The organism is Pseudorhodoferax sp. Leaf274, from assembly GCF_001422445.1.
In the GTDB taxonomy this organism is placed as follows: Bacteria; Pseudomonadota; Gammaproteobacteria; order Burkholderiales; family Burkholderiaceae_C; genus Pseudorhodoferax.
In genome coordinates, this window is the sequence record NZ_LMNA01000028.1 from 1 (window position 1) to 57,671 (window position 57,671).

Consider the following 57,671-nt stretch of genomic DNA (forward strand, 5'->3'; position numbering starts at 1 on the left):
TGTTCATCCGAGGTTGTTCTGGGTTGATGGTTTGGCGTGAGAACCTCCATCTTCCCCGACTACTTCGGGTGAACAACCTCTTGGGAAACGACAGCTAGTGAACGATTGGGGTGCGCCTGGTGTGGCGTTCGACATTGCCCTGTTCGACGGCCCGATGCAGTGCTGCTCGATGCAGCCCACCGTCTGGCCGAGCAGGATGGCCTTGTCGTCGACCTGTGGCGCTTTGCCCCAGGCTGTTATGCGTGCCCCTGAGCGTGCGTGAAGTTGCCAGTAGCCGGGGTAGATCAGCTTGTCGGGACGATGACCACTCAGCTACGCCACTGCAGGATCGCAGGCCGCCCTCAACGTCGCACGCACTCCCAGTCTCGCGCGCGGCAAGCTCTTGGCCATGCACGCGGAGGTGAGGTGAATAGATTGTTCATGTCTTCAATCTGCTGCGATGCTGTCCTTCGCTGCCCCTGGGCTAACGGGCTGCAATGGGCGCATAGCTACCGCTCATGACCAGCAGTTTTGCCACAAGGAGTGGCGTTCATTGACCCTGGCCGCGAGCCAGCATCAACGACGCAGGAAGCAAGAGTCCCTGTTTGAAATTGAAGATGCTCCTGCAAGCCCTCTGCCACCTGACAGCCGAGATCGCCCCCGCCCACTCTTGCGGCATCCCGCGCACCCGCACCCCTTGTCGCTGTATCCGATACAGTTCCGAACAAATATCGCACCACTTCCGTCAGGTTAGTGCGCAGATCTGTGCTAGCGCGGCACAATCCGGCCTCGCTGCCGGGCTGTGCCCTGGCGGAACGCGAACGCGAGGACTTGGGGCAACACACCGGACATGGCTGAGAGCGTTTTTCGATTCGACCGCGCCGAACTGCGGCTGCACGCGCGCGAGCTGCGCCTGGATGGCGCCCCCGTGGCGCTGGGCGCACGCGCCTTCGACCTGCTGCAGGCGCTGGTGACCCACCGCGACCGGCTGGTGACCAAGCACGAGCTGATGGAGATGGTCTGGCCCCGGCTGGTCGTGGAAGAGAACAACCTGCAGGTGCAGGTGAGCACGCTGCGCAAGCTGCTGGGCAGCAAGGCGATCGCCACCGTGCCCGGGCGCGGCTACCGTTTCGCCGCCCCGCTGATCGAGGACACCCGTGCGCCGGCCGCGCCGCCGCCGCGCGTGGTGGCGCCGCCGGCCTCGCGCGGGCAGGCCGGCAACCTGCGCCAGGGCGCGCCGCTGCTGGGCCGCGCCGCCGACCTGGCGACCGTGGCCGCGCTGGTGCGCACGCAGCGGCTGGTCAGCCTGCTGGGCGCCGGCGGCATCGGCAAGACCAGCCTGGCCAGCGCCGTGGCGTGGGAGCTGGGCCACGCGTTCGCCGACGGCGTGTGGCTGGTGCCCCTGGCCGATGTGGCCGAGCCCGCGGCGCTGCCGCTGGCCGTGGCGCGCGTGCTGCAGATCAACCTGCCCGGCCCCGACCCGCTGGCCGCGCTGGCCGAGCGGCTACCGCCGCAGCTGCTGCTGGTGCTGGACAACTGCGAACACCTGGCCGGCGCGGTGGCCCCGCTTGTGGAACGCCTGCTGCAGGCCTGCCCCGGGCTGCACGTGCTGGCCACCAGCCAGGAGCCGCTGCGGCTGGCGCGCGAGCAGCAGGTGCGCCTGGAAGCCTTGGCCGTGCCCGCGCCCGGCACGCGCGAGACGGCGCTGGCGCACGGCGCGGTGGCGCTGTTCCTGGCGCGGGCGCAGGCCGCGCTGCCGGGCTTCGCGCTGGACGCCGGCAACGAGCCGGCCGTGGTGGAGATCTGCCGCGCACTCGACGGCGTGCCGCTGGCGCTGGAGTTCGCCGCCGCGCGCGTGCCGCTGCTGGGCGTGGAGGGCGTGCGCCAGCACCTGGGCCAGCGCCTGCGCGTGCTGAGCCGCGGCGCGCGCGACGCGCCCGAGCGCCATCGCACGCTGCGCGCCACGCTGGACTGGAGCCACGCGCTGCTGCGCGAGGACGAGAAGAAGGTCTTCCGCCGCCTGGGCGTGTTCGTCGGCGGCTTCGGCCTGGAGCTGGCGCAGCAGCTCGCGGCCGACGACACCACCGACGCCTGGGACGTGCTGGAACTGCTGGGCAACCTGGTCGACAAGTCCATGGTGGTGGTGGACATGGCCAGCGCCGTGCCGCGCTACCGCCTGCTGGAGACCGCGCGTGCCTACGCGTGCGACCAGCTGGATCTGGCCGGCGAGCGGCCCGCGCTGCAGCGCGCACATGCACGCGCCATGCTGGCCATGTTCGACCGGCGCACGCGCATGGAGCGCCTGGGCTTGGAGACCGTGGACCAATGGATGCAGGCCTGCCAAGGCGAGGCCGACAACCTGCGCGCCGCCATCGACTGGGCCGTGGCCGCGGGCGAAAGCACGCTGGCGCTGGACCTGGCCAACACCGCGGCCGAGTTCATGTACGAGGCCGGCCGCTACCCCGAATGCGTGGCGTGGATGCGCCGCACCGAGCCGCTGATCGACGCCGGCACGCCCGAGCTGGTGGTCGCGCGCTTCCAGTTCGGGCTGGCCATGGTCGGCCTGCACGGCGGCGTGGAAGGTGCCGAGCGGCTGCGCCTGCTGGACGCTGCGCTGGCCACGCTGGAGCGCCACCCACCCTCCATGGTGCTGGTCTACGCGCTGTGCATGCGCGGCTACGTGGCCGGCATCTGCGGCGACCTGGCGCTGGCCCGCCGCACGCTGGACCGCGTGCACGCGCTGACCGAGCCGGCGCCCATGGTGCCGCTGCGCGGCCTGCCGCTGTACATCGAGGGCATGGTGCGCCGGTTCGAAGGCCGCCCGCACGAGGCCCTGGCCGCCTTCACCGAAGCGCTGCCCTACGTGCGCCGCCACGGCGACGGCCGCACGCTGTTCTACCTGCAGAGCAACATGGCCGCCGTGCACCACGAGATGGGCCACCTGGACGAAGCCGTGGACCAATACCGCCGCGCCATCGCCGCGCTGGAGGATTCGCCGCGCACCGACCCGCAGATGATGTCCTTCGCGCTGGTCTGGTACGCCCATGCGCTGACCGTCCAGGGCGCGCTGCACGAGGCGCTGGAGCAGGTGCGGCGCAGCCTGCCGTACTGCAGGCGCTCGGTGGGGCTGCGGCACTTCGCGGGCATGCTGGCGCTGCTGGCGGCGCGGCGCGGGCGGCTGCGCGAGGCTGCGCTGCTGCTGGGTTGCGACGACGCCGCGCGCCAGCGCCGTGGCGAGGTGCGCACGCCGTTCGACGTGCGCACCATGAAGGCCGTGCTGGCGCTGGTGGGCGCCCAGCACGGCGAGGAGCGCGTGGTGGTGTGGCGGGTGCAGGGTGGCGCGCTGGAGGAGGCAGAGGCGGCGGAGCTCGTGCTCGGCACCTAGGAGGCCGCGCGGCGCCCCAGCGATCGGCGCAGCCACTGCAGCAGGTCGTCCACGTAGGTGAACACCACCGGCACGACCAGCAGGCTCAGCACGGTCGAGGTGACCAGCCCGCCGATCACCACGATCGCCATGGGCTGCCGGAAGCTCGGCTCCGCGCCCAGGCCCAGCGCATTGGGCAGCATGCCGGCGGCCATGGCGATGGTGGTCATGACGATGGGGCGCGCGCGCTTGTGGCAGGCGTCGACCACCGCCTCCAGGCGCGCCAGTGCCCGGTCGCGCCGCGCGACGATGGCGTACTCCACCAGCAGGATCGAGTTCTTGGTCACGATGCCCATGAGCATCAGCACGCCGATGACCACCGGCATCGAGAACGACTGGTTGGTGAGCCAGAGCGCGCCGAACGCGCCACCGAAGGCCAGCGGCAGCGCGCACAGGATGGTGGCGGGCTGCAGGAAGTCGTGGAACAGCAGCACCAGCACCGCATAGATGCAGAACACGCCGATGGCCATTGCCGTGCCGAAGCTCGTGAACAGTTCGGCCATGCGCTGCAGCTCGCCCTGTTCCACGAGGCGCACGCCGGCCGGCAGCGCGGTGAAGGCCGGCAAGGCCATGGCCTCGCGCTGCACCTCGCCGAGCGCGCGGCCGTTGAGCTCCACGCTCAGCGTCACGTTGCGGGAGCGGTCCAGGCGGTCGATCTGCGAGGGGCCGCTGCCCATCGCCACGTCCGCCACCGCGCCGAGGCTGACCGTGCCCTGCGCGCCCTGCACGCGCAGCCGGGCGACCGCGTCCATGTCGGCGCGCACGGCATCGTCCATGCGCACGCGGATCGCGATCTGGCGCTCGGGCAGGTTGAGCTTGGGCAGCGCCGTCGCGTAGTCGCCGTAGGTGGCCAGCCGCACGGCGTCGGCCAGCGCCTCGGCGGTGACGCCCAGTGCCGCGGCGCGCGCATGGTCGGGCCGCACCTGCACTTCAGGCCGCTGCAGCGCCGCGCTCGACGTGACGTTGCCGATGCCCCGGAGCGAGCGCAGCTGCTGCTCGGCCTGTTGCGCGGCCTTGTCGAGCACCTCGGCATCGTCGCCGGCCAGCGTGATCTCCAGGGTCGAGCCGTTGCTGCTGCCGCTGACGCCGACGCGCACGCTGGCGATGGCCCGCAACTGCGCGCGCATGGCGGCTTCGACCTGGGACTGCTTGCGCGCGCGGTCGCCCCGGTCCACCAGGTCGACCGTGAGCGTGGCGCTGCTCACATCCGTGGTGGAGGTGGTGGCCATGCCATTGCCGGAGCTGGCCGTGCCGGCGGCCATGAACACGGACCGCACCTCCGGCATCGCGCTCAGGATCTGCTGCGCCTGCCGGCCGACGGCGACGGTCTGCGCCAGCGTGGCGTCGGGCCCGAGCTTGAGCGTCACCGTGCTCTGGGCCTTGTCCTGCGCCGGCATGAAGGCCGTCGGGATCGACAGCGCCAGCCCCACCGACAGCACCAGGAAGAGCAGGGCGGCCGCGGTCGTGGACTTGCGGTGCCGCAGCACGCCGCGCACCCAGCCCAGGTAGCGCGTCATGGTGGGCCCGTCCGTCGAGGCGCCGTGCAGGTGGGCGGCCTTCGGCCTGAGCAGGTAGGCCGCCATCATCGGCGTGAGCAGCCGCGCCACCAGCAACGACGCCAGCACCGCGACCGAGGCGGTCACGCCGAACTGGCGGAAAAACTTGCCCGGGATGCCGCCCATGAAGGCCGTGGGCAGGAACACCGCCACCAGCGTGAAGGTGGTGGCGATGACGGCCAGGCCGATCTCGTCCGCCGCCTCCATCGCCGCCTGGTAGGGCGTCTTGCCCATCAGCAGGTGGCGCTCGATGTTCTCGATCTCCACGATCGCATCGTCGACCAGCACGCCCACCACCAGGGACAGCGCCAGCAGCGTGATGGTGTTGAGCGAGTAGCCGGCCAGCGCCATGAAGGCGAAGGCCGGGGCGATGGACAGCGGCAGCGCCGCCGCGGCGATGAGCGTGGCGCGCCAGTCGCGCAGGAACCATCCCACCACGAGCACGGCCAGCACCGCGCCTTCGAGCAACAGCTCCATCGAGCCGTGGTAGTTCTCCTCGATCGGCGTGACGGTGTTGCTGGCCTCGGCGATGCGCACGCCGGGGTGCGCGGCGGAGAACTTCTGCAGTGCCGCCCGCACGCCGTCGGCGACGCCGGTGTCCGAGAAGCCCTGCGAGCGCTTGACCTGGAACCCGATCATCTGCCTGCCGTCGCGCAGCGCCATGGTGGTCCGCTCGGCATGCGCATCGCTGATGCGGGCGATCTGGTCCAGGCGCACATAACGGCCATCGGCCAGCGGCACGGCGATGGCCGCGACCTCGGCGGCCGAACCCACGGTGGCCAGCGTGCGGCTGGACTGCTTGCGTCCGCCCACGAACATCTCCCCGCCCGAGGCCTCCTTCTGCGTCGCCTTGAGCCGCGTGGACACGTCCGACGGCGTGACGCCCAGGCCGGCCATCAGCACCGAATCGAGGTCGACGTGGACTTCGCGGCTGACGCCGCCCACGCGCGACACCGCGCCCACGCCCGGCACGGCCAGCAGGCTCTTGGTGACCTGGTTGTCGACGAACCACGACAGGTCCTGCTCGTCCATCGATGGCGCGTCGATGGTGTAGGTCAGCAGCGCGCTGCTGGCCGTGGTCAGCTTGGAGACCGTGGGCGACGCCATGCTGGCGGGCAGGTCGGCCTTGGCGCCGTCGACCGCGTTGCGCACCTCGTTCAGCGCTTCCTCGGAGTTCTTGTCGATCTCGAAGCTCACGCTGATGCTCACCAGCCCGTCGGTGATGGTGGTGGTGATGTGGTCCAGGCGGCTGAGCGATGCGAGCTTGTCCTCGATCTTGCGCGCGACCTCGGTCTCCAGCTGCGCCGGCGCGGCACCCTCCAGCGTCGCCGAGACCTGGATGGTCGGCAGGTCGGTGTCGGGAAAGTCCTGGACCTGCAGCGACCTGAAGCCGATGAGCCCCAGCACCGTGAGCAGCACGAAGGTCAGGACGGCCGGGACCGGGTTGCGAATCGACCAGGATGACACGTTCATCGCGCCGCCTCCTGCCGCGCCACCGTCACCTGCACGCCGTCGGACAGCAAGGCGCCGCCGCTGGCCACGACGCGCGCATCGCCGGGCATGGGCGACAGCAGTTCCACCCGGTCGTCCTGGCGGCGGCCCGTCGTCACGGCCTGCGCCGAGACCTTGTTGCCGCCATCGACGAGGTAGACGTAGGCGCGCCCGTCGCGCATGACGATCGCCGACTGGGGCAGCGTGGCCGCCGGCGTGCTGCCCAGCCGGAGCCGCCCGCTGGCGAACATGCCCGCACGCGCGGTGCTGGCGCCGTCCAGGCTGACGTACACGGTGGCGCGCCCGGTGTTGGTCGACAGCGTCGGCGCCGCGACGCGCACGGTGCCGGTGGTGCGTTCGCCGCCGGGCAGCGTCAACTCGGCCTTCTGGCCGGCCTTCACGGCAGCGATGGCGTTGGCATCGAGTTCGGGCCGCCATTCCAGCCGGCCCTGCCGGACCAGGCGCAGCAGCTCGGTGCCCGCGCTCGCCACGTTGCCGACGATCCCGGCCCTGGACGACACCACCCCGTCGTCGGGGGCCAGCACGCGCGTCTGCGCGAGCTTGAGCTTCACGCTGTCCAGGTCGGCCTGCGCCGATTGCAGCGTCGCGCGCGCCGTCGCCTCCGAGATGCGGTACTCCTCGATCTGCTGGTCGGAGAGCGAGCCGGTGGCCCCCACGGCGTCGGCACGCCGCACATAGGCGCTGGCCTGCTCCAGGCTGCTGCGCGATTGCGCGACCACCGCCTGCTGCTTGCGCAGGTCGACCTGCAGGCTGTCGTCGGCCAGCCGCGCGAGCACCTGCCCGCGCCGCACCACGGCGCCGACATCCACCAGCAACTCGGCCACGCGCAGGCCGCCGGTCTCGGGGCTCACGACGATCTCCTGCCACGGCGCGATGGGCCCGCTGCCGGGCAGGACCTGGGGCCAGTCGCGGCGGTCGGGCGCGGTCACCTCGACCGTCATCGCGCTGGCGGGGGTGGATGCTGCCGGCGCGTCCGCGGCTGGCCGCAGCAGCATGGCGGCGGCGCCGAGCGCCAGCACGGCGCACACGACACATAGGGCGGCGAGGGCGCGGCGCGGGATCTGGGGTCTGGACGGGGTGCTCATGGTTTGTTGCGCGTGTCATCGGCCGCTGCCTGGGGCGGCGCGACCGGGGTGCCGGGTTGCCATCCGCCGCCGACGGCCTTGTAGAGCGCGATCCAGTACTGGACGCGGTTCTGTTGCAGGGCGATCTCGGTGATCTCGGCCGACAGCGCCGAGCGCCGCGCCTCCTCCAGCGTGAGCAGGCTGGTGCGGCCCGCGCGCCAGTTGCTTTCGCTCGAGACAAAGTAGCTCCGGTACTCGCGCGCCGCCGCCTGCGCCTGGTCCGCGCGGCGGGCGGCGCCATCGAGGTTCAGCAGGGCTTGCTCCACGTCGCGCACGACGGTGCGCACACCCTGGCGGTAGCTGGCCAGCGCCGACAGGTGGCTGGCCTGCGCGGTGTCGACCGCCGCGCGCCGCTGCCCGCCGTCGAACAGCGGGATCGACAGCGACGGCCCGAACGACCACAGCGTGGCCGGCGAAGCGAGGCTGCTGGCCGACACGCCGACCGAGCCGCTGAGCGACAGGCTCGGGTACAGGTCTGCCTGCGCCGCGCCGATCTCGGCGCCCGTGGCCGCCACCTCGCGTTCGAGCGCGGCCAGGTCGGGGCGCTGGCGCAGCACCTGCGCCGGCACCGCCTGCACCTGCAGCGCGGCCGGCTGTGGAATGCGGTCCTCGCCGCCAGCGAGCAGCGTGCGCAGCGCCGGCTCGTCGGCCCCCGTGAGGTAGACCAGCGACTTGACGAGCAGGCCGCACTGCGTGCGTTGCTGCAGCAGGCTCGCGCGCGCGCTGGCCAGGCTCGCGCGCGCCAGCATGGCTTCCGACGGTGCGGTGGTGCCGGCCTGCGCAGAGGCCGCGGTGGCCCGCTCGGTCGCGGCCGTGGAGCCGGCCTCGCGCTGGTAGGCGTCTGCGAGCAGGTTGCAGGCGCGGTATTGCACGTAGGTGTCGGCCACCTCGGCCGCGAGCGAGACGCGGGCGTCGTGCCAGTCGGCGGTGCGCGCCTCGACCCGTGCTTCGGAAGCCTCGGCGTTGCGGCGCACCTTGCCGAAGAGGTCGATCTCCCACGAGGCGTCGAAGCCGGCGCTGCGCGACGTGCCCGTGGCCACCGCCGCACCGGACTGCAGCTGGTTGCTGCGCGAGGCCGATGCGTTGGCGCTCACGCCCGGCAGGGCCTGCGCGCGCGTGCTGCGCAGCGTCGCACGGGCCTTCTCGATGCTGGCCCAGGCCTGCGTGAGCGTGGGGCTCTCGCGTTCGGCCATCGCCACCAGGCGGCCGAGCCGGGCGTCGTCGAACTGCTGCCACCACTTCTGCAGGTCGCCGGCACTGCCGCCATGGGGCAGTTCGGCCTGCCAGGCCGGCGGCGCCTGCGGTGGCGGCGGGTCTTGCGGCGGGGCCGTGGCGCAGGCGGCCAGGCTCCAGGCCACGCAGGCGGCGAGCGGCGTGGCAAGCAGGGAACGGGGGGGTGCTTTCATCGGATCTTCTTCCTGCGCCGAGCGTAGGAGCGCCCACTGTTGGCTGCGGTCAGCCAGCGTTAAGCTGGGTAAATGCCAGCCCCGGTCTGGTAGCGCGCAGCCCGATCGGCGCCATACTCGCGCCGATGCACAGGGTTCTGCTTGTCGACGACGACGTCGACCTCACATCGATGCTGTCGCTGTACATCTCCCGCGAAGGCTTCGACGTGCGCGTGGCGAACGACGGCGAGACGGGGGTGAACGAGGCGCTGCGCGGCGGCTACGCCCTCGTGGTGCTGGACATCATGATGCCGCGCCTGTCCGGCATGGAGGCGCTGCGCCGGATCCGCACCGCCAGCAATGTGCCGGTGCTCATGCTCACGGCGCGCGGCGACAACGTCGACCGCATCGTCGGCCTGAACATGGGCGCCGACGACTACGTGCCCAAGCCCTGCACACCCGGCGAACTGGTCGCGCGCATCCACGCGATCCTGCGGCGCACCGGGGGCCGCAGCGAGCCGGGGGCGGCCAACGCGGCGCAGGCGCTGACGGTGGGCGCGCTGACGCTGTATCCCGGCACGCGCCAGGCCCTCTGGCACGGCGCGCCGCTGGAGCTCACGGGCACCGAGTTCAGCCTGCTGGACGTGCTGGCGCGCCACGCGGGCCAGTTGACCAGCAAGCAGGACATCTCGCAGGCCGCCTTCGGCCGGCCGCTCACGCGCTTCGACCGCCGCATCGACGTGCACATCAGCAGCATCCGCCAGAAGCTGGGCCTGCGCGACGACGGCCGCTCATGGATCCAGAGCGTGCGCGGCCTGGGCTACCAGCTGCTGAAGGATTGAGACGCCGTGCCGCGGCCCACGCGCCTGTTCCGCAAGCTGCTGCTCGTGCTGTCGAGCTGCATGATCTCGAGCATCGCGTTGACGGCGCTCTACCTGTGGCTCATCGGGGTCACGCCGCCGCCGGGCGATCCGGTGTTCAAGGTGGGCGGCATGCCTGTCGTGCCGATCTTCATTGCCGTGCTCGCCAGCCTGGTGTTCGGCGCGTTCCTGGCCTGGTATCTCTCGCGGCCGCTCGCGCACCTGCGCTGGGGGCTGCAGCGCATGGCCGAAGGCCAGCTGGGCACACGCGTCGAGCCGCTCATGAACGGGCGCCGCGACGAGATCACCGACCTGGCGCACGACATCGACGGCATGGCGGCGCAGCTGCAGGCGATGATCGCCGCGCGCGACCGGCTGCTGCACGACATCTCCCACGAGCTGCGCTCGCCGCTGTCGCGCATCCAGGCGGCGATCGGGCTGCTCCGGCAGGGCTCGGCGCCGGCGGAAGGCATGGTCGATCGCGTGGAGCGGGAGACCGAGCGGCTGGATGCGCTGATCGACGAGATGCTCACGCTGCACCGGCTGACGGCGGCGGCGCCGATCGCGCGCAGCGCGGTCGACGTGGTGGAGATCCTGCACGACATCGCCGCCGACGCAGACTTCGAGGCGCGCGCCCGGAACCGCGCGGTGCGCATCGAGACGCCCGAGCGCTTCGTGGCCCAGGTCGACGGCGACCTGGTCTACCGCGCCTTCGAGAACGTGATCCGCAACGCCGTGAAGCACACGGCCGAAGGCAGCGCGGTGGACGTGCGGGCCCGCCTGGCCGAGGGCGGGCAGCTCGAGGTCGTCGTCAGCGACCGCGGGCCGGGCGTGCCGCCGCAGATGCTCGAAGCCATCTTCGAGCCCTTCGTGCGCATCGACCCGCGCGACACGGGCCGGGGCTCCGGGCTGGGCCTGGCGATCGCGCGCAGCGCGCTGCAGGCCCATGGCGGGACGATCCAGGCGCTGCTGGGCGACGAGGGCGGCCTGCAGGTCAGGATGAGGCTGCAGCCGGGACCGCCGGCCGCGCCCGTCCCGTGAACGCGGTATTCAAGCGTCCGCCGGGCAGGGCTATCCTGCGGCCCCCTGTTGCAGATCCGGAGATCCCGCGCCATGAAACTGTCTCTCGGTCTTGCGTTTGCGACAGCCATGGCGCTCGGGGGCCTCGGCACCGGCGCACAGGCGATCCCTGTCGACCTGTCCTCGGGCACCGGCGGCTTCGTGCGCACGCCCGGCAGCGGCGGGTTTTCCGACCTCTACACGTTCACACTGGCCTCGACGACCACCGTCAACGTGCTGCTCAGTTCGGTGGTGGGCGGCAGCCAGGACGTCGACTTCTCCAATGTGTTCCTGACCGGCCCGTCTGGCCAGGTGAACGCGGCCGCATTCACCGGCGACCCTTTCGAAAGCTGGGTGATCTTCGGCGCCACGCTGGGCCCGGGCGGCTACACGCTGACCGCGGCCGGCACCAACAGCGCAGCCGCCGGCACCTATGTCGGCAACATCGCGCTGGGGGGCGCCAGCACGGCGTCGCAGGGCGGCTCCGGCGGGCCGCTGGACCTGTCTTCGGGCAGCACCGGTTTCGTCAACACCCCTGCGGCGGGTGCGTTCACGGACTCCTACACCTTCACGGTGGCCTCGAAGACGGCTGTGAGCGTGTTGCTCAGTTCGGCCGTCGGCGCCAGCCAGGACGTGGACATCACAAGCCTGCTGTTGACGGGGCCATCGGGGGTGTTCAGCGGCGAGGCGTTCACGGCCGACCCGTTCGAGAACTGGCGCCTGAGCACGCCGGTGCTGGCTCCCGGCAGCTACACGCTGACCGCCAGCGGCACCAACAGCAGCGCCATGGCGACCTACGTCGGCAGCATCGCCCTGTCGCCAGACGGCCCCACGCCACCCAACACGGTGCCCGAGCCGGGAACCTCGGCATTGCTGTTGGCCGCGGGCATCGCCGCGGCGCGCGCCACGGGACGGCGCCGCCTCCTCAGTTGAACCGGTCCAGCTCCTGGAGGATCCACGGGTAGACCTCGCGTGCGGCCGTGCGCCCCACGAACAGGTCCATGTGCGCATACCCCTCGAACACCTGACGGCGGTACAGCGCGGGATCGTTGTACCGCTGTAGCCAGGCCTGCGTGCGCAGCGAGGTCTCGGGGAAGAACAGCTGGTTGTCCGCGCCCGCCATGAAGCTGACCGGCAGCGCCAGCCGCGGCGCGTTGGCGGGCGTCACGTAGCAGTCGTTGCCGTCCGCGTCCACGGCCTTGCCGCGCTGCATCACCAGGCTCAGCTGCTCGAAGGGGTGCAGCGAGACGGTGCCGAACATGCCGCCTAGCGCCGTGTGCGTGGCGTGGTTGAGCTGGCTGTGCGTCCACGAGGGGCCGAACACCGCGAACACGCGGCGGCACAGCGGGTTCTTGCAGGCCTCGCCATCGGGAACGGGCAGCTTGTAGGCCAGCGTGTCGATGGTCAGGTCCAGGTCGGTCGTGCCGGGCACGCTGTCGAAGCGGCCTTGCAGCGGCGCGTAGCCTTCCAGCAGCCGGGCCAGGCCGATGTCGGCCTTGGCCGCGTTGAGCCAGTTGGTCACCGGGTGCAGCGTGAGCTGTGACGCGATCAGCGAGCGCACGCCCTGCATGCCGTCGAGCAGCGCCATCAGCAGGCTCATCGCCCCCACGCAGTGCGCCATGGCCTGCACCGAGGCCGCGCCCGTGGCGGCGCGGATGGTGCGGACGGCGGCCGGCCAGTCCTCGCGCACGATGTCGTCGATGGTGAACGGCGCCACCGGGCTGCCGGAGTCGCTGCTGGCGCGGTAGTCGAACAGCCAGCAGTCGTAGCCGCGCGCGCACAGAGCCTCCACGAGGTTCTGGTCCACGGTGTCGGTGGCGAACGAACTGGCGCGCACCGAGAAGCCGGGCGCCAGCACCACCGGGCCGCGCGTGCCGCCGCGGTAGCGCGTGAGCCGGATCTGGAAGCCGCGCGCCGGGTCGCCGACCGGCACCTGCACCACCTCGGGCTGCGGCGCGCGCAGCATGCGGCGCGGCAGGTGCGGCGCATCCTGCGCGGGGAAGTTGTTGAGGTCGGCCAGCAGGCCGCCGTAGGCGCGCAGCAGCGTGGTGCCGAAGAAGCCGGCGAATTTGCCCAGGTAGACCTGCGAGATCGCATCGCGGGCGCGCGGCACGGCGTTCTCCAGTTCGCCGATCCAGTTGGCCGGCGGCGCCAGGCGGATGGTGGAGGCCTGCCAGGCCAGGTCTTCCAGGCCGAGCGTGAGCAGGCCCTGGGCCACCAGCGGCATGGTGGCGTCGTCGAGGTCGTAGACCTTGACCATCAGCGTGGTGGTGTCGGTCCATGGCGAGGATCCGGGCCGCTGGTGCAGCACCTTGTGGCCCTTGAAGCGCAGGCGCGAGCCGTTCTCGCGCAGCAGCACCATCTCGTAGCCCATGGTCCAGGTCTCCACCTGCTGCGGATCGACCGGGAACAGGTGGAACACGCCGCTCTGCACGGCCATGGGCTGCGGGCTCAGGGCCGGGCAGGTCACCGTGCCGCGGATGTGCGCCGGATGCGTGGGATCGTCCAGCAGGCGCGAGAGGTCGTCGGTGTGGATGGTCAGCTCGAACGCCATGGACTGGCCCGCCGCACGGCCCCAGGCGGCCGCCACGGCGTAGTCGCTCGCCAGGCGCTGGTCGGTGTTGGTGCGCACGGTGACCGCCTGGGTGCTGATCCAGCCCGCCATGGTCTCGGTGAACTCGAAGCTCGGCGACAGGCGCGCCGGGTCGTGTTCGATGATCTCGGCCACGGCCTTCTTGGCGGCGTCCAGCACGCCGTCCTCCACCACGTCGAGCGCGCGCTGCCACCAGTGGCGGTGCTTGCCCGGTGGCGGGGCCGGCGCCGGCATGGGCTTGCGCGGGCCCAGCGTCTGGTCGGTGGTCCAGCCGCGCGCATCGCACAGGTGCTGCAGCGCGCGTTCGGCCAGCGCCGAGATGGTCAGCAGCGGGTTCACGCCCACGGCGCCGGGCAGGATGGCGCCGTCGCAGACGAACAGGCCCTCGTGCACCGCCGTGCCGGTGCTGCCGGCGAACACGCGGCCCAGGTGGTCGACCACGCCGTGCGTGGCGTCGTCGCCCATGCCGCAGCCGCCCAGCGGGTGCACGGTGATGAGCTTGTTGCCCAGCGGCTGGCTCCACAGCGGGTTGGGCACGAACTGGCCCGAGATCGCCTGGCTGGCCAGGTTGAGCCAGTCGTTGTCGCGCACGATGGCGGGGCTGCTGCCCGCGCCGGGCCAGTGGATGCGCAGGCGGTCGTTCTGCAGCCGCAGTTCTCCGGCCGACTCGTCCACGCTCATCACGAGGTAGGTCTGCGTGCGCGCCACCGCGCCGGCATAGGCCGTGGCGGCCAGCTGGCTGGGGTGCTGCACGGCATCGGCCATGGTCTGGGCGTCGAGCAGGCGGGCCTTGGCCTGGCCGGCGCCGAAGGTGAACTCGCCGCCGTTCAGGGCTTCGTTGAAGAACAGCGCAGGCGTGAGCAGCGTGGCCAGTGCGCCGGGGATCACGCCTTCCTCGATCACCAGGCCGTCGGCCAGCTCCGGCGTGGCGCGCATGTCGATGAGGCCGGTGATGCAGGGGCCGGGCAGCTGCGGCTTGGGCACGGGGTTGGTGCCGGCGCCCACGCCGTTGATGTTGCGGCGCTGGTCCTGCCCGTTGGGCGCGTCGGCTTGCGCGGGCTGGGGGTCCCAGTCGGCGTCGAAGCCCAGGGCCAGCACGTCGCCGTTGCCCGAGAAGCGCTGGCCCAGCCGGTCGGACAGCGCCAGGCCCTGTTCGCGCGAGCGCAGCAGGATCTCGGTGGAGCCGAGCGCGCCGGCGCCCAGCAGCACCATGTCGGCGTAGACGCTGCCGGGCGCGGCCGGGCCCGGCGCGGCACCGCGCAGCGCCACGGCCTCGAAGAACACGCGCCAGCCGGCACCTTCGCGCGCCACGTGGCGCACGCGCGCGCCGGTGAAGATCTGCGCGCCGTGCGCATGCGCGTCCGGCAGGTAGTTCATGCGCGTGGTGTTCTTGGCGCCCACGTTGCAGCCGCTGGTGCAGTCGCCACACAGCGTGCAGGCCGGCTGCGGCACGCCGAAGGGGTTGGTCTGGTCCTCGAAGTTGACCGTGATGGGCGGGCGCGAGAAGGGCTTCTTCAGCACCTGGGCCGACTTGCGCAGGGCTTCGAGCTTGTTGAGCTTGGGAAAGTGCTCAGGGTAGGGCGTGGGCGCCAGCACGCGGCGGGCGCGCTCCACGTAGGGCGCGAGCAGCGCCGGGTCGTCGCGGAAGGGCCGGGGCCAGGCGGTGGTGGCGAAATGGCGCGGATCGACCTCCAGCGCCACGTTGGCGTTGATCAGCGAGGTGCCGCCCAGGCCGCAGCCCACCATGGCCAGCATGTCGTCGTTCAGGTGCAGGTTGTACAGGCCATCGGCCGCGCCGAGCTTGCCGCGCGCGGTGTCGACCTGCATGTCGGCGCGCGCGTTGGCCAGGCCGTCGGGAAACTGGCCGGGCAGGATCTCGCGGCCGCGCTCGAGCACGCAGACGGACTGGCCGGCGCGCGCCAGCCGCGCGGCGGCCACGCCGGCGCCGTAGCCCGAGCCGACCACCACGGCGGTGTAGCGTGCGCCGATCTCGTGCAGCGGGCGGGCGATGGGTTGCAGGGTCACGAGGGCTCCCGGGTGTCTTGTCGTTGTGGGTGGTTCATGCGGCTTCGGCGTCGAAGAAGTCGTCCAGCAGCTGGCGGGCGCGCTGCTGCAGGGCCTCCTGCGCGCAGCCGGAGAACTGCTGCCAGGCGCCGCTGGTCTGCGCCAGCGCATCGGCGAGTGCGGCCAGCATGGGGTTGGCCGCGTCGCTGAAATCGCCCACGCCTGCGGCGCGCACGGGCGGCATGCGGCCGTTGACGGGGTCGTTGAACAGGCGCAGCGCGGCCATGTTGAGGTCGGCATCCAGCAGCACCATCGAGGCGCCCTGCGTGGGCGTGAGCGTGGGCTGGTCCATGACCCAGCCGCCGGTGTTGAACACGGCCACGGGGCGCTCGAAGCCGGCCACGGGCAGGCGGTCCTCGAAGGGCTTGTGGGTGTGGCCGAACACGAAGCCCAGGTCGAGCTTTTCGGGGTGCAGGATGCCGGTGCGGCGCAGCTGGCGCCGGGTCGGGCCGCCGATGTACCAGGCCAGGTCGGCCGTGTCGGCGGCCGTCATGGTCTGGGCGTAGCTGGCGCGCTGGGACTGCGCCACCTGGCCCAGCGTGGCGTCCACCGCGCCCAGCACCAGCTGGTCCAGCGTGATGCCCTGCACCAGCGCGGCGCGGCCACTGGTCTCGAAGGTCTTGCCGACCCAGGCCACGAGCTTGGTGGCCAGCTTGCGCGAGAAGGCGTGCGAGGCGCCACCGTCGCGCATGATGTCGTACAGCCGCATGGCCGTCTTGCCGGTGCTGCCTGCGCTGCCCAGGTCCGACCACAGGAAGTCGACCCAGGCGCCGTTCTCGGCCTCCAGCTGCGCCACCGTCAGCGAATCGGCCGGCCGCGGCGTGCGCGCCAGGCCTGGCAGCTGTGCATTGAGCGTGGAGACCATGCGGTACATCGGGTCCACGTAGTGGCCATGGTGCAGCACGCGGCAGCGCGTGGCGGCGGCGTCGACCAGCGCGAGGTTGGGGTAGGCGATGTCGCAGCGCATGCCGGCCAGGCCCGGCACGCTGCGCAGCAGCCGCGTGAGCAGCGGCGAGGGCGGCAGCGGCGCGTCGGGCTGGTCGTAGAGCGCGGTGTGCTGCAGCAGGTCGCGCGGAATGCGGCCCGTGTCCAGCGCGGCCTGGAACTGCTGGTCCTGGGCGGCGCGCCACAGGTGGTGGTCGTGGTTGCCGGGCACGCACAGCACGCGCGGCGCGAACAGGGGCTGGCCGTCGGCGTCCACCAGTGCCTCGCGCGCGAACACGGCGAAGGACTGGGCCACCGCGCCCATGGGCGACAGGCCCATGTCCAGCACGTCGCCGAGCAGGATCAGGGTGGGGCGTTCGGCGCCGGGCGGCACCAGGCGCTGCAGCAGCTGGCGCAGCGCGGCACCGAAGGCGGCCAGCGTGTCGCTGCGGCGCGTGGGGTCGGGCAGGCCGCCCGCGTCGGTGCCGACGAGGCAGCTGTAGGCCGCGCCCAGGTGCAGGTCGGAAAGGCAGAGGTAGCGCAAGGCGGGCATGGGGTGGTGGGTTTCAGTGGTTCACGGCGCTGGCGCGCCATCGGCAGGGCGCTGAACCGGCGCGCAGGCCGCTGTGCGGGCGGGCGGTTTCATGTCATGCGGGCTGGGGGGCATGGCGCGGCAGCCGGCGGGGCGGCGGGGGCGGCGTCTCGGAGGCGGGCAGGTGGGCGCTGACATGGTGCCGCGGCGGCAGCACGTCCAGGTGGCGCGCGAAGAAGCTGGCCACGCGGATCTCGTAGGCCAGCGGCAACGCGCGGTAGGAGCCGCTGTGGCCTTCGCTGTCGGTGCGCCAGCATTCGCCGCCGCAGGCCTCGGCCAGCGCGTGGGCGTCGGTGGCGGGCACGAAGCGGTCGCCCTGGCTGTGGATCACGAGCACCGGACGGCTGCGCAGCCGCGGCATGCACGACAGCGGTTGCACGCGGCGCACGTCCACGCCCAGCAGCAGCCGCGCGGCCGCCAGCGTGCCCGGCAGGAACCAGCCGGGCAGCCGCGACAGGCGCGAGAACTGGCGGCCCAGCATCTGCTCGAAGCTGGCGAACGCGCTGTCCAGCACCAGCGCGCCGATGGCGGGCTCGTCCACGGCGGCCAGCGCCGCCGTGCCTGCGCCCAGCGAGACGCCCAGCACGCCGATGCGGCCCGGCGCATAGCCGCGCGCGCGCAGGAAGTCCACGGCGCCCAGCACGTCGTGGCGTTCGTGCCAGCCGTAGCTCAGGCGCGCCGGGCTGCTGCTGCCGTGGCCGCGCAGGTCGATCAGCAGCACCGACATGCCGACGTCGCGCAGCCGCTCGGCCAGCGCCAGCGAGGGTGCCTTGCCGTGTTCGCCGCGGCAGGCGTCCTTGCCGTGCACGAGGATCACGGCGCCCTGGCGCGGTTCGGCCGGCAGGTACCACGCGTCGATGTGGGCGCGGCCGTCGCGCGCGGCGAACTGCACGGCATGCTCGCGCAGCTGCGGATGCGCCGTGTGCGGCGTGTGCCGGGACGGGCGCACGCGGGTGAAGCGGTGGGCGATGCAGGCACAGGCCAGCGCATAGGCCAGGCCCAGTGCAACGAACAGCGCGAGGGTGGCCAGGGGAGGTGCGAAAGCGGTCAGGTTCAAGGCGGGTGCTCCGGTGGAAACGGGCAGCCCGCACTATCGGGAAAACCCGTGCCGAAGTCCTGAAAGCCACCTGAAAACTGCCTGAAACTTCGGTGTCAGCGGTCCGTGCGCAGCGTCGACGGCGTGTCTGGCAGGCCGAAGCGGTGCCAGGCGCGGCGCAACTGGGTGTCCGACGCGAAGCCGGCCAGCTCGGCCGCCCGGGCCACGTCCAGCCCGTTGTGCAGCGCACGCTGGGCCACGGCCAGCCGGATGCGGCGCAGGTAGTCGAGCGGCGCCACCTGGGCATGCTGCATGAACAGCCGCGTGAGGTGGCGCGGCGAGACATGGGCCACGCCGGCCATGCGCGGCACGCTCCATTCGGCGTGCGGCTGCCCGCTCACGGCGTCCTGCACGCGGTGCAGCGCCGGGTGCAGGTGGCCGCGGTGCGCCAGCATGGGCGAGAGCTCTGGGTCGTGCGGGCCACGCCGCAGCGCCACCACCATGGTCTGCGCCACCTGGGCGGCGATGGCCTCGCCGCAGGCTTCGGCGATGCGGTGCAGCACGAGGTCGATGCCGGTGGTCACGCCGGCGCTGCTCCATACCGGTGCGTCCTCGACGAAGACGCGGTTGTCCACCACCTCGCAGGCGGGCTCGACGGCGCGCAACTCGTCCAGGTGGTGGTGGTGCGTGGTCACGCGGTGGCCGGGCAGCAGGCCGGCGTGGGCGGCCAGCAGCGTGCCGGCGCAGACCGTGACGAGTTCGAGGCGGCCCGGCGCCAGCCGCAGGCCGCGCAGCCAGTGCAGCAGCGCGCGGGCCGGCGCGTCGTCGACCGCGATGCAGCGCCCCGGCATGCCGACCAGCACCAGCCAGGTGCTGGCCGCGGGATCGGCCGGCAGCGCCTGGGCCAGCGGCAGCAGCCCGGCGATCTGCACGCCGACGGACGAGTCGGTGTCGGGCTGCGGGCTGGCGAAGCGCAGCGCAAAGCGCTCGGGCCGGCCCTGGGCGCGCAGGCACTGGTTGGCGATGCGCAGCGCCTCGGCCGGGCCGGCCCAGTCCAGGATCAGGCTGCCGGGCAGCAGCGCGAAGACGACATGGATGGGCGCGGCGCCCAGCGCCGGGCCGGCTTCGGCCTGGCGCGGCGCCGGGGCACCTTCGCCTGTCGCGAGGGGGCACGCCCCCTTGGGGACGGCCGGGCGGGGGCTCACGGGGTGGGCCGCCAGGCGTAGTCCATCTGGCGCGCGGTGCGCTCGGCCAGGGCCTGGCCGGTCAGGCGCGCGACCAGGTGCAGGCTCAGGTCCAGGCCGGCGCTGATGCCGGCGCTGGTCCACAGGCGTCCGGCCGCGTCGTGCGGCACCCAGCGCGGGCCGCCCTGCACCTGCAGCGCGGGAAAGGCGCTGCGCAGGTCGTCCAGGTCTTCCCAGTGCGTGGTGACCGGGCCGCTGCTGCCCAGCAGGCCGGCCTGGGCGAGCAGGAAGGCGCCGGTGCAGACCGAGGCCACGGTGGCGGCGCGGGCGGCGGCCTGCGCGATCCAGGCGATCGTGGCGGGGCAGGCCAGGGCGCCGTCGACCACGCCGCCGGGCACGATCAGCAGGTCGCTTGGCGGGGCGCTTTCGAAATCCGCGTCGGGCAGCACGCGCAGGCCGGCGCGGGCGCGCACGGGCGCCAGGCCGCGCGCGATGCAGCGCACCGCGAACGGTGCGGGCTGGCCCGGGTGCAGCCGCGCGTGCATGCGCACCGCCGTGGTGAACACCTCGTAGGGGCCGGCGAAGTCCAGCGCCTCGACCTCGTCGAACACGAGGATGCCGACGTTCAGCATGCGGCGTGCTCCAGGCGTGCGATGGCCTCATCGACGCCGACGACCTTGGCGAAGCGGTCCTGCAGCACGGTGGCGGTACGCGTGCGGATGTCGGCCGCGGGCAGCACCGAGCCGTCGAGGTTGCGCATGTCCCAGGTCAAGGTGGCCTCGGTGCAGAAGTCGACGGCCCAGCCCAGGTCGGACGCATGGCGGGCCGTGGCCTCGCAGCACTGCTCGGTGCGGATGCCGCTGACGAGCAGGCGGGCGATGCCCTGCTGCGTGAGCCAGACGTCCAGGCCGGTGCCGACGAGCGCGCTGTGGCGGTTCTTGTGGAAGCTGGCGGCGGGCGTGCAATCGGCCAGGCCCTCGATGGGGCGCACATGGCCAGAGGCCAGCGCGAACGGGTTCTCGGGCGTCTGTGGGCCGGCCACGTGCAGCACGCGCACGATGGGCACGCCGCGCTGCTGGCAGGCCGCGATCAGCGCGTTCTGCGCCGCGAGCCAGGCCGGCAGCGTGGCCGGGTCGTAGAACGGGCGGTGCCGGAACGAATCCTGGGCGTCGATCAGAATCAGACTTGTCTTCATGCGGTTCTCGCTGGCGATGGGATGGCACGATTGTTCCCCGTGCAGGCGGCCTGCGCCACGGCCCCGCGGACCAGTTTCGATCAGATCAGGACATCATCGCTCGGCATCGCCGCCGAGGCCCGCCAACGTGCCGACGCGCACCGGCACGAGCGGCGGGCGCGGGGCCGGCGGCGCCCAGCCGAACAGCACGCGCGCGGCCGCGCCGCAGACGCGGCCCTGGCAGGCGCCCATGCCGCAGCGGGTCTGCAGCTTGGCCTCGGTCCAGTCGGCGCAACCGGCCAGGGCGGCGAGCGGCACGTCCTCGCAGCGGCACAGCAGCGTCTCGGGCGTGGCCAGGTGGCGCAGGTGTTCGCCGAGCGCGAAGTCCCGGTGCAGGCGCGCGGCAAAGCGGTCCCAGTGCGCGAGCGCGGGGCGCAGGGTCTGCGCCTGCCGGGCCTGGCCGACGGCGGCGTGGCCGGCGATGGCACCCTGCACCAGCGCGCGTTCGCTGCCGCCCACGCCCGTGCATTCGCCGGCCGCGTGGATGCGCGGCCGGCTCGTGGCCTGCCAGTCGTCCACGGCCAGCGCGGGCTGGCCATGGCGTTCGACGGTGGCGCAGCCGAGCAGGCGGCCCAGCTCGGTGTTGGGCACCAGCCCGAAACCGCAGGCCAGCCGCTCGCAATCGATCTCTTCGGTGCGGCCGCCCGGGCCTTGCAGGCGCACGGCGCGCAGCTGGCCGTCGCCCAGCGCCGCCACGGCATGGCTGCCCGCGCGGTAGCCGGCGCCGCGCAGCGCCAGTGCCTGCCAGGCCTTGCCGGGCCAGCGCGGCAGGCCCAGCGCGAGGCGTGCCAGGGCCGGCCAGCCGGCCTGCTCGGCCACGCGCAGCACCTGGGCACCGGCCTGGCGCGCCGTGGCCGCGGCGGCCAGCAGCAACGGCCCGCTGCCGGCCACGACGATGCGCTCACCCGCCACGGGCATGCCGGCCTTGACCAAGGCCTGCAGGCCGCCGGCGCCGGTCACGCCGGGCAGCGTCCAACCCGGGAACGGCAGCAGCAGTTCGCGCGCGCCGGTGGCCAGCACCAGCGTGCCCCAGCGCAGCCGCCAGGCGCGCCCGGCGTCCTCGAGCAGCAGCTCGTCCGCGGCCGGCGCGGCCACCACGCGCACGCCGCTGCACATGCGCACCTGGGCATGGCCCTGCACGCGCGCGCGAAGCCGGCGCGCCATGGCTGGCAGCTGCACGCCGGGGCCGTCGCGCCAGATCTGGCCGCCCGGGGCCGGGTTGTCGTCCAGCAGCACGGTGCGGGCGCCGCTGGAGGCCGCGGCCTCGGCCGCCGCCAGCCCGGCCGGGCCGGCGCCGACGATGGCCACGTCGCAGTGTTCAATCATCATGGCGCGGTGCCCGTGGCGACCCGCATGCCGGCGGCCACCAGGGTCTGGCAGGCCAGCCGGCGCTGGCCGTCGATGGCGACGCGGCACTCCTGGCACACGCCCATGCCGCAGGCCGGCGCGCGCAGCGTGCCGCCCACGCTGCGCCGCGTGGCGCCGCTGCCGGCATGGCGCAGCGCCGCGGCGACCGAGATGCCGGCCGGCACCTCGACGGCCTGGCCGTCGACCACGAGGGCGATGCGTGCCGCCATGTGCGTCGTCATCCGCCGCCCCCGAGCAGCCGCGCCGGCGCGTAGGGCAGGGGGTCGAGCGGCGGGGCGCTGCCGGTGATGAGGGCGGCCAGCAGCGCCGCGCTGGCCGGTGCGGTGGTCACGCCCAGGCCTTCGTGGCCCAGCGCCAGCCACAGGCCTTCGTGGCGCGGGTGCGCGCCCAGCAGCGGCAGGCCGTCGGCCGTGGCGGCGCGCAGGCCAGTCCAGCTGCGGATGGCGTTGAGGTCGGCAAGCGCCGGCAGGTAGCCGATCGCACGGCGCAGCATGCGCGCCAGCAGGGGCTGCTCGACCGAGGCGTCGACGGTGTCGAACTGGCGCGAGGAGCCGACCAGCAGCTGCCCCGTGGGCCGCGGCTGCACGTTGAAGGCCACCGAGTCGCCCTCGGCATGGTGGGCGCTCTTGACATAGCCCAGCTCCACCAACTGGTGCTGCACGGTGCCGGGGTAGCGGTCGGTGATGAGCAGGTGGCCCTTCTTGGGCCGCAGCACCACATCGGCGCACAGCGCGGCGGCGTGCAGGCCGCAGGCCAGCAGCCGGTGCGGCGCGCGGCGCTGCCCGCCATCGGCCAGCTGCACCGCGTCGCCCTGCAGCGCGATGGCGCGCGCGCGTTCGCGGTGCAGGCGCGGGCCGGCCTCGCGCAGCAGCCAGGCCGCCGCCGCGGGGGCGTAGGCCAGGCCGTCGCCCGGCACCTGCAGCGCGCCGGCCAGCCCGGGCCGCAGCGCCGGCTCGGCCGCGTGCAGGGCCCGTGCGTCGAGCCAGCGGCTGGCCACGCCGGCGCCGGCCAGCCGCGCCTGCTTGCGTTCGGCCTCGGCCGCCTCCTCGGCGTCGGCGGCGATCCACAGCGTGCCGCAGGCGCGCGCCTCGCAGGCGGCGGGCAGGCGCGGCGCCCAGTCGCGCCATTGCGCGAGCGAGGCGCTGCTGAGCGCGAGTTCGGCCGGGTTGTCGTCCATCGCGACCAGGTGGCCCATGCCGGCTGCGGTGGCGCCGGGCTGGCCGTCGTCGAGCACCAGCACGTCCAGGCCCGCGGCGCACAGCGCCCGCGCGCAGGCGGCACCGACGATGCCGGCGCCGATGACGATGCAGTCGGCGTCCATGGCCCGCGGCTCAGGGGCGGATGCCCCAGCCGAAGGGATCGTCATCCTCGATCAGCAGCGTGGCCTCGGCGCTCAGGTGGGCGCGGCCGCGGATGGTGGGGATCACCTGGCCGTGCGCGCCGGGCTCGTAGCTGGCCTCGAACCGGCTGCCGATCACGCTGGCCTGGCGCCACACTTGGCCGGGCGCCAGCTTGCCGTCCGCCGCGAGGCAGGCGATCTTGGCGCTGGTGCCGGTGCCGCACGGCGAGCGGTCGTAGGCGTTGCCGGGGCACAGCACGAAGTTGCGGCTGTCGGCCTCGGGGTCGTCGGCGAACAGCTCGATGTGGTCGATCTCGGCACCCTCGGCGCCCGTGACGCCCTGGGCCGCGAGGGCCAGGCGCAGCGCCGCGGTGTAGGCCGTCAGCGCTGCCAGGTTGCCGCCGTCCACGCGCTGGCCGTGGTCTGCCACCAGGAAGAACCAGTTGCCGCCCCAGGCCACGTCGCCACGCACGGTGCCGTGGCCCGGCAGCGCGACCGCCACCTGACGGTGCAGCCGGTAGGCCGGCACGTTGCGCACGCTGACGCTGCCGTCCGCATGCAGCGTGGCCGTGACGGTGCCCACCGGCGTCTCGATGCGGTGCGCGCCGGCCTGGATGCGGCCCAGGTGCGCCAGCGTGGCCACCAGGCCGATGGTGCCGTGCCCGCACATGCCCAGGTAGCCGCTGTTGTTGAAGAACACCACGCCGGCCGCGGCCGTGGGGTCCTGCGGCGCGCACAGCAGCGCGCCCACCACCACGTCGCTGCCGCGCGGCTCCAGAACGGTGGCGGCACGCCACCGGTCGTGCCCGGCCGCCAGCAGCGCGCGCCGCTCGGCCATGCTGCCCTGGCCCAGGTCCGGGAAGCCGGCCAGCACCACGCGCGTGGGTTCGCCGCCGGTGTGCGAATCGATGACTTGGATGCGGTGCATGGCTCGGCGTCGGTGGGCTTAGTAACTGGCCAGGGGCGACATCTTGCCGGCCTTGAAGGTCGACACGGTGACGGGCGCCTTCTGCAGGTTGCCCTGCGCGTCGTAGGTGTAGCTCGCGGCCACGCCCTGGTGGGTGTTCTTGTGCAGGTAGTCGGACACCTTGAGCGGATCGGTGCTGCCGGCCTTGCCCATGGCCTCGCCGAGGAACATGGTCTGGTCGTAGTAGGCGGGGGCGTAGGCGTCGGCGTCCTGGTTGAAGCGGGCCTTGTACCTGGTGCGGAAGGCCGCGGCCGGGCTGCCGTCCTTGGCCATGGCGCCGGCCTGCGCGCAGAACACCGTGTCGTTCACCGCGTCGCCGCCGAGCTTGCCCATCTCGGGGCTGCACAGCGTGTCGCCGCCCAGCAGCTTGGCCGTGATGGCCAGCCGCTTCATCTGCGCCGTCATGGGCGCGGCCTGGGGCGCGTAGCCGCCGAAGAAGATCACGTCGGGCTGCTTGCCCTTGAGGTTGGTCAGGATGGCCGAGAAATCCGTCGCCTTGTCGGTCGTGAACTCCTTGCCCACCACGGTGAGGCCCTGCTTCTCGGCCTCCTTGACGAACTCGTCGGCCAGGCCCTGGCCGAACGCCGTGCGGTCGTCGATCACGCCGACCTTCTTGACCTTGAGCACCTGGGCCGCGTAGACCGCCATGGACGAGCCGATCTGGTTGTCGCTGGCGATGATGCGGAACAGGTTCTTGTAGCCGCCCTGCGTGACCTTGGGGTTGGTGCCCACGGTGGACATCACCACGTCGCCGCCGTCGTACAGGCGCGAGGCCGGGATCGCCACGCCGGAGCAGTACGGCCCGAGCACGAACTTGACGTTGCTGTCGACGAACTTCTGCGCGACGGCGACGCCCTGCTTGGGGTCGCACTGGTCGTCCTCGGACACGAGCTCGAACTTCAGCGTCTTGCCGCCGGCGGCGATCTTCTTCGCGTTGAGATCCTCGATGGCCAGGCGCACGCCGTTCTCGTTGTCCTTGCCGGCGTAGGCGTTGGGGCCGGACAGCGGGCCGCTGTGGCCGATCTTGACGACCTGTTCCTGGGCCAGCGCGTTGCCGGCCAGGGCCAGGCCGGCGAGCGCGATGAAGGTGGTGGGGCGGAATGCGAACGGCATGCGGAGTCTCCTTCGGGGTGTGCTGCGACGTGCGCCGGGGCATGGCGCCCCGGAGCCGGCGCCATCCTACTGCGGTGTACGCAGCTTCGGGTTTGCCAGGGGGCGTATGCAGCGGCCGGTGCGACCCGCCCGGCGCAGCTGGCGGTGCCGCAGGCCCTGGGGCCAGCCCCGCGTCAGTGCGCCGCCTGCGCGTCCGGCCGCGTTTTGTAGAAGGTCATCGGCTGCGCCTGGGCCTCGTTCAGCACGGCGCGCTTGATCCTGCCCACCACGTGCATCTCGCAGGGCTTGCAGTCGAAGCGCAGGGTGAGCTTCTCCTTGCCGTTGATGAGCGCCAGCGGCTCGGCCTTGACCTGCCCCTGTACGCCCGTCACGCCCTTGGCCTGCTTGGGACACAGCGACAGCGAGAAGCGCACGCAGTGCTTGGTGATCATGAGCGAGACCTCGCCTTCCTCCTCGTGCGCCTCGTAGGCGGCGGCGATCACGTTCACGCCGTGGCGCGCGTAGAACCGGCGGGCCTGGTCGTTGAACACGTTGGCGAGATACGTCAGCGTGTCCTCGGGGTAGGGCACGGGCGGCTCCACCGCGGCGGCGCGCTGCGGGCGCTGGTAGGCCGCCAGGCGTGCGGCCTCCAGCCGCTCGCAGGCCTCGCGGCGCAGCTGGTTGACGAGCGAGGCCGGCACGAACCAGGGCTGGGCCAGGTCGATCGCGATGTCGATGGGGGCGAAGTCGGTGGCGCCGAAGCGGCCCAGGTGCTCGCGCAGGCTGGAGAGACCGCGCTCGGCGTCGCGTGCCGGTTCGTGCGCGTGGCGCGCCGTGGCCTGCGCCTGGTGGCCGTCCTCGTCGGTCAGTTGCAGCACGAAGCCCTGCGCGGTCTGGCCGAAGCGCACCCACACGCCGATGCGGCGCTCGCTGGACTTCTTGTCCAGCATGCGCACCCAGTCCATGTCGCGGTTGCGGTTCACCTCGGTGCCCTGGCGCAGGTCGCGCAGGCCGGCCAGATCGTCCTTGGGGAACACGCGCCAGCGGTTCAGCTTGGTGGGGCTGGCCGGCTCGGCGCGGTTGACGGCCAGGCCTACGAGCTCCTTCTGCAGGTCGTAGTAGCACAGGCCGTCGCCGTTGTGCAGCAGGGTGGCGGCGTCCGTGGTCTCGATCTCCACCCAGTTTGGGCCGACCTGCGTGACCCAGCCGATCGCACGGCCCGGGTTCTTGGGCGTGTCGAAGGCGCCGATGTCGTCCTTGCGGCCGTTGACGAAGTAGTCGGTGAACTCGCGGTTGAAGTTCTGGTCCGGGTCGGGCGTGAACGTGAAGCTGGTGCGGCCACTGGAGGCGCGCGCCAGCGGCGCATGCATGGGATCGTTCTCGCGCGCCTCGATCAGCTCGTCCATCAGCCTGCGGTAGTGCGCGGTGATGTTCTTGACGTAGGCCATGTCCTTGTAGCGGCCTTCGATCTTGAAGCTGCGGATGCCGGCATCGACCAGCGCGGCGATGTTGGCCGACTGGTTGTTGTCCTTCATCGACAGCACATGCTTGTCGTGCGCGACGAAGCGGCCCTTGCTGTCCACCACCTGGTAGGGCAGGCGGCAGGCCTGCGAGCAGTCGCCGCGGTTGGCGCTGCGGCCGGTGTGGGCATGGCTGATGTAGCACTGGCCGCTGTAGGCCACGCACAGCGCGCCGTGCACGAAGAACTCCAGCTGGCTGCGCGCCGGATCGAGCACGGCGTGGATGGCGCGGATCTGCTGCAGCGTGAGCTCGCGCGCCAGCACGATCTGCGAGAAGCCGGCGTCCTGCATGAAGCGGGCCTTCTCGGGCGTGCGGATGTCGGTCTGGGTGCTGGCGTGCAGCTGGATGGGTGGCATGCCTTCGAGTTGCAGCAGGCCCATGTCCTGCACGATCAGCACGTCGGCGCCGGCGTGGTAGACGTCCCAGGCCATCTGGCGCGCGCCGTCCAGCTCGTCGTCGCGCAGGATGGTGTTGAGCGTGATGAACACCTTGCTGTTGAAGCGGTGCGCGTGGCGCGCCAGGCGCTCGATGTCCTGCACCGGGTTGCCGGCCGAGGCCCGGGCGCCGAAGCCCGGGCCGCCGATGTAGACGGCGTCGGCGCCGTGGTCGATGGCGGCGATGCCGATGTCGGCGTCGCGGGCGGGCGCGAGCAGTTCGAGCTGGTGGGCGAGCAGGGACATGGCGAGGCGGCGCGCACCTTGGCGGTGGCGGCGGTCTGTACGTGGGGAGCCGCGGATTTTATCGGCCGCGCGGCCGGTCTGCGGCGCGCGCATGGCCGGACCATCGGTATGTGCACCGATAGCGTGCGCGACCATCCTGTGGTCCAGTTGCATCCTTTTGCAGGCCGGCCGGGCACACGATTTGCTGCATCCGTGTGACTCCCGCGCGAACGCACCACATTCGGCCCCACGCCAAGGTGAACATGAAGAGCCCTCGGGCTGAAGACTCCGGTACCGGGCAGGCAAGTCCCCCGCTGCGTTCCCCGATCCGCCATGCCGCGCTGAAGGGCGCGGCATGGCTGGCCGCGCTCGTCTTCGTCGGCCTGAGCGGCGCGCTCGGCTACCTGAGCTTCGAGCGCCGCGCGGTGGACAACCTGCAGGCCGACGTGCGCCACCGGCTGGAGCTGTTCTCCTCCGCGGTGGAGGGCATGATCCAGCGGCTGGAGGACGTGCCCGCCACGGTGCAGCTCAGCGAGGAGATCCAGCGCCTGTTCCATGCGCCGCACCGCGCCGCCGTGCGCGAGCGGGCCGACCGCTACCTGCAGCGCCTGAATGCCTTCATGGGCGGCATCGCCATCTACGTGCTGGACGAGCGCGGCGCCATCGTGGCCTCCAGCGCCCGCACCCGCATGGACACGCTGCCCGAGGAGGACTTCTCGTTCCGGCCCTACTTCCAGGAGGCGCTGTCGGGCCGCGTCGGGCGGCACTTCGCGATCAGCCTGGTCGGCAACCGGCCCGCGTACTTCGTCTCGCACCCGATCCGCGACGGCGCCAAGGTGGTGGGCGTGGCGGTGATCATGATCAACCTGGACCCGATCAACCAGATCTGGGACATGCTGGGCGCCCCCGCGCTGCTGGCCGACACCAACGGCGTGGTGATCCTGTCGTCCGACCCCGCCTGGACCTACACCACGCTGCAGGAGATGCCGATCGAACGCCGCGTCGACCTGCAGCTCAGCCGCATGTACAACCGCATGCCCCTGCAGCGCTTTCCGCTGCCCGTGCAGCTCAAGGTCAACCCCGAGACCCTGTCCATCCATGGCAGCCTGGCGCAGGCCAACCGCTACTTCGGCTTCCAGGAGGTCGCGCAGATCGTTTCGGGCCGCAGCATCAACGGCATGGACTGGCGCGTGATGCTGTTCACCGACGTGGCCGGTGCGCGCGAGGAGGCGGTGCTGGCCGGCGCCGTGTCCGCGACCGGTGCCGCCTTCCTGATCCTGGTGGTGCTGTTCATGGCCCAGCGCCGGCGCATCCACCGCCACCGGCGCGAATCCGAGCGCCTGCTCGAGCAGGCCAACCTCTCGCTGGAGCACAAGGTCGGCCAGCGCACGGCGGCGCTGACGCTGGCCAACGCGCAGCTCGTCAAGGAAGTGGCCGAGCGCAAGCAGACCGAGGCCACGCTGCGCGCCACCCAGGGCGAGCTGGTGCACGCCGGCAAGATGGCGGTGCTGGGCCGCATGGCCGCGGGCATCACGCACGAGCTGACGCAGCCGCTGGGCGGCGTGCGCACCTTCGCGGGCAACGCGATGGAGTTCGCCAAGCGCCAGGACCTGGAAAGCGTGCAGCAGAACCTGGAGATCATCGCCCGGCTGACCGAGCGCATGGGCACCATCATCCATCCGCTGCGCAGCTTCGCGCGGCGCACCGAGCCTTCGCTGAGCACCATCGACGTGGGCCAGTCCATCGCCAACGCGCTGTTCCTGTACCAGACGCAGCTGGCCCACCTGGGCGTGGCGGTGGACAATCGGACCGCCGGCGAACACCTGCCGGCCTGGTGCGATGCGCACCGGCTCGAGCAGGTGCTCGTGAACCTGGTCGGCAACGCCATCGACGCGATGGCCGATGCCCCGCTGCGCCAGCTCACGCTGGTGGCGGAACGCGCACCATCGGCGCACGAGGCCACCGCCGCCGATGGCCGCGCCTACTGCCTGCGGCTGGACGTGGAGGACACCGGTTGCGGCCTGCCGCCGGACTTCGCCTCGCACCTGTTCGAACCCTTCTACACCACCAAGCAAAAAGGGCTGGGCCTGGGCCTGACGATCTCGCGCGACATCGTGCAGGACTTCGGCGGCGCGCTGCGGGCCTGGAACCGCGACGGGCCCGGCGCTTGCTTCAGCATCTACCTGCCCTGCGCACCACAACGAGGAGAACCCCACGATGGATGACGAGATGACCGTGCTGCTGGTCGAGGACGACCCCGACATGCAGCTGGCCTGCCGCCAGGCGCTGAGCCTGGCGGGCATCCGTTCACGCGCGCTGGACGCCGCCGAGCCCGCGCTGCCCATCATCACGCCGGGCTACCGCGGCGTGGTGGTCACCGACATGCGGCTGCCCAAGAGCGACGGCCTGAGCCTGGTCAAGTACGCGCACAGCGTCGACCCCGAACTGCCCTGCATCATGATCACCGGCCATGGCGACATCAACCTCGCGGTGGACGCCATGCGCGAGGGCGCCTACGACTTCATCACCAAGCCGTTCTCGCCCGAGAAGCTGGTCGATTCGGTGCGGCGCGCGCTCGACAAGCGCCGCCTGGCGCTGCGGGCCAACCTGGCCCGGGCCGCGCCCCCGCCTGCGGCCGGCGACGGGCTGGCGCGGCTGGTGGGCTCGTCCGCCGGCATGCAGGCCGTGCGGCGGCTGATCACCGAGATCGCCGGCTCGCCCGTGGACGTGCTCGTGCACGGCGAGACCGGCACCGGCAAGGAACTCGTGGCGCAGTCGCTGCACGAGCTGTCGGGCCGGCGCAAAGGCCCTTTCGTCGCGCTCAACTGCGGCGGCATGCCCGACAACCTGCTCGACAGCGAACTGTTCGGCCACGAGGCGGGCGCCTTCACGGGCGCGCAGAAGCGCCGCATCGGCAAGATCGAGCATGCCAACGGCGGCACGCTGTTCCTGGACGAGCTGGAGAGCATGCCCATGGGCATGCAGGTCAAGCTGCTGCGCGTGCTGCAGGAGCGCCGGCTGGAGCGGCTGGGCTCCAACACCTCCATCCCGGTCGATGTGCGCGTGGTCGCGGCGACCAAGGAGAACCTGGTCGACAAGGCCAGGAGCGGGCAGTTCCGGCTCGACCTGTACTACCGGCTCAACGTTGTGACCGTGGACCTGCCGCCGCTGCGCCGGCGCACCGACGACATCGCCGAGCTGCTGGCGCATTTCTTCGTGCTCGCCGCCAGCCGCTTCGGCCGGCCGGTGCCGCCCGTGGGGCCCGAGCTGCTGGAGCGGTTGGCCGCCTACGCATGGCCCGGCAACGTGCGCGAGCTGCGCAACCTGGCCGACTGCATCGCGCTGGGCGTGTCCACGCCGCTGCTGGGCGCCACGCTGCAGCACGCCTCCAGCGCGCTGGTGTCGCCGCGCTCGCTGTCGGAATCGGTGGAGGACTACGAGCGCCAGCTGATCCTGGACGAGCTCCGGCGCAACAACGGCAGCCTGGCCCGCAGTGCGCGCGCGCTGCGCGTGGCCAAGACCACGCTGAACGACAAGATCCGCCGCTACGGCATCAGCGTCGCCCCGTCCGAACCCAGGGACGAGTGAGGGCCCCTCGGCAGCCGGCGCGGCCGTGGTGGCGCCCGCTGCGCAGGCGCTGCGGCGCGGCCAGCATCAGCGCCGCGCAGGCCAGGCCGAACACATGGGCCTGCACGATGATGGCGCCGCCCACCAGCGCCATCTCGTGCCGGTCCGGCCCGCGGATCAGCTGCGCACCCAGCCAGGCCGCCACGGTGCACAGCGCCGCGATGCTGACCGGGTCCAGCCGCCGCACGCCCGGCCACAGCGCCAGCAGGAACAGCCCGTACAGCACGCCCGACAGGCCGACGTAGTGGGCCAGCGTGGGCACCAGCGCCACGAACAGCAGCGAGATGCCGGTTGCCAGCACGAACCATTGGCGCAGCAGCGTGAGCGGTGCCGGCGGCCGGTCGGCCAGCAGCGCGTACACCAGCAGGCCGAGCGCGTTGAGCGCCCAGTGCACCCAGCCCAGGTGGACGAGGTGCCCGGTCCACAGGCGCCAGAGCTCGCCCTGCAGCACGGCGGCGCGCTCGTAGCGCAGCGCCTGCTGCCAGGCATCCGGCAGGGCCTGCAGTGCGGCCATCGCCACGCTGGCGAGGGCCACCGTGGTCAGGGCGCGTGCGCAAGAGGGGGCCATGGCGCTCTCCGGGGCAGGTCCGCGTCAGTCGACGGTGTAGGCTTCCTTGGGCTTGTCGTTCAGGTTGGCCCAGGCCGCGCGCGTGGCGGGCGATGCCGGCATGTTCAGCGACGCGCCGGTCGGCGGGATCGGCTGCACGAACCACTTGTCGTAGAGCTTGGCCACGGTGCCGTCCTTCACCTGGCGCGCGATGCTGTCGTCCACAGCCTTCTTGAAAGCCGGGTCGTCCTTGCGCAGCATGATGGCGATCGGCTCGACCGACAGCGGCTCGCCCACCAGCTTGAAGCCCTTGGGGTTCTTGGAGCGCGCGATGTTGCCCGCCAGGATCTGGCCGTCCATCACGAAGGCGTCGGCGCGGCCCGATTCCAGCAGCAGGAAGCTGTCGGAGTGGTCCTTGCCGGCGATCTCGCGGAAGCTCAGGCCCTGGGCGCGCTTGTTCTGGCGCAGCAGCTGCACCGAGGTGGTCCCGGTGGTGGTGACCACGGTCTTGTCCTTGAGGTCGGCCACCGACTGGATGGCCGAGTCGGCGCGCACGGCGATGCGCACCTCCTCCACGTACAGCGTGCTGGCGAACGCGACTTCCTTGGCGCGGTTGGCGTCGTTGGTGGTGGAGCCGCACTCGATGTCCACCGTGCCGTTGCGCAGCAGCGGGATGCGGTTGGCCGAGGTCACCGGCTGGTACTGGATCGTCAGCTCCGACAGGCCGAGCTGGCGCCGCACGTCGCTGATGACATTGGCGCACACGTCGTAGTGAAAGCCGGTGTAGACGCCGGTGCCCAGCATGTAGGCCAGGGCGCCCGAGGATTCGCGCACGCCCTGCACGATGGTGCCGGAGCTCTTGACCTTGGCCAGCGTGTCGGTGGTTTGGGCCTGGCCGGCGCCGGCAGCGGCCAGCAATGCGCAGATCAGGGGAAGGGCACGGAGTTTCATGGTGGGCTCGCAGGTTGGTGGCGCGCAGGCGCGCCGATGGAAGGAATCCGGTGGGGATGGACAGGTCACTGCAGCGGCCTGTCGTTGGGGTTCTGGAACAGGTCGAGCACGTCCTGCGACGGCGGCCAGTTCATGTTCAGGCCCTTGGTGGGGATCGGCCGCTCGAACCACTTGCGGTAGACCGCGAGCAGCTCGCCGGAGCGCATCAACCGCTCGATCTCCTGGTCGACGATGCGCTTGAGCTGCGCATCGTCCTTGCGCATCATGCAGCCGTAGGCCTCGCGCGTCATGGGCGTGCCGACGACGATCCAGTCCAGCGGCTGCTGGGCCTTGGCGCGCTCGCCGTAGAGCAGGGCGTCGTCCATCATGAAGGCGTCGGCCTGGCCGCGTTCGAGGGCGCCGAACGACTCCTCGTGCTCGCGCGCGGTGAGGATCTGGAACTTCAGGCCCGACGATTCGGCGAAGGTGCGGATCAGCCGCTCGGAGGTGGTGCCCGAGGTCACCACCACGCGCTTGCCGGCCAGGTCCCTGAAGTCCTGGATGCCGGCCTCGCGGTGCACCATCAGCCGCGTGCTGATGACGAAGAACGAGGTCGAGAACAGCACCTGGCGCGCGCGCTCCTGGTTGTGCGTGGTGGAGCCGCACTCCAGGTCGACGTTGCCGCTGACCACCATGGGGATGCGGTTCTGCGCCGTGACCGGCACCAGCTTGGTGGTCAGCGCGGGCAGCTGCAGCGCGCGCCGGACCGCCTGCGACACCGCGGTGGACAGGTCGTGGGAATAGCCCACCACCTGCTTGCGCGTGTCGTAGTAGGAGAACGGCACGGACGACTGCCGGTGGCCCAGCGTGATGGTGCCGGTCTGCTGGATCTTGCGCAGCGTCTCGCCGGCCATGGCGGGCGCGCCGTGCGGCCATGCCAGTGCGGCGGCGAACAGCATCGGGATCAGGGAAAAGGGTCGCATGGAGACGTGGAAAGCATGTCGGATGCCGGGCCGGTGCGCGGGCTGTCCACGCGCACCGGCCGGGCAATGCACCGCGCGGCGGCGGTGCGTGCTCAGGCGCTCAGAACGGCACCGTGCAGCGGGCGGTGGCGTCGGTGGGCCGCACCACGGGCGTCAGCGTCGTGAAGCTGGCAGGGGTGCCGTAGCTCATGCGCCGTTGCGCATAGGCCGCCGCGGCGCCGGTGCCGGTGCCGATCACGAATTGCTTCAGGATGCCGTCGGACGGGTCGATGTTGGCGAACGGTGCCGCCAGCGCTGGGCAGGCCGCGCCGCTGGCCGTGGGCACGTTGCCGAACGCCTGCACCGTGGCCGGGCCCTTGACGTAGAGGTACTCGACCACGGCGTTGTTGCCCGAGCCCGAGACCGTGCGGCTGAAGTAGCGGCCCGACCAGATGCGCGAGCGCGTGGCCTCGCTGAAGCCGGTGACGGCCTGCGCGCCCAGCGTGCTGCCCAGCTTGACCAGCCGCAGGCCCGACAGCGAGAGGCTGCCGTCGGCCTGGATGTGCGCCACGCCCGGGTTGCTGGGCACCGACAGGTTGCCGTTGAAGTCGATGGTGGTGGCGCCGAACTCCACCACATCGGCATTGGCGCCGCTGGTGGCGTAGCTGCCGATCTGCACGCCGACGTTGCGGGCCGTCTCCAGCGCGGTGGCGGTGCCCGTCTGGCGGTCGTTCTGGTAGTAGAAGGTGCTGTGCGCGTAGGTGCCGTCCTCCAGCAGCACCATGTACTCGGGCCGGCTCAGGCCCATGGGCCGCACCCAGCCGCCCACCAGCGCGTTGCTGGCGCTGGCCACGCGGGTGAGGCTGGTGCCGTCCAGCGTCATGGCGTTGCCGGCCACCGTCGCCGTGTGCGCGCCGGCCGCGGGTCCGCGCGCATTGGCCGCCTCGATCAGCTCCAGCGACAGCGTGGAGCCGCTCAGGCTGTAGCGGCCGTAGCGGTAGCCCAGGCCGTTGTCGAAGGCGTAGTTGGCGCCGACCGGCGTGGCGATGACCTGGTGCACGAAGGTGCCGTCGCCACCGAACAGGAACACCTCGCGCGTCGTGCCGTCGGTGCGCACCCAGGCGCCCTCGATGGGCTGGGCCGCGGTGGCAGCCTTGGCCTTGGCCACGCCGGCCAGCGTGGCGGCGCTGGGCACCAGGCTGTCGCGCGTGGCCAGGAACAGCGACTCGCGCTGCTCCGGCGTCAGCGTGGACGGGATCTGGTAGAGCAGCTGCTGCAGCGAGCCCGGCGCCACGGCGGCGTAGGCCTCGAAGACGGCGCGGCTGCCGCCGCCCACGCTGGCGCCCACCTCGGCGAAGCCGCGCGTGAGCAGCTGGCCCAGCGCCAGCATCTTCTGCTGCGCCGCGCTGGCCGTGGTGCCTGCGGCCGCCTCGTAGTTGTCGTAGAGCTGGATGCCGCCGACCTGCCCGGCCGAGCCGACCAGGAAGGACAGCAGCGTCTCCTCGGCCTGCGCCAGGTTGGCCGAGCGGCCCGAGTCGACCTCGGACTGCAGCAGCGTGGTGTAGGGCGAGATGACGGCATGGCGGCCCAGCGGCGCGCTCAGCACATAGGGCGCGACGACCGGGCCTTCGGACGTGGTGCTGCCGGTGCCGGCCTGCACCAGCACGACGGCGTCGGCGGCCTGCGTGGTGGTGATCTTGAAGTTGCCGTTGGCGGTCATGGCCGACGGTTCGCCGGCATCGCAGGCGCGGTTGTCGTTCAGGTCCAGGCAGGCGGTCGCGTTGTTCAGGCCGCGGTCGAGCACGTAGCCGGTGACTTCGCGCGAGGTGCCTGGCGGGTTGGCCGGGTCATCGCTGCCGCCGCCGCCGCAGGCGGCCAGGAAGGTGGACGCGGCCAGGGCCAGGGCCGAGAGCGCGCAGGTGTTGCGGGAATGCATGTGGTTTCCTCGAAATCGTTCTGGTGGGCTGCCGGGCCCGCAGTGCAGGCCCGGCGCTTGGACGGGGCTCAGGCGCCGTTGGCGGCGGACTGCTTGCGGCGACGTTGCAGGGCCACTGCAGCCAGGCCGGCCAGCGCGGCGGCCAGGCCACCGACGGCGCCACCGCCACCGCTGCTCTTGGCTTCGGCGACGTCCAGGAACGCGGCCGACACGGCGCCGGGCTTGCCGTCGCTGTTGGTGCCCTGCACATAGACCATGTGGCGGCCCGGGGCCAGGCCGGTCGTGTCGATCTGGCCGAAGGCGCGCTTGGTCGCGTCAGGGAAGTCGGACTTGGCCTGGTCCGAGGTGCCCAGCTCCAGCGGCTTGCCCTGGGCCCCGGCCTCCCAGGGCATCTGGTCGATGTAGACCTTGGCGTCGCGGATGTTGTAGACCACCGGGTAGGGCGGCGGCAGGATGGTGGACTGGCCCGCGTTGCTGTAGCGGTAGCGGTTGTCGTCCACGAGCGCGGAGACGTTCACCTTCGTGCCGGCGGGCACGGCAGCGGTCTGCTCGACCTTCACGTCGACGGTGTCGGGGCCGAACGGCAGCTGGTAGACGCGGTGCAGCGCACGGCTCATGTAGTGGAAGCCGTTGAAGTTCTCCGGATAGGTCTCGCGGTCGAACACGCCGCAGTCCTCGTAGAACGAGCGGCCCATCTCCACCGTGTACGAGGGCGCGCCCAGGAAGCCGTAGAACGCGTCCTTGGTCGTGCCCTCGGTGTTGTAGCTGAGCAGCTGCTGCGACGAGTAGTTGTTGTGGTAGGCCAGGCGCTGCGCGATGACGGCCATGCCCTTGTTGTTGGGCGTGTGGGTGTTGAAGCCGTTCTCGGCGCGCTCCACGCCCCAGGGCCACAGGATCGCGCGCGCATTGCTGTGCAGGTCGACGAACATGCCGCCCGGATAGTCCTCGGACGCACCGGTCTGCCAGTCGAGCTCGCCGCTGCCGTTGTTGGCACGGTTCTCGGGGTTGCAGTAGGGGCCGGGGGTGCCCACGAGCGCCTTGCCCGTGCTGTCCACCGCCCACTTGTTGCGACCGTCGGGCAAGGCGCCGCCTTCCCACTTGCACTGCGCCTGGTTCCAGGTGCCGCGCACGTAGTTCAGCACGGCCTGCGTCTCGGGCTCGGAGGCCGGGCCGGTGCCGCGGAAGGTCTCGCCGCAGACGTTGCCGTCCGAGCCGCCGGCGCCGCCGGTGGCCCAGCCGAACGGGTAGTTGCGGTTCAGGTCGACGCCCGAGCTGAGCTGGCCATTGGTGCCCGTGGTGCACAGCGCGGTCAGGTAGTTGGTGTTCTTGCGCTGGCGGGCGGCGCGGTCCTGCTCGGCCAGCTTGCGGCCGTCGGGGTTGTGGATGATGTAGTGGTACTGGTTGTTGTCCAGCATCATCGTGGCGTTGGGGTCCTTGCCGTAGTTGTCCAGCAGCCACTCGATGAACTTGGTGCCCACTTCCTGCGGGGCGTACTCGCGGGCGTGGATGCCGCCGGTCCACACCATGCGCGGCACCTCCTTGCCCTCCTGCTTGGCGAAGTTGCCGACGACGATGGCGCGCACGTCGTGCGGCTGGGCCGGGAACAGCGACAGGTTGAAGCGCTGCAGCAGGCTCTGCGGGACGAACTTGGCCAGCAGGCTGGTGTAGCTGGACCAGGAGTTGTCGTACTGGTTGTTGACGACGGTAGGATCCTTGATCTGCGTCTTCATCCAGGCCGGCCCCAGCGTCTTGAGCTGCACCAGGTTCGGGTACTTGGCCTTGAGCTCGTCGAAGGTGGCGTAGGTCTGCTCCACGGTGCGGTAGCACGCGTGGGTGCCGTCGGCGACCGAGCTGGGCTGCTCGCGCGAGGAGCGCTTGAGCGCGCCGGAGGCCTGGTCGCGCGAACGCGATGCGATGAAGTCCTTGATGCGCGCAGTCTCCTCCACGTCGATCTGCACGCCGATGCCCAGCGCCTCGACCGCATGGAGTTCGGTGTCGCTGATCTCGGCGTGGACGACGCGGGTCTTCTGGTCCACGTAGGGGTGGTCCAGCATCGCCGTCAACTTGGACAGCTGGTCTTCCGACGCGTAGGGGATCTGGACCGCGTAGACCTGGTCTGGATCACCGCCATGGGCATGGATGACCCCGGCAGCACAAGCGAGGACGACGGAGGCCACGATGGCGGCGACCGGGGTCAGGCGGGGTGGACAGAATCGTTTCATCGAACGCTAACTCCTCAAAATGGACGGTTGGCTGTGCCTTGGTGCTTGGCGCACACCAAGGACATGGCAGTTCGCGTGCCAGCCACCGTTCACGAGGGATCGGCGTTCAAGTCATTGATTTGTATGGGGGGCCTTCAGGGCGTGCCCCGGCCTGGCGTTCGGTGGACCGTTCGCCAGCCGGCCGCCCGTTCGGAAATCCGACCGCTAGCGTCGATCGTGCGGGCCGGGCCGCGGCTTGCGCCCGGTGAGCATGGCGCGCACGAGGTTGTCGCGGTGCTGCCAGCTGGTGAACACCACGCCGGCCAGGTGCAGCGTGGCCAGGCCGACCAGCGACCAGCCCAGCACGAAGTGCGTCCAGTAGAGCCAGCCATAGCCCCACAGCCAGTCAGTGGTGTAGAGCCAGCCCGACAGGCACAGCGTGGCGCAGTTGCCCAGGAGCGCCAGCACCATCCAGCCGCCGAGCGGGTTGTGCCCTAGGAAGCGCGGCGCCTGGCTGCGCCACACGGTGCGGGCGTAGGCCCAGGTGGTGCGGGGCCCGCGCACGAAGTGGGCAAAGCGTGCGTGGCGGCTCGGCCCGAACCCCCAGGCCAGCCGCAATGCGACGATGGCGGCGACGGCGTAGCCGAAGTTCTCGTGCCAGCCGTCGGTGCGGCCGCCGGTCCACCAGGCCGTGGCGACGCACACGACCAGCGCCCAGTGCAGGAGGCGCACCGGGAGGTCCCAGATCTTCAGTTCACTTTTCTTCGACACGCTCGAAGGTCTTGGGGTCGAAGAAGGCTTCGACGCGCTTGCCCTGCGGGTCCTTGCCGTAGACCTCGTAGCAGGTGTCGGTCTTTTCCATGCGGCGCACGGTCCAGCCGTCCTTGACGAGCTTTTCCTGCAGCTCGGTGTGCGGGCGCCATTCGGCCTTGGGGTACTTGGTGCAGGTGACGTTGCCGTGGGCCATGGCGTTGCCGGCCATGAGTGCCAGGGGAATGGCCAGCGCCAGGGGCAGGGCGCGCGTGAAAAGGGTCTTCATGGAGGTCTCCTTCGGAGGATCAGGTCACGGCCCAACGCCGGACCAGGTTGTGGTAGATGCCCATGAGCTTGAGCACACGCGGGTCCTGCGCGGACAGCGTGGTGCTGAGCTCCTGGATGGACTGGTCGAGGTCGTAGAGCAGCGTGCGCGCGCGGTCGTCCTCGACCAGGCTCTCGACCCAGAAGAACGCCGCCACGCGCGCACCGGAGGTCACTGGCGTCACGCGGTGCAGGCTGGTGGACGGGTAGAGCACCAGGCTGCCTGCGGCCAGCTTGACCGACTGCACGCCGTAGGCGTCCTCGATCTCGAGCTCGCCGCCTTCGTACGCGTCGGGCTCGGCCAGGAACAGCGTGGCCGACAGGTCGGTGCGCAGGCTCTGGCCGCCCGGCAGCTGCATGATCGCCGCATCCACGTGCGCGCCGTACTGGCCGCCACCGGCGTAGCGGTTGAAGCGGGGCGGGTGGATGCGCCTGGGCAGCGCGGCCGAGACGAACTGCGGTGTCTCGCCCAGCCGGCGCAGCAGGTGCTCGCCCAGCTGCAGGCCGACCGCGTCCAGCGCACCGACCTGCTGGTTGTGCTTGACCTGGCGTGCGGCGCTGCCGGCGGTGGCGGCGCCGTCCTCCCAGGAGGCACGGTCCAGGTGGGCGCGGAACTGGCGGACTTCTTCAGGCGCCAGCACGTTCTCAATCGTCAACAGCATCGGTCGTCCTCTTTCGCCGCATCGGGCAGCCCGTGCGCCGGGACCGGGGGTCGCGCGCCGCACGTCGGCGAGTGTCGCGCAAGCGGGCCGTGCCATGCCTGCTTGCACGGACCGGCCGGCAGGGGAGGTGCCGGCCGCGATGTCGCACCCTGCGGATCAGAAATCCATTTCCAGCGAGGCCATCACGCGGCGCTTGTCGCCGATCGTGAGCCACTTGCCGGAGCGGTAGGCGCCGGTGTAGTAGTCCTTGTCGGCCACGTTGAGCACCGTGCCGCGCACCATGAAGTTCTTGTTGATGCGGTAGCTGGCGAACAGGTCATACACCGTGAAGCCCGGCACGCGCTGCGTGCAGCTGACGGCGACGGTGGCGGCAGCGCCGGTGCCGGTGGTGGAGTAGGCCGCTGCCGTGTCCGGCTGGCCGCCGCAGCGGTAGCTCTCGTGGCGCGCGATGGCGCCAAAGCTGAAGGCCTGCGTGAACTGGTACTTGGCCTGCACGTTGAACGTCTGGTCCGCAAAGTTGCCCAGGCGCTGGCCGATGTTCAGACGGCCGGTGCCATTGCTCAGCGATGCGTTGGACTTGGTGATCTTGGACTTCATGAAGGCCGCACCGGCTTGCACCGTGAGGTTGTCCGTCACATTGCCGACCAGGCCGAATTCCACGCCCTGTACACGGTAGCCGCCGGTGTTCAAGGTGCCGATCTGCGCGCCTTCGGCCTGGCTGACGCCCTCCATCACGTCCGACTTTTCGGTGCGGAACACCGCGGCCGTGGCGAGCAGCTTCTGGTTCAGCAGGTTCCATTTGGTGCCGAGCTCGAAGTTGCGCGTCGTTTCCGGCTTGGAGTTGAGGTTGCCGTCCAGCGTCGACGTCACGAGGCCGCCGTAGCCCGGGTTGGTGCCCGAATCCGGTTCGCCGCCGTTGATGTCCTGGCCGGTGCCATAGCCGAGGTAAACCATGCCTTGCGGGGTCAGCTTGTAGCTCAGGCCGCCCCAGAAGTTCGCCAGCGTCTTCTTGTATTCGTAGTCGCCGGTGACCGCGCCGGTGGTGGCGTTCATGGTCTGGGCGTTGAATTTCAGGATGCGGTCCAGCCGCACGCCGGCGAAGCCGGTGAAGCGGTCGGTGAAGTCCATCGTGTCCATGGCGCTGAGCGCGACGGTCTTGATGTTCCAGTCGTAGTTCTGTCCGTTCTTCGCCCAGCTCACGCCCTTGAGGGACTGGATGTTGGCCAGCGGCGTGATGGTGCCGTCCGGACCGAACGTGGTCATGCAATACGCGTTGTTCGCGCCCACGCCCGCGGTGGTCTTGCAGTTGGCGGCATTGCTGTTGGTCGCGATGTAGGCGCCTTGGTCCACCCGGTGGTCGGAGTATTCGAAGGTGGCCACGAATTCGTTCTTGCGGCCGTTGCCCAGGTCGGTGTCCCAACGCAGGCTGTCCTGGTGGGCGAAGTACTTGACGTCCTGCCAGCGGCTGTGCACTTCGTCGATGACCGCGGCGCCCGTCGTGGCGGGGTTCGTGCCGGCGTTGCTGCCGTCGTGGGCAGTGGTGCTGTAGTTCCCGGTGCTGAACGCGTAGGCATTCTTGGTGCGGCCGAAGCGCGTGCGGCTGTCCAGCGAGAGCACGGGCGAAATCTTCCACTGGACGCGCGCCGTGGCGGTGTCCGAGTCGGACTTCATGAAGTCGGCATCCTGCGCATGCGGCGGCATCACGGTGCCGGGCACGCGGTTGCCGGCGGTGCCGGTGAGCCAGCCGCCTGCGTCGTAGTAGGGGTTGCTGGCGCGCAGGCCGTAGTAGTCGAGCGTGACGGAGAGGTCCTTGCTCACCTCGAGCAGGCCCGACACCGCCAGGCCTTTGCGCTCACGGCTGGAAGGGGAGCGGTCGGGCACGTCCTGGTCGGCCCACAGGGCGTTGATGCGCACGGCGAGGTTGTCGTTCACGGCACGGTTGAGATCGACCGTGTGGCGCTGGAACTTGTCGGTACCGAAGCCGATGCTGGCGCGGTTGAAGTCGTAGTCGAGCGTGGCCTGCTTGGTGACGGCATTGACCGCGCCGCCGGAAGAGCCGCGGCCGGCGAAGCTGGAGTTCGGGCCCTTGGTGATCTCGACCTGCTCGATCGCGAAGCTTTCGCGCGTGTTCATGCCGGGGTCGCGCAGGCCGTCCACGAAGATGTCGCTCTTGGCGGCCTGGCCGCGGATGAAGTAGTTGTCGCCGAACATGTTGCCGTTCTCACCCACGCCGAGCGTGACGCCGGGGGTGGCCAACAGGATCTGCGCCAGGTCGGTCTGGCCCGAATCTTTGATGGCGTCGGCGGTGATGACCGAGATGGTCTGCGGCGTCTCGGCCAGCGGGCGCGTGTGGCGCGCGTCGCCCGAGGACTTGGCCTTGTAGGGCACGCCGACCTCGGCGTTCGGGTTCGGATCGATCCTGGTGGCCTGGACCTTGACCTCGTTCAGCGTGCCGCCGCTGGAGGTGGTCTGGGCCAGCGCACCCAGGGGCATCAGCATCACGGTGGACATGCCCAGTGCCACGGCGGGGCCGGTGCTGCGGGCTGCGCTGCGCAGGCTTCTGGGGATCTTGGTGTTTCGGCGCATGGTGTCTTCCTGTTGGCGTTGAATGGAAAGGAGGCTGCTCGACAGCTGCTCGAATGCCTGCCGCACTGGTGGCGGAAAAGGGAACCGCAGGCCGCAAAAAAAAATGGACAACCGTTCAGCGCGGTGCAGGTCGGCCAGCCTGCGTCGCCGGCCGTCGGCCTGGTCGACACGGCGCTGCGGCGCATGCGCTGCAGCGCCCGCGCAGCGTGAACACCATGTCCTGCACCTCGAAGCCCTCGGCGGCTGCGGCGGCCAGCAGCCGCTTGCGCAGTGCCGATGCCTCCAGGCTCCGCACGGCCTGGCAGCCGGTGCACACCAAGTGCGTCATGTGCGCGGCGCGCCGGACCACGAAAACGGTCGGCCCCTGCTCGACGGAATGGCGGTCGATGGCCTGCGCCGCCACCAGTTCGGCCAGCACCTTGTAGATGCTGGGCACGCTGATCGGCGTGCCGCGCTGCTGCAGATGGATGTAGAGCTCGTCGACCGTGGCCCCGCCTTTCTCGGTGTCCAGGGCCATCAGGCTTTCCAGCAGGTGCACGCGCAGCAGCGTGGGGCGCTTGTGGCTGCGCTGCAGCATGGCCAATGCGCGCTGCGTCAGCTCGGTGGTGCAGGGGGCGCGCGGCGGGAAGATGGTGGCGGGCATGGTGCGTCTCGGCGGGCGTTCTTCATCGCCTGCCGCACGAAGACGCCAAAAAGGGAACCGCCGTGCAGCCCCGCCTCAGAACGCCGTGCTCAGCGCCAGCCGCAGCGTGCGCGGCGCGCCCGGCATGATGTTGTTGTTGCTGTGCGCGAACGCGTAGTAGCGCCTGTCCAGCAGGTTCTCCACGTTGAGCTGCACGCGCAGGCCGGGGGCGGGGGTGTAGAACACCGCCGCGTCCACGCGCGCATGGCCCGGCAGGCGCACGCTGTTGTCGGTGCTGGCGAACACCATGCCGCGCAGGCTGGCGCCCAGGCCCAGCGCCCACTGCGGGTTCAGTGCCACGCGGTTCCACAGCGAAAAACTGTGGCGCGGCACATGCGGCATGACCGCGCCGGCCGGTGCGGCCGGCGAAAGGGCGTTGCGCACGCGGCTGTCCTGCCAGGCGTAGGCGCCCATGACCTGCCAGCCGGGCCGCCAGCTGCCGGACAGGCCCAGCTCCAGGCCGCGCGTGCGCTGGCCGTCGATGAAGGTCTGGGTGTTGGTGGCGGTGTCTTCCACGCTCACGTTGCGGCGGTCCAGCTGGTAGAGCACGGCGCTGGCTTGCAGGTCGGCGTGCGGGCGCCACCTGGCGCCGACTTCGTGGTTGACGAACTGTTCCGGGCGCAGGGCCTGGTTGTCCTGTGTCAGCGCGATGAGCTGCTCGCCGGCACGCGGCGCATAGCCCACGCTGCTGCCCAGGTACAGCGAGAGCGCGTCCTGCGGCTGCCAGAGCAGGGCGGCGCGTGGCGACCAGAGCCGGTCGCGGCTGGACGGCGCGCGGCGCTGTGCAAAGTCCTGCATGTCCACCGACAGGCGGTCGTGCCGCAGGCCGAGCGTGGCCTGCCAGCCCGGTGCGAGATGGATCTGGTCCTGCAGGTACAGCGCGAGCTGGTGCGCCTCGCTGCGGCTGTCCGGGTCGCTGGGCCGGCTGCGCCAGGACAGCGGCGTGAAGAAGGTGGGTTGCGAGACCGGCAGGTAGAGCGTGGTGGCGCCATTGGCGAAGAAGCCGGTCTCGCGCCGGTTGTCGCCGGCCTGGCGCGACAGCTCGATGCCGGCCAGCAGCCGGTGCTGCATGGCGCCCTGGTTCCACGACCAGCCCAGGTCGGTCTGGCTGGTGGTGTTCTGGCGCCGCATGCGGCTGTTGTGGGCCAGCAGCGCAACCTCGCGCTGGCCTGCGTTCTCGCGCACGCTGCCGGCGAAGACGTTCTGGAAGAACTTGTCGTAGCCGGCATGGCGCAGCCGGCTCTGCAGGCGCAGGCCATCGCCCAGGTCGGCTTCGAGCTGGGCGTTGAGCGCGTTCAGGCGCACCCAGGTGAAGCTCTCGTCGGGGTCGCCGAAGAAGGTGGTGCGGTCGGTGTCGAGCGGGCGGCCGTTCCAGGAGGGTATGCCGCGGTCGTCCGTGCGCCGGTCCTGGAAGTGTTCGTAGCCGACGGTCAAGCGGGCCTGGCCCGGCAGGTGCCAGCGCACGACCGGGTTCACGCCCAGGCGGCGCAGCTGGAAGCCGTCGCGCCAGCCGCCCGATTCCTCGTACAGCAGGTTCAGGCGCGAGGCCAGGTCGGCGCCGTGGACCTGCGATGCGTCCAGCGTCACGCGGCGCTGCTGGTCGCTGCCGGTGGCCAGGGTCAGTTCGCGCCGTTCCGTTCCGTCGGGGGCCTTGCTCACGCGGTTGATGAGGCCGGCCACGGCGCCGTGGCCCACGCGCATGGCGTCGGGCCCGCGCAGGGCTTCGACGCGCTCGACGTTGTACAGGTCGCGGTAGTACTGCATGTCGTCGCGCAGGCCGTCGACGAGGAAGGCGGCCGTCGTGCTGATGCCGCGGAACACCGGCGTGTCGCGGTTGCCCTCGCCCTGGGCCGCGCCGACGCCGGGCACGTAGCGCAGCAGCTCGGCGATGTTCTGCACCGCGAGGTCGGCGATGAAGTCCTGCGTCAGCACCGTGAGGGACTGCGGCAGCTCCTGCAGCGGCGTGCCGCTGCGCGTGAGGGCCGGCGCGGCGGTGCTGGTGTAGGCCGGCGCGTCGGTGAAGGCGGGCGCGCGCACCGTCACGGGGGGCAGCACGGTGGGCGTCGTGGCCGCCTCCGGCATGCGGGGTGCTGGCAGCGGCGGCGGCGCTGCCGCTGCCGGGCGCAGCGTGTAGCGCGGGCCGTCCTGCACCAGTTCCAGGCCCGTGCCGTCCAGCAGCTGGCCGAAGGCCTGCGGCAGGGCGTAGCGGCCCTGCAGGCCGGGCGTGGTGCGTGCGTCCAGCAGACGCGCGTCGGCCGAGAACAGCACGCCGGCCTCGGCCGCGAGCTGGGCCAGCGCGCTGCCCAGCGGGCCGGCGGGGATGCGCCAGTCGCGCGCCGCTGCGCCGGTCTGTGCCCAGGCCGAGGCAGTGGCCAGCAGCAGGGCGCAGGCGCTCAGGCGGGCGCGCATTTCAGCGGTCCATCGCGCCGGCGTGCCACCCGTAGAACACGAAGCCGGCGCGCCGGCCGCGGGGCGAACGGCCGCGGAGCAGGCCATGCGCGTGCACCCGCGCAACGGGCGCCGCCCGACCGCCGGGGAGGCCGGGGAGGCCTGGCAGGCCGCGCCGGTCCGGTGGCCCTGCCCCGCGCCAGGCACCAACGGTCCACTGGACCCTGTGTGCCCGGGCTCGGCCCCTGCACGGGCGTCGGATGGCTGCACAAAGTGAGCCGGCCAAACGGGGTGGTTCCATGTCAGGCCGCTTCGATGCGGACGAACCAGAGCAGGGGGCGGAACACGCGCACCGGCAGGCTGTGCTCCAGCGCCTGCCAGATCTGCTCGGGCTGGTCGAGCGGGTAGGCGCCGACGACGCGCAGTTCGGCCACCTCGGGCGCGCAGGCCAGATGGCCGTGGCGGTGGCGCGCGAGTTCGGCCGCCAGATCGGCCAGGCGCATGCCGTCGGCCACCAGCATGCCGCGCGTCCAGGCATCGCCATGGGAGGGGGCGGCCTCGGGGGTGCCGGTGCCCCGGGCGTCGAAGCGCAGTTGCTCGCCGGCCGGCAGCAGCAGGCCCTGCGCCTGGGTGCGCGGCTGCACGCGCACCGCACCCTCGAACACGGCCACCTGGCAGGCATTGCCCTCGCGCCGGGCGGCAAAGCGCGTGCCCACGGGGCGCAGCCAGCCCGCGTCCATCGCGACCACGAAGGGACGCGCGGGCTGCTGCGGGTCGGCCGCCGTGTCGATGCGCAGTTCGCCCCGCAGCAGCTGCAGCTGGCGCTGCTGGCCGTCGAAGGACAGGCGCACGGCGCTGTCGGTGTTGAGCCAGAGGCGGCTGCCGTCCGGCAGCCGGGCCTCACGGCGTTCGCCCACGGCGGTGGCGTGGTCGGCCGTCCAGCGCTGCCAGCCCTGGTCGCGCAGGCCGGCCCAGGCCAGCACGCCCGTGCCGGCGGCCACGCCCATGAGCTTCATGTGGCGGCGGCGGCTGCGGTCGAGCTGGCCGAAGGCGCTGCGCGTGGCGCGGCGGTCCAGCCGCGGCGAGAGCTGGTCGAACTGCCGGCCCAGTGCCTCGACGCGCGCCCAGGCCTCCTGGTGGCGCGGGTCGGCCGCCAGCCAATGGCGCCAGCGCTGGCGCTGGCCTTCGTCGGCCCGGTCATCCTGCAGGGTGGCGAACCATTCGGCCGCCTCGCGCAGCACGGCATCGGCCGCCTGCTCATGCATGCTGGTTCAGCAGCAGCCGGTGCATGGCCTGCGCCATGTATTTCTTGACCATGCGGTCGGAGACGCCCAGTTCGGCCGCGATCTCGGCATAGCCCAGGCCGTCCAGCCGGGCCAGCAGGAAGGCCTGGCGTGCCTTGGTGGACAGGCCGGCCAGCAGGGTGTCGACCTGCTGCAGCGCCTCGAACGCCAGTGCCTGCTCTTCGGGCGAGCCGGCCAGGTACTGGCCCTGCGTGGCCAGCGCGTCCAGGTAGGCGCGCTCCAGCTCGAGCCGCCGCCAGTGCGAGACCACCAGCCCGTGCGCCACCGTGGTCAGGAAGGCGCGTGGCTCGCGCAGCGCGGCGCAGGCCTGCGACAGCAGCACCTTGAGGAAGGTGTCGTGCGTGAGGTCCTCGGCCTTGTGCGGGCAGCCCAGCTTGCGGTGCAGCAGCGTCTGCAGCCAGCTGCTGTGCTCGGCGTACAGGGAGCCGACGGACTCGGGGTGGGAGGGCTGCATGGGGCAGGATGCTACTGAAAACGTTTCTCATTTGATTCTATGGCGCGTATCGCGTGGCGCCGCTGCTGTCTGTGCCGGGCATGTGCCAGGTGTGACATGCATAAGACAGTGCAGCCGCTTGACCGGTCGGGCGCGGGCTGGATAATGCTGTACAAATCATCAGTATGTGCAAATCCCATGGCGTCCTCTTTCCTTCCGCAGCGGGCCGATGTCTGGCGCGGCGATGCGCTGGGCCTGGCCCCGGCCGCCGCCCTGCCCAGCGGCCATGCGCTGCTGGACGCCGAGCTGCCCGGCGGCGGCTGGCCCGCGGCCGGGCTCACCGAGTTGCTGCAGCCCTCTGGGGTGCAGGGGGCCTGCCACGACTGGCGGCTGCTGCTGCCCGCGCTGGCGCGCCTGGCCACGCAGGCGCGCGGCCCCGTGGCCCTGGTCGGTGGGCCCGAGGGCCTGCAGCCCTTCGCGCCGGCGCTGGCCGCGCAGGGCCTGCCGGCCGCGCGCCTGCTGTGGGTCCGGCCCGCGGACGACAAGGCGCTGCTGTGGGCCAGCGAGCAGGCCGTGCGCTGCGCCGACGTGCCGGCCGTGCTGGCCTGGCTGCCCCGGGCGCGTGCCGACGGGCTGCGCCGCCTGCACCTGGCCGCGCTGGACCACGGCAAGCCGCTGTTCGCGTTCCGGCCGCTTGCGGCGCAGGCGGAGTCTTCGCCGGCGCCGTTGCGGCTGCGGCTGGAGAGCGAGGGCGAGGGCGCCATGCAGGTGCTGGTGTTCAAGCGCCGCGGGCCGCCCATGGGTCGGGCTTTGGCCTTGCCGAGCGAGGCACCGGCGCTGGCCGCGCTGCTGGCATTGCGCCGCCGTGCGCACCCGGCACGGCCCATGGACATGCCGGCGGCGCCGGCCGAGACCCGCCATGAACTGGATCGGCATGACCTGGATCGCTCTGTGGCCGCCTGAAGACCAGCTGCAGCCCTGGTGCTGGCAGGCGCTGCGCTTCACGCCGCGTGTGGCGGTGGACCAGGGCTGCGTGCTGCTGGAGGTGTCGGGCACGCTGCGGCTGTGGGGTGGGTTGCGCGCGCTGCTGCGGCAACTGCTGCAGCCCGGTGCGTTGCAAGCCTGCAGGGCCTGGGCACGTGCCGGTACGGCCCCGGTCGCGCTGGCGCTGCTGCAGCTGAAACGCCAGGACCGTGAGCCACCGGCCCGACTGCCGGACGGCTTGCCGCTGGACACGCTTGCCGCGGCGGCGCCGGCCCTGGCGGTGCTGGAGCGCACCGGCTGCCGTAGCTTCGGCGCGCTGCGCGCGCTGCCGCGTGCCGGCGTGGCGCGCCGTTTCGGCGCCGACTTGCTGGAGGCGTTGGACCAGGCCTATGGCGCCCGCCCGGTCACCTACGACTGGTGCCGGCTGCCGCCCGTGTTCGACCAGAACCTGGAGTTGCCCGCCATCGCCACCGCGGCACCCGAACTGCTGTGGACCGGCCAGCGCCTGCTGGATGCGCTGCACACCTGGCTGCGCGCGGGCCAGCGCGGGGTGCTGGCGCTGGAGCTGGAATGGACGCACGACCTGCGCCGGATCGACGGCCGCAGCCTGCCGCGCCTGGACCGCCTGCCCATCCGCACGGCCCGGCCCACGCAAGACATGGCGCATTTGTGCCGGCTGCTGCTCGAACACCTGCAGCACCGCAGCCTGGCCGCGCCGGCCAACCATCTGCGTCTGCGCACGCTGGAGGTGGCGCCGCTGCCGGGTGCCAACGCCAGCCTGCTGCCCGAGGAGCAGCAGCAGGGCGAGCCCCTGCACGCACTGGTCGAGCGCCTGGCCGCGCGCCTGGGCGCGGACCGCGTGCTGGTGCCCCGGCTCGTGGCCGACCACCGGCCCGAGTGCATGCAGCGCTGGGTGCACGCACAGGAGGCGCAGCAGGGCGGCGCGCCGGCCGCCGAGGAACTGGCGCCCGACGCCGCGCTGTACCCGGCCTGGCTGCTGCGCGAGCCCTTGCCGCTGGAGATGGACCGGCAGGGCCAACCCGTCTTCCATGGTCCGCTGCAACTGCTGGCCAGGCCGCGCCGGGTGGATGGGGCGGGGTGGTGGGACCTGGACGCCGCCCAGCCTGCCATGCGCGATTACCGGCTGGCCCGCAGCGCAAAACTGGGTCTGCTGTGGCTGTACAGCGAGCGGCCGCACAGCGGCCAGGCCGAACCGCGCTGGTTCCTGCAGGGCGCCTATGCCTGATCCCTCGCGCAATGCCCAGGAGAAGGACGAAGAACGCGATCCCTGGAAATGGCCCTTGCCACAGCCCGTGTCCGACATGGCGGATCCGCTGGGCGACTACACCGAGCTGCATGCCTTGAGCAACTTCAGCTTCCAGCGCGGCGCTTCGCATCCGGCTGAACTGGTGGTGCGGGCCTACCGCCTGGGCTACCGCGGGCTGGCGCTGACCGACGAGTGCTCCGTGGCCGGCGTGGTGCGTGCGTACATGGCGCTCAAGGACTACGAGACCATGCTGGAAGGGGCGGAGCAGAAGACCGGGCAGGTCTACAGGCGTGATTTCCGGTTCCTCCCGGGCAGCGAGTTCGCCTTGCCCGGTTGCCGCCTCGTGGTGCTGCCGCACGACTTGGTGGGCTGGGGCCAGCTGTGCGAACTGATTTCGCACGCGCGCCGGCACCAGGAGGTCGACAAGGGCGACTACCGCATCGGCTGGGACGACGACTGGGCTTCGCTGCGCAACTGCGAGATCCTCTGCGTGCCCGACCGCCACCCCGCGCCGGACCCGCTGCGGCTGCGCGCCACCTTGCGCCGGCTGCATGCGCTGTTCGGCCCACGGCTGTGGCTGACGGTCGAACTCGTCGGCGCAGCCGACGACGCGCTCTGGCTGCGCCAACTGCGCCAGCTGTCCGCCTTGACCGGCGTGTCCCTGGTCGCGGCCGGCGGCGTGCTCATGCATGCGCGTGCGCGCAAGCCCCTGCACGACGTGCTGTCCGCCGTGCGCCTGGGCAAGCCCGTGGCCGAGTGCGGCTTCGCGCTGGAACCCAATGCCGAGCGGCGGCTGCGCTCGCGCGTGACCTTGCGGCAGATCTATCCGGAAGAACTGCTGGCAGCGACCGAGACGGTGCGCGAACGCTGCCGGTTCGACCTGAAGGAGATCGCCTACCACTACCCGCGAGAAGCACTCCCCCCGGGGCTCTCGCCCACCGAAGCCTTGCGCCGGCTGACCTATGCCGAGGCCGAGCGGCTGCGCTATCCGAATGGCATGCCCCCCGACATCCGGGACAAGGTCGAGACGGAACTGGAACTCATCGCCTACTGCAAGTACGAGATGTTCTTCCTGACCGTGCACGACATCGTGCGCGAGGCGCGCCGCCTGGGCATCCTGTGCCAGGGCCGCGGCTCGGCCGCCAATTCGGTGGTCTGTTACTGCCTGGGCATCACGGCGGCCGATCCGCAGCTGTCGCATCCGCTGATGGCGCGCTTCATCAGCAAGGAGCGCATGCACGAGCCGCCCGACATCGATGTCGACTTCGAGCACGAGCGCCGCGAAGAGGTGATCCAGTACATCTACCGGAAGTACGGCGCCGACCGTGCCGCCATCGCCGCCGTGGTCATCAGCTACCGGCGCCGCAGCGCGATCCGCGACGTGGGCGCGGCACTGGGCATTCCGGCGGCACTCGTCGATGCCTTCGCCAAGGAGCACCACTGGTTCGACCCTGGCCTGATCGACGAGCGCCTGCCGGTGCTGCTGGAGGCGCTCAAGATCGACATCGATCCACGCCGCGTGCTGCAGTGGGTGCTGCTGGCCGAACAGCTGCGCGGCTTTCCGCGCCACCTGAGCCAGCATGTGGGCGGCTTCGTGCTGACCGAAGGACGGCTGACCAGCCTCGTGCCCATCGAGAAGGCATCCATGAAGGACCGCTCCGTGATCCAGTGGGACAAGGACGACCTGGAGCGCATGGGCCTCATGAAGGTCGACGTGCTGGCGCTGGGCATGCTCACGGCGCTGCGCCGCTGCCTGGACTTCGTGAACCCGCTGCGCGGCCGGCAATGGGACCTGGCCCGCATTCCCATCGAGGATGCCGAGACCTACGACATGATCTGCCAGGCCGACACGGTCGGCGTGTTCCAGATCGAGAGCCGGGCGCAGATGTCCATGCTGCCGCGCCTCAAGCCCAGGGAGTTCTACGACCTCGTGGTCGAGGTGGCCATCGTGCGGCCCGGGCCGATCGAGGGCGGCATGGTGCATCCGTACCTGAAGGCGCGGGAGCGGCGCGACAAGAAGCTGCCGATCGAATACGAGAAGCCGGCGCTGGAGCCTGCGTTGAAGCGCACCCTGGGCGTGCCCATCTTCCAGGAGCAGGTCATGCAACTGGCCATGATCGCGGCCGGCTTCACCGCTGGCGAGGCCGACCGACTGCGCCGTTCCATGGCCGCCTGGAAGAAGGAGGGCGACATCACGCCCTGGCGCGACCGGCTGGTCCAGGGCATGCTGGACAAGGAGTACAGCCTCGAATTCGCCGAACGCATCTACAAGCAGGTCTGCGGCTTCGGCGAATACGGCTTTCCCGAGAGCCACGCCTACAGCTTCGCGCTGCTGGCCTATGCCAGCAGCTGGCTCAAGTGCCACGAGCCGGCCGCCTTCCTGGCCGCGTTGCTGAACTCCCAGCCCATGGGTTTCTACCCGCCGTCCCAGCTCGTGCAGGACGCGGTGCGCCATGGCATCGCCGTGTGCGCGGCCGACGTGTCGTTCAGCGATTGGGATGCCGCGCTGGAAGATGCGCCCGGCGTGCGGGCCCGGCCGGCCAGGCAGGGCCAGCCGGCCGTGCGCCTGGGCCTGCGCCTGGTCAAGGGCTTCAACGAGAAAGCCGCCGGACGCATCGTGCAAGCCCGTGCCGCCGGCCCCTTCGCAGATGTGGAAGACCTGTCGCTGCGCGCCGCGCTGGACCGGCGCGAACTCGATGTGCTGGCCGCCGCCGACGCACTGCAATCCCTGGCCGGCCACCGCCGCCAGCAGGTCTGGGAGGCGGCCGCACGCCACCGGGCCCCGGCGCTGCTGCGCGGCGCACCCGTGCACGAGGCCCAGCTCACGCTGCTGCCGGCCCGCGAGGGCGAGGAGATCCTGTTCGACTACGACGCCACCGGCCTCACGCTGCGCCGCCACCCGCTGGCCCTGCTGCGCGAACGCCTGGCGCGCTGGCGCATCTTCAACGCCGATCAACTGAACGCGATGCCGCACGGCCGGCGCGTGCGCGCCTGCGGCCTGGTCACGGTGCGCCAGCAGCCCGGCACGGCCAAGGGAACCATCTTCGTCACGCTGGAGGACGAGACCGGCCCCGTCAACGTGATCGTGTGGGAGCGCCTGCGCGAGCAGCAACGCGAGCCGCTGCTCAAGGCGCGGCTGCTGGCCGTCGAAGGCCTGTGGCAGCGCGACGTGGACAGCGGCGGCCAGGTGCGCCACCTCGTGGCCGAGCGGCTGSGCGACCTCACGCCCCTGCTGGGCCGCCTGGGCCAGCTGCGCAGCCGCAGCAGGGATTTCCACTAAGTAGCGGAAAGTCGCAAGCCATATGCTCGGTTAGCATCCCCGTCATCGATGTGACACGTTGCGACGCGCTTCCCCATGCCACTTGCCGGATCGCAGAAACTGACCGAAGAGCTGGGCTACAGCGTCGCACGCATCGAGTGCGACACGCCCACCGGCGTGCAGTGCGGCACCGGTTTCTTCTTCGCCTTCCTGCTGGAGAACGGCAAGCGCAGCCCCTGCCTCATCACCAGCCGCCACGTGGTCCACGGCGCGCGCAGCGGGCGCTTCTTCATCACGCGCAAGGATGCCGACGGCAAGCTGCAGCCCCAGCAGCCGCTGGAGTGCCGCATTGCCGATTTCGAGGACAAATGCCATCCGCACCCCGACCCGTCGGTCGATCTCGTGCTGATCTTCGTCGGCGCCAACCTGCAGGCCCTGAAAGCGGGCGGGCAGGATTTCCAGGTCGCCTACCTGTCGCGCTCGGCCATCCTGCCGCCTGAGCAGCGCGCCACGCTGGCGCACCTGGAGAGCGTGGCCGTGCTCGGTTATCCGCTGGGCCTGTGGGATCCACAGCAGCTGCAGCCCGTGGCGCGCCTGGGCATCACCGCCACGCATGCCGGGCTGCCTTACGGCGGCGCCTGCGAATTCCTGATCGATGTACCCTGCCACCCCGGCCTGGGCGGCGCGCCGGTGTTCCTGTGCACGCCGGCCCCGGCGGGCGAGGGCGGCACGCAGGCGCAGCGGTCGCCCGGCGTTGCGCTGCTGGGCGTGCTGTATGCCCAGCGCCATGCCCACCTGCAGGGTGAAACCGGCGTCGAGCCCATCGTCGGCCGCGTGCGCGCAGGCCGGCCGGTGCCGCCGCCGGCCTTGCCGGGGCCGCAACCGCTCGGGGTGGTGCTGGGCACCGACCGCATCCTGGACTTCGAGCCCCTCGTGCGGGCCATGGTCCACGGCTACGTCAGCAAGTACTGATCAGGCTCCGACGGGCCGACCGCGCCTGGCCTGGGCCGGGCAGCACCGCTGCGGCGCGCGACGCCGGGTGCCGCTGTCCGGCCCCTACAATGAGGGAATAAGAATTCTTCTCATCCAGTGAACCCGCAGCAGCCCCTCGTCCAGTTCTACCAACAGCACCACGGCTGGCTGCGTGGCTGGCTGCAGCGCCGCCTGGGGCATGCGGGCGATGCGGCCGACTTCGCGCACGACACCTACCTGCGCGTGATCGAGTCGCGCCAGGCGCTGGAGGACATCCGCGAACCGCGCGCCTTCCTGACCACGGTGGCCCGGCGCGTCATGGTCAGCCACCTGCGCCGGCGCGAGGTCGAGCGCGCCTACCTCGATGCGCTGGCCCACCTGCCCGAGAGGCTCGCGCCTTCGCCCGAGGAGCGCGCCATCGTGCTGGAGACCCTGCTGGAGATCGACCGCATCCTGGACGGGCTGCCGGCCAAGGTGCGCCAGGCCTTCCTGTGGGCCCAGCTGGACGGCCTGTCCTACGCCGAGATCGCCGAGCGGCTGGGCGTCTCGCTGAGTTCGGTCAAGCAGTACATGGCGCGCGCCATCCGCCAGTGCTACTTTCCCGAAGGGGTGGCATGAGCACCGCCGGGCCGCCCCAAGGTGCTCGGCGCCGCAGCGCGCAGCGCGGAGGCTTTGGTGAGCTCGCCGCCGGGCCGCCCCAAGCTGCTCGGCGCCGCAGCGCGAAGGTCCACCGGTGAGCGCCGCGCCGCTGCCCGCCGCGGTGGTCGATGCCGCCGTGGAATGGCTCGTCCACCTGTGGTCTGGCGAGGCGACCGAGGCCAGCCGCGCGCAGTGGCAACGCTGGCGTGCGGCAGACCCGCTGCACGAACAAGCCTGGCACCGCGTCGAGGCCACGGACACGCGCTGGCGCGCGGCCGCGCCGGGCCTGGCCGCGGCCCTGGCCGCCAGGCCGGCAGCCGCGGGCCGGCGCCGTGCGCTGGGCGGCATTGCCGCGCTGGCCGTGGCCGGCCTGGCGCTGTACACCGGCCGCGAGCAGATGGCCACGCGCGGCTGGCTGGCCGGGGTGCGCACCGCCAAGGGCGAGCAGCGCCGCCTGCAGCTGCCCGACGGTACGCAGCTGCTGCTCAACACTGCCACGGCGCTCGACATCGATTTCAGCCCCGCGCTGCGCCGGCTGCGCCTGCACCAGGGCGAGCTGCTGATCGCCACCGCGCCCGACACTGAATGGACCAGCCGCCCTTTCGTGGTCGACACGCCAGCCGGCCGCGTGCAGGCGCTGGGCACGCGCTTCACGGTGCGCCACGACGCCGACGGCCCGGCCGCCCGGGCCACGCGTGTGGAAGTGTTCGAGGGCGCGGTGGAACTGCGCGGCGCGGCATCCGTGCTGCGCGTCGATGCCGGCCAGGCCGCCCGGCTGCCTGCCGGCGGCGGCACCGCCGAAGCGCTGCCGCCCCCTGCCGCGCCGGCCTGGGCCGACGGCGTGTTGGTGGCCTCCGACATGCGGCTCGATGCCTTCGTGGACGAGCTGCGCCGCTACCGGCCCGGCCTGCTCCAGCTGGCGCCGGAGGTGGCGGGCCTGCGCCTGTCGGGGGTGTTCCCGCTGGGCGACACCGACCGCATCCTGCAGGCGCTGGTACAGGTGCTGCCTGTGCAGGTGCATGTGCCGGTGCGCTACTGGGTGCGCATCGGGCCCGCCTGAGCGGCCGGTCCGCCACCGGCCTGTACCTTTGCGCGTCTCGCGCGACAAGGAGGGGAGAACCACCTTTTCCCCTCCTTCCCAGACACCATGCAAGCATCTCCCGCGCCGCGGCGCGTCCTGTTCCGTTCCACCTCGCTGGCCTGCGCACTCGCGGCCGCCTTCGCCATCGCCGGCCCGCTGGCCGCACCCTCCGCACGCGCCCAGGCGGCCCCGGCCGGGCCCGTGGCCTACCGCATCGCCGCCGGCCCGCTCGACGCGGCGCTGACCGCCTTTGCCCGCACTTCGGGCGTGCTGCTGGCCTACCAGCCCGAGCTCGTGCGCGGCCTGGCGAGCCCCGGCGTGCAAGGCAGCCTGCCGCCCACGCAGGCCCTGGCCACGCTGCTGGCGGGCACCGGCCTGCAGGCCGTGGTGGCCGAGAACGGCACCTGGACGCTGCGCCGTGCCGCCGAGCCGGCCGCCGGACCTGCCCCCGCAGCGCGCCCGGCCGCCGCCATCGGCGCGGCCGCCACCGCGCTGCCCGAAGTCCGCGTGACGGCGCAGGCCGAGCGCGACGGCCGCACCGAAGGCACCGAGAGCTACACCGCCGCCGGCCCCAGCGGCGCCGCCACGGGCCTGGCGCTCACGCTGCGCGAGACGCCGCAGTCGGTCAGCGTCATGACGCGCCAGCGCATGGACGACTTCCATCTGGAGACGCTGGCCGACGTGCTGGTGCAGACGCCCGGCGTCACCGTGAGCCGGCAGGCCGACATGACCACCTTCAACGTGCGCGGCTCCAGCGTCAACCTCAAGATCGACGGCAACCGCCTGCTGTCCAGCGGCTGGGGCTGGAACAGCCACATCCTGTATTCGCTGGACGACCTGGCCGAGATCGACCGCGTCGAGGTGCTCAAGGGCTCCTCCGGCCTGGTCAACGGCGACGGCGCCTATGGCGGCACCGTCAACCTGATCCGCAAGCGGCCCACGCGCGAGTTCCAGGCCAGCGCCAAGGTCGGCGTGGGCAGCTGGAGCAGCACCCGCGCCGATGCCGACATCAGCGGCCCGCTCAACGCCGCCGGCACGCTGCGCGGCCGCCTGGTCGCCGCGCACAAGGACGCGGATTCGTTCCGCGACCGCCAGCACAACCGCAGCAGCACGGTGTACGGCACGCTGGAGGCCGATCTCACGCCCGACACCGTGCTCGGCGTCGGCCTGACCTACAAGGAGCGCACGCTGCACGGCGCCACCGGCACTACGCCGATCCAGGCCTTCTCGGGCGACGGCGTGGCCGTGCCGCGCATGCCGCGCGCCTTCAACATCGGCGCGTCCTGGGCCGGCTACGACCAGGAGGCCCTGGGCCTGTTCGCGCGGCTGGAGCACCGCTTCGCGGACGGCTGGACGGCCCGGCTGCAGCTGGCGCGCGACACGGTGCAGACGCCCGACATGCGCATCGGCTACCTGCGCTACGCGCTGCCGGGCCAGGTCCAATACAACCGCTACACCGACATCGACGACCGCAACGACAGCGTGAGCCTGGACGTGCAGGGCCCGTTCCAGCTGTTCGGCCGCCAGCACGACCTGCTGCTGGGCGCCGGCAGCACGCGGGCGCGCACCACGCTGCTGCGCGGCAGCGGCCTCGCGTCCACGCTCACCGCGGCCGGCATCGGCTACGCCGGTGGCGGCGCCGGCATCGCCGAGCCGGACTGGAGCCGCCTGGCCTACTCCAACGACCTGTTCAGCCGCAAGAACCGCTACGCCTACGCCACCGGCCGCTTGAACCTGGCCGATCCCGTCAAGCTGATCGCCGGTGCGCGCGTGTCCGACTACGACCAGGACGACGTCACCGACATCGGCTGGTACAACTACCGCATGCGCGAGCGCGGCGTGTTCACGCCCTATGCCGGCCTGGTCGTCGACGTGGCGCCCCAGATCTCGGCCTATGGCAGCTACGCCAGCATCTTCCAGCCGCAGAGCGCCAAGGATGCGGCCGAGCGCACGCTGCCGCCCGAGGAAGGCAGGACTTACGAGATCGGTGCCAAGGGCGAGTTCTTCGACAAGCGCCTGAACGTGGCGCTGAGCCACTTCTGGATGCGCACCGACAACACGGCCGAGGAGGTCGGCCTGAACGACAACGGCGACAGCATCTACCGCGCCGTCAAGGGCGCGGTGCGGCGCGGCTACGAGCTGGAGCTGTCGGGCGAACTGGCGCGCGGCTGGCAGGCCCAGGGCAGCTACGTGCGCAACAGCAGCAACCTGGACAGCGCCTCCACCGTGCCCGAGCACCAGTTCAAGCTCGGCAGCAGCTACCGCTTCGCGGGTGGCGCCCTGCAGGGCCTGACCGTGGGCGGCGGCATGCGCTGGCAGAGCGCCATCTCCACCAGCCGCGGCACGGCCACGCTGCGCCAGGACGCCTATTGGCTCTTCGACCTCATGGCCCGCTACCAGGTCGACCGCCACCTGAGCCTGGCCGTCAACGTGGACAACGCCTTCGACAGGAAGTACCTCGCGGGCGTCACCAACTTCACGGGCCAGGGACTGTTCTACACCTGGGGCATGCCGCGCAGCGTGAACCTCAGCGCGCGCTACGACTTCTGACCTGGCGCCAGGAAGCGGGCGAGGGCGGCCAGCACGGCCTGCGGCTGCTCGCGGTGCGGCACGTGGCCGCAGCCGGGCAGCAGCAGCGTCTCGGCCGGGCCGGCCACGCTGG

At 71.7% G+C, this 57,671-nt stretch carries 42 protein-coding genes (1 of these 42 running past the window's edge); 13 read left to right on the forward strand and 29 right to left on the reverse strand.

The window, feature by feature from the left end; translation table 11 throughout:
* Positions 1-829: 829 nt before the first annotated feature.
* Positions 830-3,364 carry a winged helix-turn-helix domain-containing protein gene (locus ASF44_RS23935; protein WP_056901781.1) on the forward strand — a complete coding sequence of 845 codons (2,535 nt, stop codon included), beginning with the start codon at positions 830-832 and terminating at the stop codon, positions 3,362-3,364.
* Here the strand turns inward: ASF44_RS23935 and ASF44_RS23940 are convergent.
* Genes ASF44_RS23940 through ASF44_RS23950 form a run of 3 tightly spaced genes read right to left on the reverse strand, consistent with a single transcriptional unit; the run spans position 3,361 to position 9,001 of the window.
* Positions 3,361-6,432 (reverse strand): efflux RND transporter permease subunit, encoded by a 3,072-nt coding sequence (locus ASF44_RS23940; protein WP_056901782.1) that lies wholly within the window; start codon positions 6,430-6,432, stop codon positions 3,361-3,363. The two genes, ASF44_RS23935 and ASF44_RS23940, sit on opposite strands and share 4 nt — an antisense overlap.
* Positions 6,429-7,556 (reverse strand): efflux RND transporter periplasmic adaptor subunit, encoded by a 1,128-nt coding sequence (locus ASF44_RS23945; protein WP_082525008.1) that lies wholly within the window; start codon positions 7,554-7,556, stop codon positions 6,429-6,431. Before ASF44_RS23945 ends, ASF44_RS23940 begins: the two co-directional genes overlap by 4 nt.
* Positions 7,553-9,001 (reverse strand): efflux transporter outer membrane subunit, encoded by a 1,449-nt coding sequence (locus tag ASF44_RS23950; protein WP_056901783.1) that lies wholly within the window; start codon positions 8,999-9,001, stop codon positions 7,553-7,555. Before ASF44_RS23950 ends, ASF44_RS23945 begins: the two co-directional genes overlap by 4 nt.
* Before the next feature lie 125 nt (positions 9,002-9,126).
* Between ASF44_RS23950 and ASF44_RS23955 the strand changes: the two genes are divergently transcribed.
* The 3 genes from ASF44_RS23955 (at position 9,127) to ASF44_RS23965 (ending at position 11,832) form a co-directional block, all read left to right on the forward strand.
* Positions 9,127-9,822 (forward strand): response regulator transcription factor, encoded by a 696-nt coding sequence (locus tag ASF44_RS23955; protein ID WP_056901784.1) that lies wholly within the window; start codon positions 9,127-9,129, stop codon positions 9,820-9,822.
* Between the two features lie 6 nt (positions 9,823-9,828).
* The gene (locus ASF44_RS23960) at positions 9,829-10,881 is read left to right on the forward strand and encodes an ATP-binding protein (protein WP_235579331.1); all 1,053 of its coding nucleotides are present in this window, start codon (positions 9,829-9,831) and stop codon (positions 10,879-10,881) included.
* 72 nt (positions 10,882-10,953) lie between these two features.
* A complete protein-coding gene (locus tag ASF44_RS23965; RefSeq protein ID WP_156374654.1) occupies positions 10,954-11,832 on the forward strand; it encodes an FxDxF family PEP-CTERM protein in 879 nt (292 codons plus the stop codon).
* Here the strand turns inward: ASF44_RS23965 and ASF44_RS23970 are convergent.
* The 12 genes from ASF44_RS23970 to ASF44_RS24025 form a co-directional block, all read right to left on the reverse strand.
* Entirely contained in the window at positions 11,825-15,517 is a 3,693-nt protein-coding gene (locus tag ASF44_RS23970; RefSeq protein WP_056901786.1) for a GMC oxidoreductase, read from the reverse strand. The genes ASF44_RS23965 and ASF44_RS23970 overlap by 8 nt on opposite strands.
* 34 nt (positions 15,518-15,551) lie before the next feature.
* The gene (locus ASF44_RS32055) at positions 15,552-17,033 is read right to left on the reverse strand and encodes a metallophosphoesterase (protein WP_056901787.1); all 1,482 of its coding nucleotides are present in this window, start codon (positions 17,031-17,033) and stop codon (positions 15,552-15,554) included.
* A gap of 94 nt (positions 17,034-17,127) precedes the next feature.
* Positions 17,128-18,129 (reverse strand): alpha/beta hydrolase, encoded by a 1,002-nt coding sequence (locus ASF44_RS23980; protein WP_056901788.1) that lies wholly within the window; start codon positions 18,127-18,129, stop codon positions 17,128-17,130.
* Between the two features lie 95 nt (positions 18,130-18,224).
* Entirely contained in the window at positions 18,225-19,220 is a 996-nt protein-coding gene (locus tag ASF44_RS23985; protein ID WP_056902026.1) for a GlxA family transcriptional regulator, read from the reverse strand.
* A gap of 89 nt (positions 19,221-19,309) precedes the next feature.
* Positions 19,310-19,924, reverse strand: coding sequence for a DJ-1/PfpI family protein (locus ASF44_RS23990; RefSeq protein WP_056901789.1), 615 nt, complete (start codon positions 19,922-19,924; stop codon positions 19,310-19,312).
* Positions 19,918-20,487 carry an isochorismatase family protein gene (locus ASF44_RS23995; RefSeq protein WP_056901790.1) on the reverse strand — a complete coding sequence of 190 codons (570 nt, stop codon included), beginning with the start codon at positions 20,485-20,487 and terminating at the stop codon, positions 19,918-19,920. The genes ASF44_RS23990 and ASF44_RS23995 overlap by 7 nt, the downstream gene beginning before the upstream one ends.
* 93 nt (positions 20,488-20,580) lie before the next feature.
* Positions 20,581-21,855, reverse strand: coding sequence for an FAD/NAD(P)-binding oxidoreductase (locus ASF44_RS24000; protein WP_200930652.1), 1,275 nt, complete (start codon positions 21,853-21,855; stop codon positions 20,581-20,583).
* Complete coding sequence (locus tag ASF44_RS24005) at positions 21,852-22,103, reverse strand: (2Fe-2S)-binding protein (protein WP_056902027.1); 252 nt, start codon at positions 22,101-22,103, stop codon at positions 21,852-21,854. Before ASF44_RS24005 ends, ASF44_RS24000 begins: the two co-directional genes overlap by 4 nt.
* Positions 22,104-22,111: 8 nt before the next feature.
* Positions 22,112-23,215: an FAD-binding oxidoreductase gene (locus ASF44_RS24010; protein WP_056901792.1), complete on the reverse strand. Its 1,104-nt coding sequence runs from the start codon at positions 23,213-23,215 to the stop codon at positions 22,112-22,114.
* Positions 23,216-23,225: 10 nt separating this feature from the next.
* A complete protein-coding gene (locus ASF44_RS24015; protein WP_056901793.1) occupies positions 23,226-24,161 on the reverse strand; it encodes a 4-hydroxyproline epimerase in 936 nt (311 codons plus the stop codon).
* Between the two features lie 18 nt (positions 24,162-24,179).
* On the reverse strand, positions 24,180-25,313 hold the full coding sequence (locus ASF44_RS24020) for a branched-chain amino acid ABC transporter substrate-binding protein (protein ID WP_056901794.1): 1,134 nt from the start codon (positions 25,311-25,313) through the stop codon (positions 24,180-24,182).
* Positions 25,314-25,486: 173 nt separating this feature from the next.
* Positions 25,487-27,493, reverse strand: coding sequence for a U32 family peptidase (locus ASF44_RS24025; RefSeq protein WP_056901795.1), 2,007 nt, complete (start codon positions 27,491-27,493; stop codon positions 25,487-25,489).
* A 242-nt stretch (positions 27,494-27,735) separates the two neighbouring features.
* On the opposite strand from ASF44_RS24025, the gene ASF44_RS24030 reads away from it, so the two are divergent.
* Positions 27,736-29,697: an ATP-binding protein gene (locus tag ASF44_RS24030; RefSeq protein WP_056901796.1), complete on the forward strand. Its 1,962-nt coding sequence runs from the start codon at positions 27,736-27,738 to the stop codon at positions 29,695-29,697.
* Positions 29,690-31,060 carry a sigma-54 dependent transcriptional regulator gene (locus tag ASF44_RS24035; protein ID WP_056901797.1) on the forward strand — a complete coding sequence of 457 codons (1,371 nt, stop codon included), beginning with the start codon at positions 29,690-29,692 and terminating at the stop codon, positions 31,058-31,060. The genes ASF44_RS24030 and ASF44_RS24035 overlap by 8 nt, the downstream gene beginning before the upstream one ends.
* Here the strand turns inward: ASF44_RS24035 and rrtA are convergent.
* From rrtA to ASF44_RS24100, 13 genes are all read right to left on the reverse strand, one after another.
* Positions 31,026-31,667: a rhombosortase gene (rrtA, locus tag ASF44_RS24040; RefSeq protein ID WP_056901798.1), complete on the reverse strand. Its 642-nt coding sequence runs from the start codon at positions 31,665-31,667 to the stop codon at positions 31,026-31,028. The two genes, ASF44_RS24035 and rrtA, sit on opposite strands and share 35 nt — an antisense overlap.
* A gap of 24 nt (positions 31,668-31,691) precedes the next feature.
* Complete coding sequence (locus ASF44_RS24045) at positions 31,692-32,597, reverse strand: amino acid ABC transporter substrate-binding protein (RefSeq protein ID WP_056901799.1); 906 nt, start codon at positions 32,595-32,597, stop codon at positions 31,692-31,694.
* A 65-nt stretch (positions 32,598-32,662) separates the two neighbouring features.
* Complete coding sequence (locus ASF44_RS24050; protein WP_056901800.1) at positions 32,663-33,559, reverse strand: transporter substrate-binding domain-containing protein; 897 nt, start codon at positions 33,557-33,559, stop codon at positions 32,663-32,665.
* 100 nt (positions 33,560-33,659) lie between these two features.
* Positions 33,660-35,474: a hypothetical protein gene (locus ASF44_RS24055; RefSeq protein WP_056901801.1), complete on the reverse strand. Its 1,815-nt coding sequence runs from the start codon at positions 35,472-35,474 to the stop codon at positions 33,660-33,662.
* A 68-nt stretch (positions 35,475-35,542) separates the two neighbouring features.
* The gene (locus ASF44_RS24060; protein ID WP_056901802.1) at positions 35,543-37,696 is read right to left on the reverse strand and encodes a M14 family zinc carboxypeptidase; all 2,154 of its coding nucleotides are present in this window, start codon (positions 37,694-37,696) and stop codon (positions 35,543-35,545) included.
* 204 nt (positions 37,697-37,900) lie between these two features.
* Positions 37,901-38,446, reverse strand: a complete 546-nt coding sequence (locus ASF44_RS24065; RefSeq protein ID WP_235579332.1) for a cytochrome b/b6 domain-containing protein — start codon at positions 38,444-38,446, stop codon at positions 37,901-37,903.
* Positions 38,430-38,714, reverse strand: a complete 285-nt coding sequence (locus tag ASF44_RS24070; RefSeq protein WP_056901803.1) for a PepSY domain-containing protein — start codon at positions 38,712-38,714, stop codon at positions 38,430-38,432. Before ASF44_RS24070 ends, ASF44_RS24065 begins: the two co-directional genes overlap by 17 nt.
* A 19-nt stretch (positions 38,715-38,733) precedes the next feature.
* Complete coding sequence (locus ASF44_RS24075) at positions 38,734-39,414, reverse strand: Fe2+-dependent dioxygenase (RefSeq protein WP_056901804.1); 681 nt, start codon at positions 39,412-39,414, stop codon at positions 38,734-38,736.
* Between the two features lie 156 nt (positions 39,415-39,570).
* Positions 39,571-42,000 carry a TonB-dependent siderophore receptor gene (locus ASF44_RS24080; RefSeq protein ID WP_082525010.1) on the reverse strand — a complete coding sequence of 810 codons (2,430 nt, stop codon included), beginning with the start codon at positions 41,998-42,000 and terminating at the stop codon, positions 39,571-39,573.
* 115 nt (positions 42,001-42,115) lie between these two features.
* A complete protein-coding gene (locus ASF44_RS24085; RefSeq protein WP_056901805.1) occupies positions 42,116-42,643 on the reverse strand; it encodes a Fur family transcriptional regulator in 528 nt (175 codons plus the stop codon).
* A gap of 75 nt (positions 42,644-42,718) precedes the next feature.
* A complete protein-coding gene (locus ASF44_RS24090) occupies positions 42,719-45,091 on the reverse strand; it encodes a TonB-dependent siderophore receptor (RefSeq protein ID WP_056901806.1) in 2,373 nt (790 codons plus the stop codon).
* Between the two features lie 281 nt (positions 45,092-45,372).
* On the reverse strand, positions 45,373-46,335 hold the full coding sequence (locus tag ASF44_RS24095; RefSeq protein WP_056901807.1) for a FecR domain-containing protein: 963 nt from the start codon (positions 46,333-46,335) through the stop codon (positions 45,373-45,375).
* Positions 46,328-46,828, reverse strand: coding sequence for a sigma-70 family RNA polymerase sigma factor (locus ASF44_RS24100; protein WP_056901808.1), 501 nt, complete (start codon positions 46,826-46,828; stop codon positions 46,328-46,330). The genes ASF44_RS24095 and ASF44_RS24100 overlap by 8 nt, the downstream gene beginning before the upstream one ends.
* A 177-nt stretch (positions 46,829-47,005) precedes the next feature.
* On the opposite strand from ASF44_RS24100, the gene imuA reads away from it, so the two are divergent.
* The 7 genes from imuA to ASF44_RS24135 all read left to right on the forward strand — a co-directional run bounded on the left by imuA (position 47,006) and on the right by ASF44_RS24135 (position 57,559).
* Positions 47,006-47,770, forward strand: coding sequence for a translesion DNA synthesis-associated protein ImuA (gene imuA / locus ASF44_RS24105; RefSeq protein ID WP_056901809.1), 765 nt, complete (start codon positions 47,006-47,008; stop codon positions 47,768-47,770).
* Positions 47,727-49,037: a hypothetical protein gene (locus ASF44_RS24110; RefSeq protein ID WP_056901810.1), complete on the forward strand. Its 1,311-nt coding sequence runs from the start codon at positions 47,727-47,729 to the stop codon at positions 49,035-49,037. Before imuA ends, ASF44_RS24110 begins: the two co-directional genes overlap by 44 nt.
* On the forward strand, positions 49,030-52,338 hold the full coding sequence (locus ASF44_RS24115; RefSeq protein WP_369820955.1) for an error-prone DNA polymerase: 3,309 nt from the start codon (positions 49,030-49,032) through the stop codon (positions 52,336-52,338). The genes ASF44_RS24110 and ASF44_RS24115 overlap by 8 nt, the downstream gene beginning before the upstream one ends.
* A 75-nt stretch (positions 52,339-52,413) precedes the next feature.
* Positions 52,414-53,289 (forward strand): serine protease, encoded by an 876-nt coding sequence (locus ASF44_RS24120; protein WP_056901811.1) that lies wholly within the window; start codon positions 52,414-52,416, stop codon positions 53,287-53,289.
* Between the two features lie 117 nt (positions 53,290-53,406).
* Positions 53,407-53,907, forward strand: a complete 501-nt coding sequence (locus tag ASF44_RS24125; protein WP_056901812.1) for a sigma-70 family RNA polymerase sigma factor — start codon at positions 53,407-53,409, stop codon at positions 53,905-53,907.
* A 115-nt stretch (positions 53,908-54,022) separates the two neighbouring features.
* Positions 54,023-54,988, forward strand: a complete 966-nt coding sequence (locus ASF44_RS24130; RefSeq protein WP_056901813.1) for a FecR domain-containing protein — start codon at positions 54,023-54,025, stop codon at positions 54,986-54,988.
* 87 nt (positions 54,989-55,075) lie between these two features.
* Positions 55,076-57,559: a TonB-dependent receptor gene (locus tag ASF44_RS24135; protein WP_056901814.1), complete on the forward strand. Its 2,484-nt coding sequence runs from the start codon at positions 55,076-55,078 to the stop codon at positions 57,557-57,559.
* Here ASF44_RS24135 and ASF44_RS24140 read toward each other — a convergent pair.
* Positions 57,547-57,671: the 3' end of an alpha/beta fold hydrolase gene (locus ASF44_RS24140; protein ID WP_082525012.1), read on the reverse strand. 739 nt of this gene lie beyond the right edge of the window; only the last 125 of its 864 coding nucleotides appear in the window; its start codon lies beyond the right edge, outside the window — the gene reads right to left on this strand; its stop codon occupies positions 57,547-57,549. The genes ASF44_RS24135 and ASF44_RS24140 overlap by 13 nt on opposite strands.

Coding starts and splice junctions, on each gene's coding strand:
- ASF44_RS23965 (WP_156374654.1), top strand. CDS start 10,954: ATGAAACTGTCTCTCGGTCTTGCGTTTGCGACAGCCATGGCGCTCGGG.
- ASF44_RS24000 (WP_200930652.1), bottom strand. CDS start 21,855: ATGATGATTGAACACTGCGACGTGGCCATCGTCGGCGCCGGCCCGGCC.
- ASF44_RS24015 (WP_056901793.1), bottom strand. CDS start 24,161: ATGCACCGCATCCAAGTCATCGATTCGCACACCGGCGGCGAACCCACG.
- ASF44_RS23955 (WP_056901784.1), top strand. CDS start 9,127: ATGCACAGGGTTCTGCTTGTCGACGACGACGTCGACCTCACATCGATG.
- ASF44_RS32055 (WP_056901787.1), bottom strand. CDS start 17,033: ATGCCCGCCTTGCGCTACCTCTGCCTTTCCGACCTGCACCTGGGCGCG.
- ASF44_RS24045 (WP_056901799.1), bottom strand. CDS start 32,597: ATGAAACTCCGTGCCCTTCCCCTGATCTGCGCATTGCTGGCCGCTGCC.
- ASF44_RS23950 (WP_056901783.1), bottom strand. CDS start 9,001: ATGAAAGCACCCCCCCGTTCCCTGCTTGCCACGCCGCTCGCCGCCTGC.
- ASF44_RS23945 (WP_082525008.1), bottom strand. CDS start 7,556: ATGAGCACCCCGTCCAGACCCCAGATCCCGCGCCGCGCCCTCGCCGCC.
- ASF44_RS24020 (WP_056901794.1), bottom strand. CDS start 25,313: ATGCCGTTCGCATTCCGCCCCACCACCTTCATCGCGCTCGCCGGCCTG.
- ASF44_RS24010 (WP_056901792.1), bottom strand. CDS start 23,215: ATGGACGCCGACTGCATCGTCATCGGCGCCGGCATCGTCGGTGCCGCC.
- ASF44_RS24120 (WP_056901811.1), top strand. CDS start 52,414: ATGCCACTTGCCGGATCGCAGAAACTGACCGAAGAGCTGGGCTACAGC.
- ASF44_RS23990 (WP_056901789.1), bottom strand. CDS start 19,924: ATGCTGAACGTCGGCATCCTCGTGTTCGACGAGGTCGAGGCGCTGGAC.
- ASF44_RS24075 (WP_056901804.1), bottom strand. CDS start 39,414: ATGCTGTTGACGATTGAGAACGTGCTGGCGCCTGAAGAAGTCCGCCAG.
- ASF44_RS24060 (WP_056901802.1), bottom strand. CDS start 37,696: ATGAAACGATTCTGTCCACCCCGCCTGACCCCGGTCGCCGCCATCGTG.
- ASF44_RS24025 (WP_056901795.1), bottom strand. CDS start 27,493: ATGTCCCTGCTCGCCCACCAGCTCGAACTGCTCGCGCCCGCCCGCGAC.
- ASF44_RS24035 (WP_056901797.1), top strand. CDS start 29,690: ATGGATGACGAGATGACCGTGCTGCTGGTCGAGGACGACCCCGACATG.
- ASF44_RS23995 (WP_056901790.1), bottom strand. CDS start 20,487: ATGAAGACAAGTCTGATTCTGATCGACGCCCAGGATTCGTTCCGGCAC.
- ASF44_RS24135 (WP_056901814.1), top strand. CDS start 55,076: ATGCAAGCATCTCCCGCGCCGCGGCGCGTCCTGTTCCGTTCCACCTCG.
- rrtA (WP_056901798.1), bottom strand. CDS start 31,667: ATGGCCCCCTCTTGCGCACGCGCCCTGACCACGGTGGCCCTCGCCAGC.
- ASF44_RS24005 (WP_056902027.1), bottom strand. CDS start 22,103: ATGGCGGCACGCATCGCCCTCGTGGTCGACGGCCAGGCCGTCGAGGTG.
- ASF44_RS24050 (WP_056901800.1), bottom strand. CDS start 33,559: ATGCGACCCTTTTCCCTGATCCCGATGCTGTTCGCCGCCGCACTGGCA.
- ASF44_RS24070 (WP_056901803.1), bottom strand. CDS start 38,714: ATGAAGACCCTTTTCACGCGCGCCCTGCCCCTGGCGCTGGCCATTCCC.
- ASF44_RS23935 (WP_056901781.1), top strand. CDS start 830: ATGGCTGAGAGCGTTTTTCGATTCGACCGCGCCGAACTGCGGCTGCAC.
- ASF44_RS24110 (WP_056901810.1), top strand. CDS start 47,727: ATGAACTGGATCGGCATGACCTGGATCGCTCTGTGGCCGCCTGAAGAC.
- ASF44_RS24085 (WP_056901805.1), bottom strand. CDS start 42,643: ATGCCCGCCACCATCTTCCCGCCGCGCGCCCCCTGCACCACCGAGCTG.
- imuA (WP_056901809.1), top strand. CDS start 47,006: ATGGCGTCCTCTTTCCTTCCGCAGCGGGCCGATGTCTGGCGCGGCGAT.
- ASF44_RS24090 (WP_056901806.1), bottom strand. CDS start 45,091: ATGCGCGCCCGCCTGAGCGCCTGCGCCCTGCTGCTGGCCACTGCCTCG.
- ASF44_RS24030 (WP_056901796.1), top strand. CDS start 27,736: ATGAAGAGCCCTCGGGCTGAAGACTCCGGTACCGGGCAGGCAAGTCCC.
- ASF44_RS24100 (WP_056901808.1), bottom strand. CDS start 46,828: ATGCAGCCCTCCCACCCCGAGTCCGTCGGCTCCCTGTACGCCGAGCAC.
- ASF44_RS23940 (WP_056901782.1), bottom strand. CDS start 6,432: ATGAACGTGTCATCCTGGTCGATTCGCAACCCGGTCCCGGCCGTCCTG.
- ASF44_RS24055 (WP_056901801.1), bottom strand. CDS start 35,474: ATGCATTCCCGCAACACCTGCGCGCTCTCGGCCCTGGCCCTGGCCGCG.
- ASF44_RS24080 (WP_082525010.1), bottom strand. CDS start 42,000: ATGCGCCGAAACACCAAGATCCCCAGAAGCCTGCGCAGCGCAGCCCGC.
- ASF44_RS24095 (WP_056901807.1), bottom strand. CDS start 46,335: ATGCATGAGCAGGCGGCCGATGCCGTGCTGCGCGAGGCGGCCGAATGG.